Origin of the sequence: Bradyrhizobium septentrionale, from assembly GCF_011516645.4 — a bacterium.
In the GTDB taxonomy this organism is placed as follows: Bacteria; Pseudomonadota; Alphaproteobacteria; order Rhizobiales; family Xanthobacteraceae; genus Bradyrhizobium; species Bradyrhizobium septentrionale.
In genome coordinates this window covers 7,003,767-7,055,696 of the sequence record NZ_CP088285.1, presented here as the reverse complement: position 1 = coordinate 7,055,696, position 51,930 = coordinate 7,003,767, and the positions used below count along the sequence as shown (strand labels likewise).

Annotated in this window: 79 protein-coding genes and 1 pseudogene (1 of these 80 cut by a window edge); 58 read left to right on the top strand and 22 right to left on the bottom strand. The window is 63.8% G+C overall.

What is annotated here, in order from left to right; all coding sequences use genetic code 11:
• The 12 genes from HAP48_RS35260 to HAP48_RS35205 form a co-directional block, all read right to left on the bottom strand.
• Positions 1-705, bottom strand: the 5' portion of a protein-coding gene (locus HAP48_RS35260; RefSeq protein WP_166204406.1) for an SDR family NAD(P)-dependent oxidoreductase. The gene continues 213 nt to the left of window position 1, outside the view; 705 of the gene's 918 nt are visible here — the first part of the coding sequence; the start codon lies at positions 703-705; its stop codon lies beyond the left edge, outside the window.
• Between the two features lie 214 nt (positions 706-919).
• A complete protein-coding gene (locus tag HAP48_RS35255; RefSeq protein WP_224496743.1) occupies positions 920-1,252 on the bottom strand; it encodes a hypothetical protein in 333 nt (110 codons plus the stop codon).
• A 155-nt stretch (positions 1,253-1,407) separates the two neighbouring features.
• Complete coding sequence (locus HAP48_RS35250) at positions 1,408-1,806, bottom strand: hypothetical protein (protein ID WP_166204405.1); 399 nt, start codon at positions 1,804-1,806, stop codon at positions 1,408-1,410.
• Positions 1,790-2,140, bottom strand: a complete 351-nt coding sequence (locus HAP48_RS35245; RefSeq protein ID WP_166204404.1) for a MalT transcriptional regulator family protein — start codon at positions 2,138-2,140, stop codon at positions 1,790-1,792. Before HAP48_RS35245 ends, HAP48_RS35250 begins: the two co-directional genes overlap by 17 nt.
• Positions 2,141-2,161: 21 nt before the next feature.
• A complete protein-coding gene (locus tag HAP48_RS35240) occupies positions 2,162-2,416 on the bottom strand; it encodes a hypothetical protein (protein WP_166204403.1) in 255 nt (84 codons plus the stop codon).
• Positions 2,417-2,427: 11 nt separating this feature from the next.
• Positions 2,428-2,586 (bottom strand): hypothetical protein, encoded by a 159-nt coding sequence (locus tag HAP48_RS35235; protein ID WP_166204402.1) that lies wholly within the window; start codon positions 2,584-2,586, stop codon positions 2,428-2,430.
• 18 nt (positions 2,587-2,604) lie between these two features.
• Complete coding sequence (locus HAP48_RS35230) at positions 2,605-3,513, bottom strand: hypothetical protein (protein ID WP_166204401.1); 909 nt, start codon at positions 3,511-3,513, stop codon at positions 2,605-2,607.
• A 4-nt stretch (positions 3,514-3,517) separates the two neighbouring features.
• Positions 3,518-3,706 (bottom strand): hypothetical protein, encoded by a 189-nt coding sequence (locus HAP48_RS35225; RefSeq protein ID WP_166204400.1) that lies wholly within the window; start codon positions 3,704-3,706, stop codon positions 3,518-3,520.
• A 1-nt stretch (position 3,707) separates the two neighbouring features.
• A complete protein-coding gene (locus HAP48_RS35220) occupies positions 3,708-4,034 on the bottom strand; it encodes a hypothetical protein (RefSeq protein WP_166204399.1) in 327 nt (108 codons plus the stop codon).
• Entirely contained in the window at positions 4,034-4,966 is a 933-nt protein-coding gene (locus tag HAP48_RS35215) for a PD-(D/E)XK nuclease-like domain-containing protein (protein ID WP_166204398.1), read from the bottom strand. Before HAP48_RS35215 ends, HAP48_RS35220 begins: the two co-directional genes overlap by 1 nt.
• A complete protein-coding gene (locus HAP48_RS35210) occupies positions 4,963-5,169 on the bottom strand; it encodes a hypothetical protein (protein WP_166204397.1) in 207 nt (68 codons plus the stop codon). Before HAP48_RS35210 ends, HAP48_RS35215 begins: the two co-directional genes overlap by 4 nt.
• Before the next feature lie 245 nt (positions 5,170-5,414).
• Positions 5,415-5,603: a hypothetical protein gene (locus tag HAP48_RS35205; RefSeq protein WP_166204396.1), complete on the bottom strand. Its 189-nt coding sequence runs from the start codon at positions 5,601-5,603 to the stop codon at positions 5,415-5,417.
• A 532-nt stretch (positions 5,604-6,135) separates the two neighbouring features.
• Here HAP48_RS35205 and HAP48_RS35200 point away from each other — a divergent pair.
• The 20 genes from HAP48_RS35200 (at position 6,136) to HAP48_RS35105 (ending at position 16,974) form a co-directional block, all read left to right on the top strand.
• The gene (locus HAP48_RS35200; RefSeq protein WP_166204395.1) at positions 6,136-6,504 is read left to right on the top strand and encodes a hypothetical protein; all 369 of its coding nucleotides are present in this window, start codon (positions 6,136-6,138) and stop codon (positions 6,502-6,504) included.
• Entirely contained in the window at positions 6,501-7,397 is an 897-nt protein-coding gene (locus tag HAP48_RS35195; RefSeq protein ID WP_234622340.1) for a DUF3102 domain-containing protein, read from the top strand. Before HAP48_RS35200 ends, HAP48_RS35195 begins: the two co-directional genes overlap by 4 nt.
• Positions 7,394-7,891, top strand: coding sequence for a hypothetical protein (locus tag HAP48_RS35190; protein ID WP_166204393.1), 498 nt, complete (start codon positions 7,394-7,396; stop codon positions 7,889-7,891). Before HAP48_RS35195 ends, HAP48_RS35190 begins: the two co-directional genes overlap by 4 nt.
• 10 nt (positions 7,892-7,901) lie before the next feature.
• Entirely contained in the window at positions 7,902-8,432 is a 531-nt protein-coding gene (locus HAP48_RS35185) for a hypothetical protein (protein WP_166204392.1), read from the top strand.
• Positions 8,429-10,492 carry an AAA family ATPase gene (locus tag HAP48_RS35180; protein ID WP_166204391.1) on the top strand — a complete coding sequence of 688 codons (2,064 nt, stop codon included), beginning with the start codon at positions 8,429-8,431 and terminating at the stop codon, positions 10,490-10,492. The genes HAP48_RS35185 and HAP48_RS35180 overlap by 4 nt, the downstream gene beginning before the upstream one ends.
• A 3-nt stretch (positions 10,493-10,495) precedes the next feature.
• Positions 10,496-10,714 carry a hypothetical protein gene (locus HAP48_RS35175; protein ID WP_166204390.1) on the top strand — a complete coding sequence of 73 codons (219 nt, stop codon included), beginning with the start codon at positions 10,496-10,498 and terminating at the stop codon, positions 10,712-10,714.
• A gap of 229 nt (positions 10,715-10,943) precedes the next feature.
• The gene (locus tag HAP48_RS35170) at positions 10,944-11,102 is read left to right on the top strand and encodes a hypothetical protein (RefSeq protein ID WP_166204389.1); all 159 of its coding nucleotides are present in this window, start codon (positions 10,944-10,946) and stop codon (positions 11,100-11,102) included.
• Positions 11,078-11,332: a hypothetical protein gene (locus HAP48_RS35165; protein ID WP_166204388.1), complete on the top strand. Its 255-nt coding sequence runs from the start codon at positions 11,078-11,080 to the stop codon at positions 11,330-11,332. The genes HAP48_RS35170 and HAP48_RS35165 overlap by 25 nt, the downstream gene beginning before the upstream one ends.
• Complete coding sequence (locus HAP48_RS35160; protein ID WP_166204387.1) at positions 11,329-11,682, top strand: hypothetical protein; 354 nt, start codon at positions 11,329-11,331, stop codon at positions 11,680-11,682. Before HAP48_RS35165 ends, HAP48_RS35160 begins: the two co-directional genes overlap by 4 nt.
• An 8-nt stretch (positions 11,683-11,690) precedes the next feature.
• Positions 11,691-12,350: a hypothetical protein gene (locus HAP48_RS35155; RefSeq protein WP_166204386.1), complete on the top strand. Its 660-nt coding sequence runs from the start codon at positions 11,691-11,693 to the stop codon at positions 12,348-12,350.
• Positions 12,351-12,506: 156 nt separating this feature from the next.
• Positions 12,507-12,737 (top strand): hypothetical protein, encoded by a 231-nt coding sequence (locus HAP48_RS35150; RefSeq protein WP_166204385.1) that lies wholly within the window; start codon positions 12,507-12,509, stop codon positions 12,735-12,737.
• 39 nt (positions 12,738-12,776) lie between these two features.
• Positions 12,777-12,974, top strand: a complete 198-nt coding sequence (locus HAP48_RS35145) for a hypothetical protein (RefSeq protein ID WP_166204384.1) — start codon at positions 12,777-12,779, stop codon at positions 12,972-12,974.
• A gap of 40 nt (positions 12,975-13,014) precedes the next feature.
• Complete coding sequence (locus HAP48_RS35140) at positions 13,015-13,608, top strand: hypothetical protein (protein ID WP_166204383.1); 594 nt, start codon at positions 13,015-13,017, stop codon at positions 13,606-13,608.
• 16 nt (positions 13,609-13,624) lie between these two features.
• On the top strand, positions 13,625-13,828 hold the full coding sequence (locus HAP48_RS35135) for a hypothetical protein (protein ID WP_166204382.1): 204 nt from the start codon (positions 13,625-13,627) through the stop codon (positions 13,826-13,828).
• Between the two features lies 1 nt (position 13,829).
• The gene (locus HAP48_RS35130; protein WP_166204381.1) at positions 13,830-14,093 is read left to right on the top strand and encodes a hypothetical protein; all 264 of its coding nucleotides are present in this window, start codon (positions 13,830-13,832) and stop codon (positions 14,091-14,093) included.
• A gap of 3 nt (positions 14,094-14,096) precedes the next feature.
• A complete protein-coding gene (locus HAP48_RS35125; RefSeq protein ID WP_166204380.1) occupies positions 14,097-14,477 on the top strand; it encodes an IPT/TIG domain-containing protein in 381 nt (126 codons plus the stop codon).
• 33 nt (positions 14,478-14,510) lie between these two features.
• Entirely contained in the window at positions 14,511-14,696 is a 186-nt protein-coding gene (locus HAP48_RS35120) for a hypothetical protein (RefSeq protein ID WP_166204379.1), read from the top strand.
• Positions 14,697-14,940: 244 nt separating this feature from the next.
• Positions 14,941-15,735: a ParB/Srx family N-terminal domain-containing protein gene (locus tag HAP48_RS35115; RefSeq protein ID WP_166204378.1), complete on the top strand. Its 795-nt coding sequence runs from the start codon at positions 14,941-14,943 to the stop codon at positions 15,733-15,735.
• Complete coding sequence (locus HAP48_RS35110; RefSeq protein ID WP_166204377.1) at positions 15,728-16,627, top strand: hypothetical protein; 900 nt, start codon at positions 15,728-15,730, stop codon at positions 16,625-16,627. Before HAP48_RS35115 ends, HAP48_RS35110 begins: the two co-directional genes overlap by 8 nt.
• Complete coding sequence (locus HAP48_RS35105; RefSeq protein ID WP_166204376.1) at positions 16,624-16,974, top strand: hypothetical protein; 351 nt, start codon at positions 16,624-16,626, stop codon at positions 16,972-16,974. Before HAP48_RS35110 ends, HAP48_RS35105 begins: the two co-directional genes overlap by 4 nt.
• Before the next feature lie 48 nt (positions 16,975-17,022).
• On the opposite strand, the gene HAP48_RS35100 is transcribed toward HAP48_RS35105, so the two are convergent.
• The 8 genes from HAP48_RS35100 to HAP48_RS35065 form a co-directional block, all read right to left on the bottom strand.
• Positions 17,023-17,229 carry a hypothetical protein gene (locus HAP48_RS35100; RefSeq protein WP_166204375.1) on the bottom strand — a complete coding sequence of 69 codons (207 nt, stop codon included), beginning with the start codon at positions 17,227-17,229 and terminating at the stop codon, positions 17,023-17,025.
• Positions 17,226-17,516 carry a hypothetical protein gene (locus tag HAP48_RS35095; protein ID WP_166204374.1) on the bottom strand — a complete coding sequence of 97 codons (291 nt, stop codon included), beginning with the start codon at positions 17,514-17,516 and terminating at the stop codon, positions 17,226-17,228. The genes HAP48_RS35100 and HAP48_RS35095 overlap by 4 nt, the downstream gene beginning before the upstream one ends.
• Positions 17,517-17,524: 8 nt before the next feature.
• The gene (locus HAP48_RS35090; RefSeq protein WP_166204373.1) at positions 17,525-17,881 is read right to left on the bottom strand and encodes a DUF6876 family protein; all 357 of its coding nucleotides are present in this window, start codon (positions 17,879-17,881) and stop codon (positions 17,525-17,527) included.
• A gap of 97 nt (positions 17,882-17,978) precedes the next feature.
• Complete coding sequence (locus HAP48_RS35085; RefSeq protein WP_175612252.1) at positions 17,979-18,329, bottom strand: hypothetical protein; 351 nt, start codon at positions 18,327-18,329, stop codon at positions 17,979-17,981.
• Between the two features lie 47 nt (positions 18,330-18,376).
• Positions 18,377-18,550 carry a hypothetical protein gene (locus tag HAP48_RS35080; protein ID WP_175612251.1) on the bottom strand — a complete coding sequence of 58 codons (174 nt, stop codon included), beginning with the start codon at positions 18,548-18,550 and terminating at the stop codon, positions 18,377-18,379.
• A 220-nt stretch (positions 18,551-18,770) separates the two neighbouring features.
• Complete coding sequence (locus HAP48_RS35075; protein ID WP_166204372.1) at positions 18,771-18,956, bottom strand: hypothetical protein; 186 nt, start codon at positions 18,954-18,956, stop codon at positions 18,771-18,773.
• A 9-nt stretch (positions 18,957-18,965) separates the two neighbouring features.
• Positions 18,966-19,184: a hypothetical protein gene (locus HAP48_RS35070; RefSeq protein WP_166204371.1), complete on the bottom strand. Its 219-nt coding sequence runs from the start codon at positions 19,182-19,184 to the stop codon at positions 18,966-18,968.
• Between the two features lie 65 nt (positions 19,185-19,249).
• The gene (locus HAP48_RS35065; protein WP_166204370.1) at positions 19,250-19,750 is read right to left on the bottom strand and encodes a hypothetical protein; all 501 of its coding nucleotides are present in this window, start codon (positions 19,748-19,750) and stop codon (positions 19,250-19,252) included.
• A gap of 192 nt (positions 19,751-19,942) precedes the next feature.
• Between HAP48_RS35065 and folE the strand changes: the two genes are divergently transcribed.
• The 29 genes from folE (at position 19,943) to HAP48_RS34915 (ending at position 46,642) form a co-directional block, all read left to right on the top strand.
• Positions 19,943-20,569: a GTP cyclohydrolase I gene (gene folE, locus HAP48_RS35060; protein WP_224496741.1), complete on the top strand. Its 627-nt coding sequence runs from the start codon at positions 19,943-19,945 to the stop codon at positions 20,567-20,569.
• On the top strand, positions 20,560-20,979 hold the full coding sequence (locus tag HAP48_RS35055) for a 6-pyruvoyl trahydropterin synthase family protein (protein WP_166204369.1): 420 nt from the start codon (positions 20,560-20,562) through the stop codon (positions 20,977-20,979). The genes folE and HAP48_RS35055 overlap by 10 nt, the downstream gene beginning before the upstream one ends.
• The gene (gene queE, locus HAP48_RS35050; RefSeq protein WP_166204368.1) at positions 20,979-21,632 is read left to right on the top strand and encodes a 7-carboxy-7-deazaguanine synthase QueE; all 654 of its coding nucleotides are present in this window, start codon (positions 20,979-20,981) and stop codon (positions 21,630-21,632) included. The genes HAP48_RS35055 and queE overlap by 1 nt, the downstream gene beginning before the upstream one ends.
• Positions 21,629-22,219, top strand: a complete 591-nt coding sequence (locus HAP48_RS35045) for a hypothetical protein (protein WP_166204367.1) — start codon at positions 21,629-21,631, stop codon at positions 22,217-22,219. The genes queE and HAP48_RS35045 overlap by 4 nt, the downstream gene beginning before the upstream one ends.
• Before the next feature lie 19 nt (positions 22,220-22,238).
• Positions 22,239-24,089: a terminase gpA endonuclease subunit gene (locus HAP48_RS35040; RefSeq protein ID WP_234622339.1), complete on the top strand. Its 1,851-nt coding sequence runs from the start codon at positions 22,239-22,241 to the stop codon at positions 24,087-24,089.
• 3 nt (positions 24,090-24,092) lie between these two features.
• Positions 24,093-24,335, top strand: coding sequence for a phage head-tail joining protein (locus tag HAP48_RS35035; RefSeq protein ID WP_166204365.1), 243 nt, complete (start codon positions 24,093-24,095; stop codon positions 24,333-24,335).
• A 21-nt stretch (positions 24,336-24,356) separates the two neighbouring features.
• Complete coding sequence (locus HAP48_RS35030) at positions 24,357-25,937, top strand: phage portal protein (RefSeq protein WP_166204364.1); 1,581 nt, start codon at positions 24,357-24,359, stop codon at positions 25,935-25,937.
• Between the two features lie 9 nt (positions 25,938-25,946).
• Positions 25,947-26,969 carry a head maturation protease, ClpP-related gene (locus HAP48_RS35025; protein WP_166204363.1) on the top strand — a complete coding sequence of 341 codons (1,023 nt, stop codon included), beginning with the start codon at positions 25,947-25,949 and terminating at the stop codon, positions 26,967-26,969.
• A 25-nt stretch (positions 26,970-26,994) separates the two neighbouring features.
• Positions 26,995-27,348 (top strand): head decoration protein, encoded by a 354-nt coding sequence (locus HAP48_RS35020; protein WP_166204362.1) that lies wholly within the window; start codon positions 26,995-26,997, stop codon positions 27,346-27,348.
• Positions 27,349-27,425: 77 nt separating this feature from the next.
• Positions 27,426-28,445 (top strand): major capsid protein, encoded by a 1,020-nt coding sequence (locus HAP48_RS35015; protein WP_166204361.1) that lies wholly within the window; start codon positions 27,426-27,428, stop codon positions 28,443-28,445.
• 9 nt (positions 28,446-28,454) lie between these two features.
• A complete protein-coding gene (locus HAP48_RS35010; RefSeq protein ID WP_166204360.1) occupies positions 28,455-28,802 on the top strand; it encodes a head-tail joining protein in 348 nt (115 codons plus the stop codon).
• Entirely contained in the window at positions 28,799-29,461 is a 663-nt protein-coding gene (locus HAP48_RS35005; protein ID WP_166204359.1) for a hypothetical protein, read from the top strand. The genes HAP48_RS35010 and HAP48_RS35005 overlap by 4 nt, the downstream gene beginning before the upstream one ends.
• A gap of 116 nt (positions 29,462-29,577) precedes the next feature.
• Positions 29,578-31,128 carry a phage tail sheath C-terminal domain-containing protein gene (locus tag HAP48_RS35000; RefSeq protein ID WP_166204358.1) on the top strand — a complete coding sequence of 517 codons (1,551 nt, stop codon included), beginning with the start codon at positions 29,578-29,580 and terminating at the stop codon, positions 31,126-31,128.
• Positions 31,129-31,265: 137 nt separating this feature from the next.
• On the top strand, positions 31,266-31,628 hold the full coding sequence (locus HAP48_RS34995) for a phage tail tube protein (RefSeq protein ID WP_166204357.1): 363 nt from the start codon (positions 31,266-31,268) through the stop codon (positions 31,626-31,628).
• 21 nt (positions 31,629-31,649) lie between these two features.
• Positions 31,650-32,003, top strand: coding sequence for a phage tail assembly protein (locus HAP48_RS34990; RefSeq protein ID WP_166204356.1), 354 nt, complete (start codon positions 31,650-31,652; stop codon positions 32,001-32,003).
• 140 nt (positions 32,004-32,143) lie between these two features.
• Positions 32,144-34,474 carry a hypothetical protein gene (locus HAP48_RS34985; RefSeq protein WP_166204355.1) on the top strand — a complete coding sequence of 777 codons (2,331 nt, stop codon included), beginning with the start codon at positions 32,144-32,146 and terminating at the stop codon, positions 34,472-34,474.
• Positions 34,464-36,593: an N-acetylmuramoyl-L-alanine amidase gene (locus HAP48_RS34980; RefSeq protein ID WP_166204354.1), complete on the top strand. Its 2,130-nt coding sequence runs from the start codon at positions 34,464-34,466 to the stop codon at positions 36,591-36,593. Before HAP48_RS34985 ends, HAP48_RS34980 begins: the two co-directional genes overlap by 11 nt.
• Complete coding sequence (locus HAP48_RS34975; protein WP_166204353.1) at positions 36,590-37,153, top strand: DNA circularization N-terminal domain-containing protein; 564 nt, start codon at positions 36,590-36,592, stop codon at positions 37,151-37,153. Before HAP48_RS34980 ends, HAP48_RS34975 begins: the two co-directional genes overlap by 4 nt.
• Entirely contained in the window at positions 37,150-37,836 is a 687-nt protein-coding gene (locus tag HAP48_RS34970) for a hypothetical protein (RefSeq protein WP_166204352.1), read from the top strand. Before HAP48_RS34975 ends, HAP48_RS34970 begins: the two co-directional genes overlap by 4 nt.
• Entirely contained in the window at positions 37,836-39,008 is a 1,173-nt protein-coding gene (locus tag HAP48_RS34965) for a phage baseplate assembly protein (RefSeq protein WP_166204351.1), read from the top strand. Before HAP48_RS34970 ends, HAP48_RS34965 begins: the two co-directional genes overlap by 1 nt.
• Positions 39,005-39,892 carry a phage baseplate assembly protein domain-containing protein gene (locus HAP48_RS34960; protein WP_166204350.1) on the top strand — a complete coding sequence of 296 codons (888 nt, stop codon included), beginning with the start codon at positions 39,005-39,007 and terminating at the stop codon, positions 39,890-39,892. The genes HAP48_RS34965 and HAP48_RS34960 overlap by 4 nt, the downstream gene beginning before the upstream one ends.
• Positions 39,893-39,901: 9 nt before the next feature.
• Positions 39,902-40,411, top strand: a complete 510-nt coding sequence (locus tag HAP48_RS34955) for a phage GP46 family protein (RefSeq protein ID WP_166204349.1) — start codon at positions 39,902-39,904, stop codon at positions 40,409-40,411.
• A complete protein-coding gene (locus HAP48_RS34950; protein ID WP_166204348.1) occupies positions 40,411-41,484 on the top strand; it encodes a baseplate J/gp47 family protein in 1,074 nt (357 codons plus the stop codon). Before HAP48_RS34955 ends, HAP48_RS34950 begins: the two co-directional genes overlap by 1 nt.
• Positions 41,477-42,250: a YmfQ family protein gene (locus HAP48_RS34945; protein ID WP_166204347.1), complete on the top strand. Its 774-nt coding sequence runs from the start codon at positions 41,477-41,479 to the stop codon at positions 42,248-42,250. Before HAP48_RS34950 ends, HAP48_RS34945 begins: the two co-directional genes overlap by 8 nt.
• A gap of 14 nt (positions 42,251-42,264) precedes the next feature.
• The gene (locus HAP48_RS34940) at positions 42,265-43,560 is read left to right on the top strand and encodes a hypothetical protein (RefSeq protein WP_166204346.1); all 1,296 of its coding nucleotides are present in this window, start codon (positions 42,265-42,267) and stop codon (positions 43,558-43,560) included.
• Positions 43,561-43,572: 12 nt separating this feature from the next.
• Positions 43,573-44,169: a DUF4376 domain-containing protein gene (locus HAP48_RS34935; protein WP_166204345.1), complete on the top strand. Its 597-nt coding sequence runs from the start codon at positions 43,573-43,575 to the stop codon at positions 44,167-44,169.
• 3 nt (positions 44,170-44,172) lie between these two features.
• Positions 44,173-44,517, top strand: coding sequence for a hypothetical protein (locus tag HAP48_RS34930; protein ID WP_166204344.1), 345 nt, complete (start codon positions 44,173-44,175; stop codon positions 44,515-44,517).
• Positions 44,514-46,313: a collagen-like domain-containing protein gene (locus HAP48_RS34920; protein ID WP_166204343.1), complete on the top strand. Its 1,800-nt coding sequence runs from the start codon at positions 44,514-44,516 to the stop codon at positions 46,311-46,313. The genes HAP48_RS34930 and HAP48_RS34920 overlap by 4 nt, the downstream gene beginning before the upstream one ends.
• On the top strand, positions 46,310-46,642 hold the full coding sequence (locus HAP48_RS34915) for a hypothetical protein (RefSeq protein ID WP_166204342.1): 333 nt from the start codon (positions 46,310-46,312) through the stop codon (positions 46,640-46,642). The genes HAP48_RS34920 and HAP48_RS34915 overlap by 4 nt, the downstream gene beginning before the upstream one ends.
• 15 nt (positions 46,643-46,657) lie before the next feature.
• Here the strand turns inward: HAP48_RS34915 and HAP48_RS50225 are convergent, their stop codons facing one another.
• A complete protein-coding gene (locus HAP48_RS50225) occupies positions 46,658-46,789 on the bottom strand; it encodes a hypothetical protein (protein WP_275949193.1) in 132 nt (43 codons plus the stop codon).
• Between the two features lie 4 nt (positions 46,790-46,793).
• On the opposite strand from HAP48_RS50225, the gene HAP48_RS34910 reads away from it, so the two are divergent.
• Both HAP48_RS34910 and HAP48_RS34905 read left to right on the top strand, forming a co-directional pair.
• Complete coding sequence (locus HAP48_RS34910) at positions 46,794-47,594, top strand: N-acetylmuramoyl-L-alanine amidase (RefSeq protein WP_224496739.1); 801 nt, start codon at positions 46,794-46,796, stop codon at positions 47,592-47,594.
• A 2-nt stretch (positions 47,595-47,596) separates the two neighbouring features.
• Positions 47,597-47,806, top strand: coding sequence for a hypothetical protein (locus HAP48_RS34905; RefSeq protein ID WP_166204339.1), 210 nt, complete (start codon positions 47,597-47,599; stop codon positions 47,804-47,806).
• A 63-nt stretch (positions 47,807-47,869) separates the two neighbouring features.
• Here HAP48_RS34905 and HAP48_RS34900 read toward each other — a convergent pair whose 3' ends face one another.
• A complete protein-coding gene (locus HAP48_RS34900; RefSeq protein ID WP_166204338.1) occupies positions 47,870-48,250 on the bottom strand; it encodes a helix-turn-helix domain-containing protein in 381 nt (126 codons plus the stop codon).
• 242 nt (positions 48,251-48,492) lie between these two features.
• Here HAP48_RS34900 and HAP48_RS34895 point away from each other — a divergent pair, with 242 nt between their 5' ends.
• The 7 genes and pseudogenes from HAP48_RS34895 to HAP48_RS34865 form a co-directional block, all read left to right on the top strand.
• A complete protein-coding gene (locus HAP48_RS34895; protein WP_166204337.1) occupies positions 48,493-49,146 on the top strand; it encodes a helix-turn-helix transcriptional regulator in 654 nt (217 codons plus the stop codon).
• Between the two features lie 241 nt (positions 49,147-49,387).
• Complete coding sequence (locus HAP48_RS34890) at positions 49,388-50,098, top strand: Crp/Fnr family transcriptional regulator (protein WP_166204336.1); 711 nt, start codon at positions 49,388-49,390, stop codon at positions 50,096-50,098.
• Positions 50,095-50,415 carry a hypothetical protein gene (locus HAP48_RS34885; protein WP_166204335.1) on the top strand — a complete coding sequence of 107 codons (321 nt, stop codon included), beginning with the start codon at positions 50,095-50,097 and terminating at the stop codon, positions 50,413-50,415. Before HAP48_RS34890 ends, HAP48_RS34885 begins: the two co-directional genes overlap by 4 nt.
• Positions 50,402-50,650: a hypothetical protein gene (locus HAP48_RS34880; RefSeq protein WP_166204334.1), complete on the top strand. Its 249-nt coding sequence runs from the start codon at positions 50,402-50,404 to the stop codon at positions 50,648-50,650. Before HAP48_RS34885 ends, HAP48_RS34880 begins: the two co-directional genes overlap by 14 nt.
• A complete protein-coding gene (locus HAP48_RS34875; protein ID WP_166204333.1) occupies positions 50,647-50,928 on the top strand; it encodes a hypothetical protein in 282 nt (93 codons plus the stop codon). Before HAP48_RS34880 ends, HAP48_RS34875 begins: the two co-directional genes overlap by 4 nt.
• Before the next feature lie 12 nt (positions 50,929-50,940).
• The gene (locus HAP48_RS34870) at positions 50,941-51,672 is read left to right on the top strand and encodes a hypothetical protein (protein ID WP_166204332.1); all 732 of its coding nucleotides are present in this window, start codon (positions 50,941-50,943) and stop codon (positions 51,670-51,672) included.
• A gap of 49 nt (positions 51,673-51,721) precedes the next feature.
• Positions 51,722-51,841, top strand: a pseudogene (locus HAP48_RS34865) (transposase); the annotation flags it as partial.
• Between the last annotated feature and the right edge of the window lie 89 nt (positions 51,842-51,930).

The following is a 51,930-nucleotide window of genomic DNA, read 5'->3' as shown; positions in this document are numbered from 1 at the left end:
GGTGCGGGTCGGCGCGTCCTCGCTCAGCAGGAATTCGACCGCCGGCGTGATCGCTTCCGGCCGCATCAGCTGCAGCGCCTGCGGCGGCAGCAGCTCCTCGGTCATGCGGGTCGCCGCCGTCGGCGAGATGGTGTTGACCTTGATATTGTTCTTGCGGCCCTCCTCGGCGAGCACGTTCATCAGGCCGACCATGCCGGCCTTCGCCGCGCCGTAATTGGCCTGGCCGAAATTGCCGAACAGGCCGGACGACGACGTCGTCAGCACGATGCGGCCGTAGTTGCGCTCGCGCATACCGGCCCACACCGCCTTGCAGCAGTAGAAGGTGCCGGTGAGATGCACGCCGAGCACCTTGTCCCAGTCGGCGACTTCGAGCTTGGTGAACGACTTGTCGCGCAGGATGCCGGCATTGGCGCACAAGAGATCGACGCTGCCCCACTCCTTGGTGGCGCGCTCGACCATCGCGGTGACCTGCTCGAAATTCGAGACGTCGGCGCCGTCGGCCATCGCGGTGCCGCCCGCCTTGCGGATTTCCTCGACCACGGTCTCTGCCGGCGACAGCGAGCCGCCTGTGCCGTCGCGGGCGCCGCCGAAATCATTGACCACGACCTTGGCGCCGCGGCTGGCGAGCCCCAGTGCATGCGCCCGTCCGAGACCATTGCCCGCGCCGGTGACGATAGCGACGCGTCCGTCAAACCTGATTGCCATGCAAGTACTTCCTATCCTTTCTTCCTTCTCCCCTTGTGGGGAACGACACAGGGGAACAACATCAATGATTTCAACGAAAAACGGCCGGGCTGTCTCGTTTCTGTCCCATCCCGCCGCTGTCCCATAACCCCACCGGGGGAGGGGGTTTATCCGCGAAAAAAAACCCCGGCTCAAGTGGCCGGGGATGTCCTCCAGAGGGCTCAGGCGGCGCTGGTCACCCGGCGGCGCCATCGCCCGACGCTTCTTCCAGGGCTTCGGTCTCGCGCTCGCGCCGCCATGCCGCTGCCGCCTCTTTCGAGACGAGGACCCTCGTGCCAACGCGGAACGTAAGCGGCATGAGCCCCTGGTCCTTCAGCTTGTAAAACATCTGAGGGCTGATGCTGTGACGGCGGCAGAACTCGGCGATCGAATAAGCATCGAAGTCACCGGCGGGGTTGGCGGTGCCGGCCATCTGTTTAGTCGTGGGGTCGGTCGCCATCGAATTGTCCTTCCGCATGTCCTTGCTCATCGCCATTCCGCCACCATGCTCCAACATTTCGAAGGCCACGGCAGCGGGCTCGTCCAGAAGTCGCCGCCGTGGCCGTTGCCGGTGCCCGGTTTGCACGCCGTCACTGGCTGCAGGGGGTTGTTTCTTCCCGCCACCACCTAGCCTGCTGGGCAGCGTCTGGCCTACTTCGGCACCCGGCCAGCTCGGGTCGAACTTTATGCCGAAGCCCTTGCGTGCTCGCCATCGGCGACGTGCACGATCTCGCTCTGCTGCTGCCGCATCTTGCCGACCACGCCATGGAGCCGGCCGACCTCTTCATGGACATAGCGGCAGATCGAGGCGTGGCCATCGATCTCATGCTGCACCTTCGCCGCGCTGATCAGCATGAGCTGTTCCAATTCATCCAGCTCGGCGCGGAGCGCGGCGAGCGCCTTGCCGTTCTGCTCGCTGATGCCGACGACGATCGCCTTGATCGCATCGCGCGAGCTGTCGCCATAGGCGGGCCGCGCAAGGTGATCTCCGGGCGGCGGTCGGTCGATCCTGTGCGGCGCCTCATGCAGCACGCTCTCGCCGTCCAGCCTCATCTCGGGAAGTGCCTCAGCAGTCCGTTGCATCATTGTCTCCTGTTTTGAACGCGAAAAAGTCGTAACGCGGGGCGTAGGGGCGGCGCGCAGTCAGCGTGCCGAGATAGGTGCGCGCGGTCTTGAGCTGGATGTGCATCACGTCAGCGACGCGCTGCTCCGACATGCCCATGGCACGCAGCCGCCTCGCGACTTCGGCGCGAGCATCAACGACCTGCTGTGTGCGGTTGCCGTTCTCGATCAGCCCTGGGTCAACGCCATGCGCGATCGCGACCTCGTCCACGATCGCGCGACGCAGCGCGCGCGGCGTCAGCGGCGAAATCGGCACAACGTCGGTCGTGTCGATGATCTCTACCTTGCTGGCCATGGTGGTCCCCCTCACGGCAATTTACCGGATGGTCTCGGCGATAGAGCCCTTGTTGACGCCGGTCACGAGCACGTAGTTGCAGCCGCGCGCCTGGATGTCGGTGACGGCCTTGCACTCCTCGCACCGTCCGGCGAGGAAGAACCTGTTCGGCACCTCCATGGTCTGGCGCGCGCCACATCGATGACATGAGAATTTCTGGTGCACCGTATGCCCGGCCTCGATGTACTTCGATGCCTTCTCCACCACGTCGGTGAACGGGAAGTCTTTGGTCGTCATGGGGCTCCTCCTCACTGCTGTTTTGGCTTCACTTCGCGCAGCCAGCGCTCGGCAAGCTGCAGCATTTTGATCCACTGGCGCAGCGTCTCAGGCTGCCGAGCGGTGTCGTTGGCGACCACGCGCACGCCCCGCTGACCGTTCTCCGTGGTCCGCTCAAGCTCCACCTTCATCGATCCTCCCAAAAGCGATCAGGCCGTGGGGGCGACCGCGCCGTCGGGGGCTGGGGGGCAGACAGACGACGGCGCGGTCTCGGCGGGTGCCGAAGCATCCGCCGGTCCAGAAGCATCACCTTTGCTGGACCTCTTGGGATCGGCAGGCGTCGCTGCTGCAATCGCCTCCTCGATCGAACTCTTGTCGAAGCCCTCGCCGACAGGGCCGCGCAGCCGCTCGCGCAGCTTCGGCGAGGTGTCGCGGCTCACGTCCTTCATGGGCTCTGCGATGCCGTCGTTCTCCTCGACCTCGCCACGCGCATAGACGCCGCCGAGAATGTCCGGGCAGAAGACGCGGCACCAGTCGCGGCACGTGTCGTAGAACATCTGCACGTCGGGCTTGCGCAACCACAACGGCGAACCCTTGATCTGGCCGCGCTCGTTCAGGCCGGGACGCAGATCACCCAGCCGCTCGCTGGTGATCTCGCGCACGATGCTCTCGCCCCTGAACATGCCCCACACCCGACACTTCCGATCATCGCCTTCGCCAATGATCTCATGCTGGAGCCGCTCCTTCAGCGGCGCCTTGGCCTCGATCACTGCATGGTAGAACTGGCTTTCATAGGCCACGCGGCCGTCCTTGCCGAGATAGGTCCAGTTGGCCAGGGTGAGCGGCGAGATGTTCAGCTCGACCGCGCGGACGATGATGCCCCAGCAGCCGCCGACATTGCCCCGCAACCATTCCGGCAGCATGGGACCGGCGGTCGCCATGATCTTCGCCGCCTCCGCAATCTGCATCGCGTTGGTGAAGTCGAAGCCGAAGTCGGAGATGGCCACCTGCGCCGTGCGCTCGCCAAGCACCTTCTCGATCTTGCCCTCGGCGAGATCGCGCCGCGTCACGCGGTCGGCATCCATCGGGCGGTCGCCGGGAAAAGTCTGCTCGCTCAATTTTTCAATCCTCCTCGATGGGCTCGTCGTGCCAGTAGTCCGGATCGGTCAGCACGTCCTGGCGGAAGCCCGCCATCCGCTCGCGATGGCACCGCCGGCAGGTGCGGCACAATTCGATGCCGCGCGCGTCGTACTGCCATTTGCTCTCCAGGCCGCTGCCGCAGGGGCAAGGCCTCACGCTGCTGTTGCGCATCTCACCTGTCCCTGTAGACGTTGATCGCCTCAGACACGCGCCCGTGGTCGGTGTTGAAGATCACCGCGATCTCCATCAGGCCGAGATGCCGGTTGGCAGGATCGGCGGCGAAGGCCCGCATCTTGGCCCTGACCGCCGGGCTCATCCGTTGCTTGTGCGCCCTCTCGCGCGGCCGGACCGATGGCTTGCGCTTGGTCTCTTCAGCCAGCGTGTGCAGCTCGACCGAAATGGCGCTGAGAAACTCCGGCCTTACGCTGCTCTCGCTCGCTTCCGCGAGCTGCGTGGGCAGCTCATGCAGCCGTGCGCGGATGACGGGGATGGTTTTCATCACGCCGCCTCACGCAATTCGAATTTCAGCCGCTCATCGATCTGCGCGCGCTTCCAGTCGGGCAGATCGACGTACTCGGCATCGTCGCGATCATCACCAGGGCCGGGCCAGACGCCGGACGACAGGCAGTCGGCGAACGTCCGCAGCGCGGCGCGGTTCTGCTTCATGCCGCGCGCGATGTCCTCGTCCTTGAGCTGCTGCGCGCGCACGCAGAACGGCGCCGACTTCTCAACCCAGATGAGAGTGAAGGAGCTGGCCTCAAGGTCCAGCGCCATCGCGCCTTCGAGCACGAGCGCGGCCTGCTGATGGTAGCCGAACGTGGCGATCGAGGACTGCAGGTCGCGGTACAGCACCGAGGGGGTGGTCTTCAGGTCGGTGAAGTCGCCGCTATCATTCGGCGTCACGTCCGGCCGGGCCTTCACCCAGAGCCCGGTTTCCTTGTCCTTCCAGATCAGGCTCCTTTCGATCAGGCCGTTGAGCGCGCCCGCCTGGACCATCGGGAAGGCGCCCAGCGAGATGGCCATGCCCTTGATCACCTCGACCTGCGCGGAGGTCACCACGGTCAGGCCCTCGCGCTTCTTCGCGGCCAGCCAGCGCTTGCACTCCTTGCGATTGCCGTTCCACTTCTCGCCTTCGAGCGTCTCGGGCCGCACCACGAACACGTCGGCGAAGCCGATCTCGGCCGTCAGCAGGTGGTGCGCGGCACGGCCCAGCACGAATGCCTCGCTGTCGGGCTCCTCGACGCGCGCCGGGTTGAGTGGGCTATGCGCCCAGGCATGCGCAGGCGAGCCGTCCCACAACTTCCGCAGCACGGTCGAGGACACGCTCGGCCCATCGCAGATGTCGCCGCGATGGTAGGTCGCAAGCGGCAGCTTCGCGTAGAGGCCCGGCTGCGTGATCGTGTTTCCATCCCAGCGAATGCTCTGGATCATTCGTTCCATTCCTTGATGCCAGTCGGCTTGCCCATCAGCGTGAGGTTCAGAGCGCCGTCCTGAAGCTGCTGCAGCAGGTCTTCGACCTGATCGCCGGCGCGCTCTTCGGTGGTGCAGACGAAGATCAGCGCGACGCGCTTGCCCTGCTGCTTGATCTCGACCGCCTTGCCGAGGTTCGGATGCGAGAAGCCGCGCGCGGTCATGCCTCATCCCCGAAGCTCTCGAAACCGTGCCGAGAAAGCCATTCGTGCGACGCGAGCCGCACGGGCAGCGGCAGCGACGGGATCGCGGTGCGCAGCTTGTGCAGCATGATCGTGGCCACGTCCCGGTCTGGACGGGCGGTGCCCGTACTTGGCGGAAAACGCGATCAGGGCATCGATCCCTGCGATAACCGCTGCATCGCGCTCGGCGACGAACGCGGCGATCCTTTCGTCCAGGCTGCTCATCGTCACACCCTCAGCGCTTCGAGAATTTCGGTGCGGTAGGCTTCGACAAGCTCATCGGAGAGCGCGACGATCTCGCCCTCGTTGCGCTTCCAGAGCTTGGCGACTTCGGCCGTCATGGGCAGCGACCGCGCTTCGACCAGCAGCGCGGCGGCGAGAGCCCTTCCAACTGATGCGATGGATTTGTCAGACATGACGCGCTGTCCCCTGTTCGATTTCGAGGATGATAGCGCGTCCAAAAAACTTTGCGCGTCACCGAGGTTACTCTCGACGCAAATAAATTCGTGTAACGGCGTGTAACGGAAGCGCGGCGACGTCAGCGCCGCGCGCGCAGAGTAATTCTCTGGCAGTAGTTTTGCGTAGAGAGAGGTCGTAAAGCGACCTCTCTCCGCATAATCAATATAGATTTAATTATAACTACTGCGCACGCACGTAGCACGAACCATGCCAGCAAGCGAAATGATGCCGCGAAAAAAGTCGCTGTAACGGCGTGTAACGGAAATCGCCTAACGCTTTGTGGCGACGGCATGGCAGCGTGATCGCGCGAGACAGTCACCGAGGTGACGCACAAACTCGTCCTAACTTTTTTTCGCGCTTGATTTTCGATTTGCGCGTGGCGCAACATCATCGACGGCCCGTCCACCTATCAATCTGATCGAGAGACGACGTTTGCGCGCGCATCGCCGCGCGCGACGCCGCTCGCGCGCAACATCGGGAGATGCCGCAATGGCAAAGAGCGCCGCCGAAAACACCCCATCAGCCGAGAACATCAAGGACGCGGTCGCAGCGATCGAGAAGATCGATGGCGAGCTGCTCCAGGAGAAGATGGCCTACATGAAGCGCTGCAAGGTCATCCGCGACCGTCGCGCCGACCAGTTCGATCACGCCGCCGATCGCGGCATCCGCAAGAAGCTGCTGAAAGCCAAGATCAAGGAGCGCTCGCTCCTGCGGAAGGCCGACGCCGTCGCCGACGACTTCGAGGACGACGATCTCGACGAGTACCAGATGCTCAGCGAGAAGCTGGGCGACTTCGGCGATCTGCCGTTGGGCCGGGCGGCACTCTCGCGCGCTGAGCGCGCGCAGGCAGGTGCATGATGCAGGGGCAGACGGCGGAACTGCTGCCCGTTGCAACATCGGACGAAATCGCCTTGGCCGAGCACGCGGCGGTGATCCGCACGCTCGGCAAGCGCGTCGTCGCGGACATCATCGAGATCGGACGGCGCCTCACCCAGGCGAAGCAGATCGCCGGTCATGGCAACTGGTTGCCGTGGCTGAAGCAGGAGTTCGGGTGGACGGATGACACCGCGTTGAACTTCATGCGCGTCGCCGAACTGGCCAAATCCCGAAACATTCGGGATTTGACCCTGCCGGTCTCCGGTCTCTACTCGCTCGCCGCACCATCGACGCCTGACGAGGCGCGGCAGGACATCATCGCCCGCGCCGAGGCAGGCGAGCATCTCTCGGTCGAGGATGTCCGCTGCATCATCGAGGAGGCCCGCGCGAAGGATGGCGCGACCCATGAGCGCGCGATAACCGACCTGCGGGCCGAGATCGCACGCCGCGAACAGGCGGTTCGCGCCGAGTACGAGGGCAAGCTCGTCCTCGACCCCGCCAAGCTTCAGGCCGAGATCGCCACCGCGATCGACAAGGCCGTGAAGCCCCTGGAGAAGGACCTCGAAAAGGCGCAGCGGAAGCTCGCAACGGCGAACGAGCAGCTTCAGGCCAAGCGCACTGCTGATCCGCCATCAGGGCCGAAGATCGACAGCGGCATGTCGCTGGCGTCAACCAGCGCCATGCTTGCGATCCGCCATCTGGTCGAGAAGCTCGATGCCCTCACGCCCAAGCAGATGGTCCACATCGAGGTGCTCTCGGCCAAGCACACGCAGCAAACGCCAGCCGATCGCCTGGGCAAGTCACGGGACGAGGCGATGAGGGTCGTCCGCTGGCTCAACGAGTTCATCGCGATGGAATGGGAGGGCGACAAGTGACCGAGCGCCGTTCATTGATGCAGTTCGTGCGGGATGCCGCACGACGCGCCCGCAACATCAAGAAGCTGACCGATCCGCACGCCATCGCCGGCTACTGCTTTGACGAGGCGAAGGGCTACGGCCTCATCACGGCGGCATGGACCCATGAGGCGGAACTGCAGTCGATCCTTCGCCTCGTGACGTTCCGCAAGAAGCCGCCGCACCTGTCAGAGGACGCGCACCAGCTCCGTCTCTTCATCGACCATGAGGACATCGTTTTTGACATCCGGCACGACGACGCGGTGGTGCAGAAGGCTCTGGCAGATTGCGGGCTTTCCGACATCGCTCAGATCGAGCGGCAGAAGGGCGACAACATCGCTGCGGCCGAGGCCGAGCGCGATCTGTTCGCGCGCGCGTCCAGCTACATCAAGCCGCTCCTCGAAAGCCATCCGGGCTGGGTCTGGCGGGACGCAGTGAGCCATCTCAGCACGCACGGTGGGTTGCCGTCCCTCTGAGGGGATCGAAATGTCCGTCATCCTCGCCCTCGACCTAGCATCAAGAACCGGCTGGGCCGTGGGCGAGCCGGGCCAGGAACCGGCGCACGGCTCGATCCAATTCGCCAAGCCGGGCGCCTCTCACGAAGCAAGCTTCTCCAATGCATGGGGCTGGATGTACAGCATGCTCGCTGACTTCGGCCCGAGCACCGTGGTTTGGGAAGCGCCGATGCCGACATCGTTCAACCGTGGAAAAAGCAACGTCAACACGACCACGCTGCTCTACGGCCTGCCGGCAATCATCGGCGCCTGCGCCTATCGATGCGGCCTCTACGACATCAGGAAGGCAGAGACCCGCGACGTGCGGCTCCACTTCATCGGCCAGAACCCCAAGCGCGACCGCGCCAAGACACTCGTCATACGGCAGTGCCGGTCGATGGGCTGGGAGGTCGAGGACGACAACGAGGCCGACGCGCTCGCAACTTGGCACTACATGTGCTCGCTCATCCGGCCGCAGCTCGCGCTTGTCACCACGCCACTCTTTCAGCAGGGGCGCCGATGAACATGCACGAGCCAATCCATTCGCTCGCCGTGCACATGGAGGCCATCGCGGAAGAGCTGCTCGGTTCTCCGAATGCGCGGCTCTCATCTGATGGCGAGCGACGCTACGGCAAGCATGGTTCTCTCTCGATCGATGTGGCGACCGGGCGATACTACGACCACGAGAGCAAGACCGGCGGCGGCGTGCTCGATCTGATTTCACGTGAAACGGGACGCGACCATAAAGCCGCGATGCAGTGGATGCGCGAGCACGGCTATCTGGAGCAACGCGAGCGACCGCCGCAGCAGCTCGGCAAAGAGGTCGCGCACTACAGCTACACCGACGAGAACGATGAGCTTTTATTCCAGGTGGTGCGCTTCGAGCCGAAGACGTTCAGGCAGCGGCGCCGTCCGCACCCCGGCGATCCACCGGACAAGATCAAGCACGGCTGGGTCTATGCCGTGCGCGGCATCAGATATGTGCCCTATCGCCTGCCAGAGCTGATGGAGGCCATCGCCAACGGGCAGGTTGTCTATGTGGTCGAGGGCGAGAAGGATGCCGACAATCTTTCGAAGATCGGCTTCGTTGCTACGACGAACCCCGGCGGCGTTGGCAAGTGGAGCGAGAGCCACACCGCATTCTTCCGCGACGCCGACGTGGTGATAATTCCGCACAACGACCCCCAGGCACGCAATCCCGATCCGCCGAATGGCGACGGCGCGCTGCGCTTCCACCCGGATGGCAGGCCGGTACTGCCGGGCCAGGATCACGCGCAGGATGTCGCCAAGTCGCTTTCCGGCACCGCCCAAAGGGTGCGTGTGCTCGATCTTGCCCGGCATTGGCCCGACATGCCGCCCAAGGGCGACGTGTCCGACTGGCTCAAGGCCGGTGGTACGCCCGACGCGCTGCATGCGCTCGCCGACGCGACGCCGGACTGGTCGGCTGTCCCGTTCCGCTCGCGGTTCGGCGGCCTGCGCTGGGAAGAGATCGCGATCTCGGGCCATGCATCGGGCTACACGTGGGTGGTCGAGGACATCATCCCCATGGACGAGATCATCCTCATCTACGGCGACAGCGGCAGCGGGAAGTCGTTCGGGACGTTCGACTTGGGCATGGCGGTCGCGCGCGGGCAGACCTTCATCGGCCGGAACACCGAGCCCGGACTGGTCGTCTACGTGGCCGCAGAGGCCGGCAAAGGCTTCAGCAAGCGGAAGCTGGCCTACGTCATCCAGCACGAGCTGCCGCACAAGGCCACGCTGCCGTTCTATCTCTGCACCAAGCGGCCGGACTTCTTCGGCAGCGACGACGATCTGGTGGCGCTCATCGCCGAGATCGAGGCGGTCGCCAAGACCTACAACGTGCCGCTTGTCCTGATCATCCTGGACACCCTGTCGGCGCTCGCGCCCGGCATGAACGAGAACGCCAGCCAGGACGTGTCGATCGTGCGCAAGCGGCTGGTCGCCCTGCAGCAGCGGTTCGGCGCCGCCGTGATCCTCGTCCACCACAAGCCGAAGGGCGGCGGCTCTCCGCGCGGGCATTCCTCGCTGACCGCCGACTTCGAGACCACGATCGAATTTGAGATCGTGGCCGATAGGCGTACCTCGAAGGGGGGCAGCATCCACCGGGCCACGGTGCGCAAGCAGCGCGAAGGCAAGTCCGGCATTCGCTGGGAGTTCACGCTGCCCGTGATCAGCGTCGGCCGGAACAAGTGGGGCAACGAGGAAACCTCATGCGCGGCAGTCGCCTACGATGCGACCGAGAGCGCCGAGCGCACCGGCTATCAGGCCACCAGCAACGAGCGCCTGCTCATGCACGCGCTGTTCGACGCGATCAACGACTACGGCGTGCCGCCACCTTTCCCGCTCCCGGCCAGCGTCAGCAAAGTGGTCGACGTCGGCTATGTGCGCGCGGCCATGCGGGCCAAGTTCGTGGACGACGACACCGACACCGAAGCCGCCGACAACCGCTTCCGTGGCGCCTTCAAGCGCGCCGGGGACAAGCTGCGCGACGCCAAGATCATCGGAATTCAGAAACCGTACTGGTGGTGGACAGGCAAGCCGGTCGCTGCAATGGGAGGATGACCGATGACGATCGTCAAGGTCCAGGTGCCGCTCTCGACCACAATTCCGTCGATGAGCGAAGTGGCCCTGATCTACGGCGAGGGCCGCAAGCGCATGACGCAGCAAACGCTCGGTCAGGCCACCAGAGCCATGATGGGCTCCGACGTGAACGCGTTCTTCGAAGGCAACTACCGTGCAGGACGCTGGGAAATCGGCAAGCGCGTGGAGGATCAGGACTGGTGATGCTTCGCAGGGAGCGGAAAGAACAGAAGCGCCAGCGGCTGGCCATGAAGCGCTACGTGGCCCTGCGCATGCAAGACGACATCGAGACCTGCATCGCATCGTCGCACGCAAAGCAGCGCGGATGCGCAAGGCGCGTAACAAAGCGAACGCAGAGAAAAAGCCAAACGGGCAATGACTTACGGCCGCGCGTAACGGGATGTAACGCCCCGCCTAACGGAATGAGGCAATCATGAGACAGTTCTTCGATCACGCCGGACCACTGCTTTCCTACAAGCACGGCGTCCGGCATATCGCCGACCTGCCCCCCGAACTGACGACGCAATGGAGCATGACGCGATGGGAGATGTTCAAGCTGGGAATGCGGTGCCTGTTCGCGGCACTGATCTGAGCACGTTCGAATTCGAGGAGGTGGTCACTTCGGTCGAGGAGCGCTTCATGCGGGTCTACAACGCGGCCAAGGTCGGCAACGCCAAGGTCGAGAGCCAGATGGAGCACGAGCGGGTCTCGACCGGCTGGTGGCTGGTCATCCAGCACCTTGGGCTCGCGCTCTGGATCGGTACCGACAAGCCTGCGATCGAGACCGGTGACGTGGTTCGCATCCGGATCAGCAAGCCATGACCGACGACAACATCACGCCCCTGCCGGTCAGGTTCAAGCAGCCGCCATCCGACGACGAGCCGATGCTCAAGGTCGTGAGCTGGGGCGCCGGCTGTAATCACCGCTACGACGTTCGCGACGGCCGCACCGTTCACGCGAGCTATCAAATCCGCGAAGGCGAGACCGAGGTGGAGTGTTCGCTCTGCAAGACCCGCCTCGATCCGATGTTCGTGCTGCGCGCCCTGGCAAGCGAAGAGACGCAATGGCTCCGTGCGCGGCAGCGCTACATCGATGAGATGCGACGGCTCCGGGAAAGAAGCCGGACCAAGTGCTTCAACTGCGGCAAGATGACGGAGATCAGCAGACGATGAGAGACCTTTTGGCGGCGTTCGAGCATGGGCCGGTGCCATACGGTGATGATGGAAAGAAGGTTCGTGGCGTGGTCGCGAAGTGCGGCGCCCCACGATGCCTGACCGAGATCAGCCTGCCGGTGAACAACCAGATGGCAGGCGCAAAGGGGATGGACAACGTGGTGGAGTGGCAATTCATCGCTCGCAAGCTGCAGGCGAAGGGCTGGCACGTCGGCAAGAGCGCGACGGCACACCGTTGTCCCGACTGCTTCAGGAAAGCGAAGTTCGCGGCAATTCAAAAGGCCAGGGAGGGAAGCGAGATGGTGAGCAAGCAAGAGCCGACACCGGTGCAGGTCGTTGACAACACGCGCGAGATGGATCGCGATGACATGCGCCTGATCTACGGCAAGCTGAACGATGTCTATCTCAGCGACAAGGTCGGCTATGGCCAGGGCTGGACCGACGAAAGAGTTTCCATCGATCTCGGCGTGCCGCGCGCATGGGTGCGGCAGGTGCGCGAGAAATTCTTCGGCGACGAAAAGAGCAACGAGGACATTCGCGCACTGATCAAGGAGGGCAACAACGTCCTGGCGCAGGTCCGTGAGTTCGCGCCCGAGCTTCGCCGGCTGATCGGCATTGCCGACAAGATCGAGCGGCAACTCCTCGAGCTGGAAAAGGTGTTGAAGTGACGATGCGGGCGCCAAATGGTGGTGAGGCATGGAATGATGCGCTATGATGCTGCCATCCAGCGCTGCCATGTGTGCTTGCTCCATGCTTTGCGGCGCTGATCGGAGGGGTGGCGGCGAAAGCCTGCCGCCCCTTTGTCATTGGGAGGGGGATTGGCCATGCAGAGCATGAACGACGCCACCCAGGTCGAGTACGATGCCGAGACGCGCACGGCGATCGTGACCTTCGCCGAGGACGACGTGGATATGATCAACGTCATCGCCTGCTGCGTCCATGGCAGCGGCGGGCGGGTCGAGATCATCCGCATTTTCGCGCGTCAGCGCCTTGCCGCCGAGTATCGGCGCAACGACGACGGCTTCGATTTGGTCGCGCGACAGACGCTGCAGTGAGGAGCGCGCGTGCCCGTAGACATCGAAGAAGCCGCGCTCATGATCGAGTTCAACCTCACCAGCGCGACCGTCACCATCCGCTTCCCGCCCGACGTGGAGTTTGACGCACAAGAGGTGGCCGATTACGCAGACGAACTTTCCTTGGGCCGCTGCGCAATCCTCCGCGTCTATCGCGATCGATGTCTGGCGCTTCAATACGTGCGCCAAATCGATGGACGGCTGGCGCGCGACAGCTAACCGGAATAAGCTTGCCGCACCTTGCATCGAGTGTGCTCGCATGATCGAGATCAACATCGACAGCTCAGGCTTTACGCAGGCTGCGATCGAACTCGGCGCTGCCGTCGATCAACTCCCCTACATCATGGCGCGCACGCTCAATGACGCAGCCGACGCCACGCGAACCTACCTGATCAACCAGACATGGCCGTCGTCGGTGCAGGTACGAAACCAGAGCTTCATGCGGGCCGCGCTCACCACCAGGGGCGCGCGCGCTGCAAAGGACAATCTTGAGGTCACGATTTACGACAAGCTTGGCCGCGCCAACCTCGGCCTGCACGCGAAGAGCGGCACGCGCATGGCCGCCAAGAGCGCCCTGGCCATCCCGCCGACCGGCGCGGTGAACAGGTCCGCGCGCGGCGTGCCGCAGGGGCAAAGGCCGCGCAACCTGAAGAACGCCTTCCGCAAGGGCGATGTGATCTATCAGCGCATCGGCAAGAACCGGCTGCGCCTGATGTACGTTCTCAAGCCGCAGGCCCAGATCAAGCGCGACGTGGCGTTCTATTCCGACTTTGCCAAGATCATGCTGCAGGAAATGGAGCGAAACCTCACCCGCAACATAGGGATCGCAATGCGAACCCGGCGGGTGCGGTGATGGAGGAAAGCCCGACATGAGCCAAGAGCCGATGCTGCAGTTCTTCACCTACGCCCATCTGAAACCAGAGCTTCAGCCGATCAGCGCCAAGTTTGCCGAGATCGCCGACTACATCGCTAACCTGCTGCCGCGCAATCCCGAGCGTTCGGCAAGCCTGCGCAAACTGCTCGAAGCCAAGGACTGCGCGGTGCGCGCCACGCTCTACAAGGAGGAGAAGTGAAATGACTGACCGGCACGACGCAAAGCACGAGACCAAGCGCGAGACGAAGTCCGGCGCAGAGCAGCAGCCGGCCAAGACGCCCGAGCAGGTCCGCGCCGAGAAGGAAGCGGCAATCGCTGCCATGCCCGACAAGCTTGGGCCCAGCGACTATTCCGGCACCAGGTATTCCCCCAACGCACCGCCCGGCGAGCCGCCGACCAAGGAGCAGCGGGCAATCGCAGCAGCGCAGGCTGGCAAGCCGGTCGAGGCCGAGAAGGAGCACTGACCCATGGACACCGACAACATGCGCAAAGCCATGCTGGCCGGCGTCGCTTACGACACCGCCCATGCGCTGGCGTCCAGCACCCCGTCAGAGCCCCAGGCACCACCCGTGCTGACCTCGCTCTCCCCGAACACGGTGGTCAGCGGCGATCCGGACTTCCCGCTGTCCTGTCTCGGCAGTGGCTTCACGGCCGAGACCACCATCAGGTTCGGCGACTACGACGAGCCGACCACGCTCGTCAGCGAGACCGAGGTCACGACCATCGTCAAGCCGTCGCTGTTCGCTCCCGCGACGGTGCCGGTCATGGTGCACAATGGCACCGCCAATTCCGACCCGCTCGACTTCACGTTCACAGCAGCAAGCGGACGGACCAGGGCGCGGCGCTGAGACGCACCCACCGAAAGAGAAAGGAGAAGCAGCATGACCACAACCGTCACGGTTCACGTCAATGGGCGCTACCGCGCCAGCGTCAAGCAGGACGACGGGGAGCCTGTCATCGTCGAGGGCAATTACGACGGCTCACCAAACCCAAGCGGCGAAGCGCGCTTCCATCTTCCGCACCCAGCCAACAGCACCTTCGAGATCAGCGAAGAAGCAGTCGAGTAAGGACCGCAGGATGGCCCGTCAAGGCAGGCGGCCGGGCCCCAGATCAAGCCAGGGTGCATCCAGTGCAAGCGGGGTGCACCACACATGCCCCGCGCCACACGCGCCCCCAGGGCCCCTTGGCCCTCCACGGGTCCTTTGGGGCCCACCGAAAGCGCGGGGTACGCGCGACCGCCCGCCTTCCGCATATTTCGGATTTTCGATTTTGGACTTTCCTTTGGTAAGGGGCGCGCTGGTGAACGAGCATATGACGACTGCATCCGGGCCCGCCTGGAAGATCGAGACGCGGCGGGTCAACGAGCTGGTCCCGTCCCCTCGCAATGCGCGGCAGCATTCGCAGGAGCAGATTGAGCAGATCGCGACATCGATCGCGCAGTTCGGCTTCACGGTCCCGCTGCTGATCACCGAGGACGACATCATCATCGCGGGGCATGGCCGCCTCGATGCGGCAAAGCTCGCGGGCTATCTGGAGGTGCCGGTCATCGTCGCACGCGGCTGGACCGAGGCTATGATCCGCGCCTATGCCCTGGTCGATAATCGCCTGCCGGAGCTTGCGACCTGGGACCTCGAATTGGTGAAGCTGGAGGTCGAGGCACTGCGCCTGACCGACATGCCGATCAATGCCCTTGGCTTTTCCGACAAGGACCTGGGCAGCATGCTCGCCGCCCGCCAGTTTCTCGATGAGGGGCTGGTCGATCCCGAGAAGGGTCCGCTCGATAATCGTGGCGATCTTCTCGCCCGGCTCGAAATCACCATCGCCGATCCGCGCCACGCCATCGAGCACGGCGATCACTATCGTCTCGGCCGGCGGCATCACCTGCTCTGCTGCGGCGTCATGGTCGAATGGGAGCGCTGGAAGCCATTGCTGACCGGCACCACGATCTTCTGTCCGTATCCCGGCCCGTTCGTTGCGTTCGGTGAGAAGGCCGAGAAGTACGACCTGCTGATGGTGCAGCCCGACCAGTACACCGCAGGCCACATCCTCGATAGGTACGAGGACATTCACGGACAGGGCAGCGTCGTCAGGGTCACCAATGATTAGGACCGGCGGCAACTGGAACCCCGAGGCGTGGCCGATCTACTTCATCGCCAGCGAGCCCAAAACGCTCGCGCATGCGAACACCGTCAATAAGCACCTGCTGGTCGCCGTCAACGAAATCCACACCGACGAGCATTTCGGCATGCTCGATATGTTCATCGCAAACGGGTGTGACGTGTTCATCGACAGCGGCGTCTATAACCTCGCCACCGAACACGCGCACGCGCACCGCATGTCGATGGACCGCGCGTTGTCGCTGGCGCCCGACGACATCGATGACTTTACCGAGCTGTTCGACAAGTACGTCGCGATAGTCCGGCGCATGGGCGATCAGGTCTGGGGCTATATCGAGATCGACCAGGGCGGCCGGGACAACAAAATCCGCACCCGCACCAAGCTCGAAGACATGGGCCTTCGCCCGGTCCCGGTCTATCATCCGTTCAACGACGGCTGGGATTATTTCGATTATCTCGCCGAGCGCTACGATCGCATCTGCTTCGGCAACGTCGTGCAAGCAGATATGGAAACCCGCAAGCGCTTGATCGCCACCGCCTGGGAGCGGCGCCGCAAATATCCCAAGCTCTGGATACACGCACTCGGCCTCACCGCATCCGAACTCACCACGGCATGGCCATTGAACTCGTGCGACAGCTCGACGTGGCTTGCCGCCGTTCGATGGGGACGGCACTTCGCCACGGTCGCCAACAAGCGCTGCTGGCATATCGGCAGCGGCTTCAACTATCTGCCCACCGAGGACCGTGGGGCACCCATGGGCCACCAGAAGTCGCGCACCATGTGCGGCTATGAGGCTCACTTCGTCACCCGCACCATGCAGCAGATCGTTGAGGAAAGCCGACAGGCGGTCGGCGCCGACCCGGCGGGAGCATTGCCATGACCGACGCAACCATCTTCGTCCGCTTCACCGTGCCCGGCTTCCATCGCTGGGCTGGCGCTCCTGCCCGCCGATCGTATCTCGCCGACCGGCATCGGCACCTATTCCACGTCGAGGTCCGCATGATGGTCGCGCACGATGATCGCGAGGTCGAATTCCACGATCTGATGGATCACGCTCGCGCCATCGTCGTCGATGACCTTGGCGTTGACGGAAATTTCGGCGCGCACTCCTGCGAGATGATAGGTCGCGAGCTGGGCGACCGGCTTGCCAAGAGCTATCAGCGCAACGTCGTCGTCATCGTGTCGGAAGACAACGAATGCGGCGCCATGGTCGCGGTCACGCCATAAAAAAAACCGCCGAAGCGGGGCCTTTAAGTTTCACGTCAACGTCGATTTTTACCTCGTCACTACGTAAGCGCAGATCAGTAGCGCGCTCGCGCCCGCGATCCCGCCGACATAGTCGTTCCCCTGGATCACGATGACGAACATGCGATAGAGCACGAAGCAGAGCTTCAACAGGAGGATGGCGAGACGGAGGGCTGACCTCGCCAGCAAGCACAAGCCGGCGATCGTCAACGCAGCGATCACGGCAGCACCGATCAACGCACTTGCTCCCAAGCTGAAATGGTCCTCTTGACGCATATGAAGGTGACGGTCATGGCACCCCCTTGGTTGCGGGGCTGTTGATTGGCCCCGGCCACATACCCCTTGCAATCCTCCTCGCTGGCAAACGTTGGGTTTTTCCGCACTGCATCAAGCGAACAGCCGTTTTCGTAGGCAGGGTCTTTGTAGGTGTAACAGGCGGCGACCCCATAGATGTCGGCCGTCGCGGCTTCCGCGCCTTGCGTAAGCGCGACGGCACCTAGGAGCCCGAGTAGTAGCTTTTTCATGTGCTTGCTCAGTGCTCGCTCGGCAGGAGGATGACGTTGCCCTCAACCCATAGCTCGACTTCATCGAGCGGGAAGTCGGTCCAGTCGATCGTCTCCGAATGGACAACGTTGCCGTTGCCATCGTCGCAGGTCAGCACGGCAGTCCGATCCTGGGCGACCTTCAGCGTCCACGATTGGAAGTCCTCGGCTTTCACCTTCGGTTCGAGCTGCAACGTGGCGACCTTATCGACCAGCCAATACGCGCCGCCGGTCTCGGCGAGATATTGCACGCCCTCGGTGTAGACCATGCTGCGCATAAGGCTGTGCCGAAACCATTGTCCGGCGCCGGTGAATTGCTTGAGATCGGCGTGAGTGAGTGTGGCCACTTTCGATTTTCCTTTTTCCGGGCTTTTGCCCTTCGCTGATGCGGGATCGCATCGCGGATGGTCGGGATCGCTCCCGGCCATCGACGCTGCGGACCCGTCAGGAATGGGTGTAGCCGTCGTGCTCGATGCCGAGCCACATGCCGCACCATTGCACCAAGATGCAGTCGGGACCGGGCAGCACGGTCGTTCGGAATGCCCGGTAGCCCTGCCACCATGCCCGCAGGTTCAGCGGATGCGACGGCTGGGGATGCTTGCGCTGGTACACGTTCGCCAGCGCCCATCGCTGCGCTCTGGTCGTTCGGGTCATGACCGCACCTCTTATGTTTGCCGCGCCGAACTCCTGACAGCGCGTGCATTTGGAGCGATGCACACGCTCGAAGGCTTCGCAGATGTCGTCGGTCGGCGCCCCCGCCGCTTCCGTCATGGGGTCATCGAACAGCGCGGTCATGAACGCGACCACGGCTGGGCACTCTGGATCGAGTGGAGCATGCATCTTCATCGCCGCACCTTGGCCATATCTGCGATCGCCTGCTCGGCCAGCGCCTTCGATCCGGCGAACCGGCCGTCCTGATAGGTATCGAGCGTGTCATGTGCTTGCAGCCGATGCAGCTTCCCGAATTTTTCGGTCACCGCGAACGGCCACGTGTCGGCGATGCCGACGACGCCCACGGCACGATCACCAGAACGTCGCCGTTCTTGATGTCGTCGTCGCACTGGGTCGCATCGTAGGCGATGGATGATCGGAAGTCTCATTTTAAATTCTCCAAAAATTTGAAAGTTAGAAGCCACGCAGGGTCGAAACGTCAAAGCAGAGTGAAGATGCGCGGTCGGCGGTCCCGCTTGGCGCTGTAGTGTTCGCGAAGCGCCCAAAGCCAGCAGATGATCACCATTACCGACGAGCCTTCGTCAGCGAGTACCTGCCGACCACGTTGCCGTTCATGTCCACGACGAGGCCGTCGAAATCTCCGTTATGCACGACCACGTCGGCGACCTTGCGCAGGATGCGCGCAATCTCGGTCGCGGGCAGCTCATCGAAAGCCGCATTGTCGGTATCGAACTCCAATTGAAATCTCATTTCGTCCTCTCAGGTGCTCAGCGCGACGATCGCGGCATCGATCGATGCCTGCGTGTCGTTGCTGGTGATGATCTTGAACTCGGTCCCCTTCGGCCACGTGGTGCCGATGTGGTCGATGTAGTCCCGCTTCTCGGCATCGACCGTCTCGCGATCGTAGTCGCCGAACTGCGGCGACCACTCCCCATCCGGCTCGCGGGCGATCAGGCTGAAATACGTTTTCCTCGTCATCTTCGATTTCGTCCTCTGGTTTCAAAATGCAAAGCGGCCCGGCGATCACAGCCGGGCCGCTTCTGTTACTTTGCGATCAGGAAGTAGGTGACCGCGCGACCATCCCGCTCGACCTTCAGCTTGTAGCCAAAGCGGTCGGCGACGCCGGTCTTCTTCGGATTGGAGAAGAACCATTTCCACGGTGCGCCCTTCCACTTGGAGCGCTCGTTGAGATGCGCAGGCGTGACGCCACTCGCGCGCAGTGCTAGCTTCACAAGCTCAGCGGTCATGCCGCTTGGCTTGTCGCTGTCGCGCTTGGTCGCGGCGGCCTTCTTAACGGGCGCTGCCGTGGCCTTCTTCTTCGCTGGCTTCGTTTTCTTCTTCGCCACCGCCTTCTTCGTAACCGTGGGCTTCGGCGGCTTCACGGTCGCGAGCACCTTGTCGGTGACGGCGTGTCGAATGGTCACCGGCTTGCCGGTCGACTTCGCTTCCTTCTCTGCGGCATCGCGTGCTTGCGTGCCTGGGACCAGGGCGTCGCCGTTCTTGCCGGCAACGGAGACAGGTTCTTTGCTGGTTTCGAAGATCATTTTCAGTCCTTTTTCGGATTATCCGAGCGGGCGGAATTGCTCGCACTACGAGAACGTAGACGCGTCTGCAACTACAGACAACGACGGAAAAAGCGGGGTAAGCCGTTGACGGATAGAGAGACAATCGGTGTTTTGCCCCCAAAGCCGGGTGACACCGTCCGAAAACGGCTCAAATCGGCCGGCCGCACCTATTTGGCCAACGACAACATTTCCGATGTCCTGCAGCCCGGTGACCTCGAAGCCATCGAGCACGAGGTCGAGCGCTGCGCTGGTGCAATGCTCGATGCCCTGGTGATCGATACCGAGAACGATCACAACACGCGCGGCACCGCGAAGCGTCTCGCAAAAATGTTCGTGCGCGAGGTTTTTGCTGGGCGCTATCAGCCGCCGCCGACGTGCACCGACTTCCCGAACGTCAGATCGATGGATGAGATTTACGTCCTCGGCCCCATCACCGTCCGGTCCGCGTGCTCACACCATCTGTGTCCCATCGAGGGCGAGGTGTGGTTCGGCGTCATTCCTGGCGCGCGCGTGATCGGCATCTCGAAACTCTCTCGCATCGCTCACTGGATTTTGTCGCGCCCCCAAATCCAGGAGGAGGCCATCATGCAGCTTGCCGACGAGGTGGAGCGCATCATCGCGCCGCGTGGTCTTGCCGTGGTGCTCAGCGCACGCCACTCTTGCATGACATGGCGCGGGGTGAAGGAAGACGGAGCCACGATGACCACATCCGTGATGCGCGGCATCTTCCGCGACGGCCCGGCCGCCCGCGCCGAGGTCCTGGCGCTCATCCAAGCAAGGGGCTTCCGATGCCAGTGATCCGCGCAATCCGTTATCACGACATCTCGTGCGGCCATCGCGTGGTCGATCACGAGGGCAAGTGCCAGCACCTGCATGGCCATAACTATCGCGTGCACTTTCACTGTGAAGCCGACGCCCTGGATCACCTGGGCCGCATCATCGACTTCAGCGTCGTCAAGTCCACGCTCTGCATGTGGCTGGAAGATAACTGGGATCACCGCATGCTCCTCTGGCAACGCGATCCGCTTCTGTCGGCGCTGGTCATCATCGATCCGTCGATCGTCACCGTGCCGTTCAATCCGACCGCCGAGAACATCGCCGCGCACCTTCTGACCGTTGTCGGTCCCAGGGTGTTGCCGCCGTCCGTCAGGCTCGTGCGCGTCGTCGTAGACGAGACCCGAAAATGCTCATGCGAGGCAGTGATCTGATGCTCCCGGTCAACGAGCTATTCGAGACCGTACAGGGCGAGGCCACATTCACCGGCATGCCATCGATGTTTGTCCGGCTTCAGCGATGCGATGTCGGCTGTCCGTGGTGCGACACGAAGTACACTTGGGAGATGGACCCGGCGCAGGTCGTCACTCTCGCCGACATCGTCAGCAAGACTGTCACAAGCCCGGCCTATGCCAGCGTCACCGTCGATCAACTGATCCTGACCCTCAGGCCGTCCCGCTCCCGGCATCTCGTCCTGACCGGCGGCGAGCCCTGCATGTACGACCTCACCGAACTGTCGCGCCGCATGATCGCCGCCGGTTGGACTGTGCAGGTCGAGACCAGCGGCACCGAGGAAATCCGCATCGACCCGCGCGCATGGGTCACCGTCTCGCCGAAACTCCACATGCCCGGAGGCAGGACCTTCCGCGCCGATGCGTGGCAGCGCGCCAACGAAATCAAGATGCCGGTCGGCAAGCCCGCCGATGTCGAAACCCTCAAGCGCTGCATCGAGCATTATGGTCCGGCGCTCGTCTGGCTTCAGCCGCTGTCGATGAGCAGGAAGGCGACAGAGCTTTGCATGGATGCCGCCCGACGCAACGGCTGGCGCATCTCGATCCAGACGCACAAATATCTCGGTGTCCGTTGAGCAACGAAGAAGACATCGGCGGCGACGACCAACCGCCCGCAGGCGACCGGTTCATCACTGTGACCGAGTTCGCGGCGTTCGCCGACTACACGCCGACCTATATTCGCCAGCTCCAGCGCGAAGGATCATTGCCTCGCGGAAGCCGCGGAATGATACCCTTCATTGCGGGCGTGCGCGCGTTGATCCGCTTCCTGCGTGACTGCGAGCGCCGCAGCAGCAAGAGTGCGGCGGACAGCCGGGTGCGCGACGCCCGTGCCCGCGAAATCGAATTGCGCAACCTGGAGAACGAACGACGGCTGGTTCAGGTCGAGGACGTGAATGGTCTCGTCGACGAGATGGTCGGCACCTTTCGCTCCGAATTGGCAGGCTTGGCGCCCCGCGTCACGCGCGACCTAAGCTTTCGCCGCACGATAGATCGGGCACTCCATGACATCCTCCACCGCCTCGCGGACGCTTTTAACGAAAAGGCATACCTTCTGGGCGCGCGGAGCGCTGCTGCTGGTGCCGTCCAAGGAGGTGACCCCGGACGTATGGGCAGCGGAGAACAGGATTTACCCTCGCACGGCGGCAGTACCGGGTCCGCGTGATCCGCACCTCACACCCTATGTGATCGAACCCGAGCGCGTCATCGCCAGCGCGGCCTTCAAGCGCGTCGTCATGGTGTTCGGCGCGCAGACCGGCAAGAGCGAAGCCATGCTCGATGTCGCTGGCCAGCGCCTCGATCAGCGTCCAGGCCCGATCCTGTATGTCGGCCCAAACAAGCAGTTTCTGTCGGAGCAGTGCGAGCCTCGCGTCATGGCGTTGCTCGATGAAGCGCCGACGCTGACCGCCAAGCTCGCGCGCGGCAAGCGCATGACCAAGACGCGGAAGGTGGTGGCGGGCGTGCCCTTCCGGCTCGCGCACAGCGGCAGCTCGACGGCGCTCAAATCGGACCCGGCCGTGCTCGCGCTGGTCGATGAGTACGACGAGATGCGCGACAACGTGAACAATCAGGGCGGCCCGCTGGGTCTGGTCGAGCGACGCGGCGACACCTATGCAGACTTCGTCTGCGTCGTGACATCGACCCCGAAGCGCGGCAGGGTGCAGGCCGTGAAGGACAAGCGCAGCGGTCTCCTGTTTTGGGAGGTCACCGTGGTCGAAGACATCGAGAGCCCGATATGGCAGCTCTGGCAACAAGGCACGCGGCACCACTGGTGCTGGCCATGCCCGCACTGCGCCGAGTATTTCGTTCCGCGCTTCAACCTCCTGCACTATCCCCGCAAGGCCCCGCCGCTTGAGGCGGCGCGAGGGACCTTCCTCGAATGCCCCCACTGCGGCGGCGTGATCGAGGACACGCACAAGGCCGACATGAACGCGCGCGGGCGCTACGTCGCACCGGGCCAGACCGTCGATGTGCATGGCGAAGTGCACGGGGTGCCGGTCGAAAGCAAGTCCATCTCGTTCTGGGTCTCGGGTCTCGCTTCGCCATTCGTCTCGTTCGGCGAGCGGGTCGCGGTGTTGGTCGAGGCCGAGCAGTCCGGCGACGAGGCCATGGTGCAGCAGGCCATGAACGCTGGCTTCGGCGAGCTGTACGCGCCGGGCGGCGGCGAGGTGCCGGAATGGGAGGAGCTGCGCAACAAGTCGCACGGCTCGCTCTATTCGCGCGGGGAAGTACCGGATGGCGTGCTCTACCTCATCCTCAGCGTGGACGTGCAAAAGCAGTCGCTGCCATGGGTGCTGCGCGGCTGGGGTCCGCGCGCAACGTCATGGCTGATCGACTACGGCAAGCTGCAGGGCGACACCGCCGATGAGGAGGTGTGGGATGCGCTCGCGGACCTGATCACCAGCGACGTGAACGACGTGCCGATCAGGCTCACCCTGATCGACAGCGGCTTCCGGCCCGGCAAGGTGGACACGCTGCCCCTCAACCGCATTTACGAATTCTGCCGCCGCATGGGCAGGCGCGTGCGCGCGACCAAGGGCAGCTCGTCGCCCATGCGCACGCCGCTGATTTTTTCTAAGGTCGAGGTCAACCGCGCCGGCAAGAAAAGCAAGTTCGGCCTCGACATCGCGCGATTGGATACCGACCACTGGAAATCATGGGTGCATGAGCGCATCCGCTGGCGCCAGGACAAGCCGGGCGCGTGGCATCTGCCGAAGGGCGTTGATGACGATTACTGTCATCCGCTCGTCGGCGAGGCGCGCGTCGTGCAGCCCAACGGCAGGCCGACGTGGATCGAGCGCGGGCGTCATCACGATTTTCTCGACTGCGAAGCGATGCAGGCAGCGGGCGGCTATCTTCTCAACGTGCAGCGCATCGCATTGCCATCAAGAGGAAACGAGACTACAGCTAGCCGGAGCGAGGAGCCTGAGCCGCAAGAGGCTCCATCGCAGCCCGAAGTGGCGCCGCGCAAGGCGGATCGTGGCCGAGCAACACCAAGGCGAAGGATCGTCAGGTCGAATTATCTCGGCGTGTAATCCATGCGCGTTAGGAAGCTCCAGGCCCGTACCCCGGCGCAATTGCTGGCAACGCAGTCGCAGATCGATGCGCTGCGCTACGCCATTGCACAGGGCGCCTCGACGGTCAGCTACGGCGACAAGCGGGTCGAATACCGCTCGCTCGCCGAGATGCTGCAAATCCTCAACGACATGGAAAACGAAGTCGCAGGATTAGTCCCGACCCGGCAGTTCAGGATCGTTTGTCCGGCTGACAAGGGGCTGTAGCCTATGAGTGCTTTCCGCGACATGCTCGCGGAGGGCTTGCTGGGAAAGATGGGACTGGTTCGGCCGACGAACCAGTTTGATCCGTTCTCATCCGCAGCGGGCTCGACCAGCGGTGGCTTCGACGGTGGTCGCTATCGGCGGCGGCTCGCGTCATGGAAGCCGACACAGTATTCGATCAACACCATCATGGCCGCGCAGGGACCGCTCCTGCGCATGCGCTGCCGCGACCTCTTGCGCAATAGCGCGCATGCGGTCGCCGCCAGGGAGAACTTCGTCGCCAACCTGATCGGCGCGGGCATCAAGCCGTCGTCGCTGATCACCGATGATCCAGAGCTGCGCAAGCAGGTCATGGAAGTCTGGATGGACTGGACCGATGAGGCCGATGCAGACGGCCTCACCGACTTCTACGGCATGCAAAGCGTCGTCGCATCCGCGCTCTTCGAGGCAGGCGAAATCTTCGTGCGCCTGCGCTCCCGCCGCCTCGAGGATGGGCTCACGGTGCCGCTGCAGGTCGAGCTGCTCGAAAGCGAGATGTGCCCGTACTGGCTCAACCAGATCGCGTCGAACGGCAACTACATCATGAACGGCGTGGAGTTCGACTACGTCGCGAAACGCGTCGCCTATTGGTTCTTCCCCGGCCACCCAGGCGACGCGCCGGTCGATCCGCAGGTCTATCTCAACATGCAGCCGGTGCGCGTGCCGGCAGATCAGGTGCTGCACATCTTCCGGCCGACGCGGCCCGGTCAGGTGCGTGGCGTGCCATTGGTCTCGGCCGCGATGACGCGCCTGTTCTTCCTCGACCAGTACGACGACGCGGAGCTTGAGCGCAAAAAGATCGCGGCACTCTTCGCGGGCTTCGTGACGAGCCCGGCGCCCGAAGACATCCTGCCCGCACCGGCCATGACCGATGCAGAGCAGCCCATGGAGCTGGGCGTCGGTCTTGGCGGGCTTGAACCCGGCACCATGCAGGCTCTCCTCCCAGGCGAGGATGTCAAATTCAGCGAGCCCGCCGATGTCGGCGGCTCCTACGAGGCTTTCCAGTACAGGCAGCAGCTCGCGGCGTTCTCGGCCATGGGCGTGCCCTACATGATCGGCACAGGCGACACCCGGCGCGCGAGCTACAGCTCGCTGCGCGGCGTCATCGTGGAGTATCGGCGTAGGCTTGAGCAGCTCCAGTACAACATCATCGTGCATCAGTTCTGCCGGCCGGTCTGGCGGCGCTGGTTCAACGACGCGGTGCTGACCGCAGCGATCCCTGTCACCACCGCAGACTACGTCGGCAATGAGAAGGTCATGACGCGCGCGAAGTGGATCGCGCCGCGCTTCGAATGGGTGGACCCGCTCAAGGACCGGCAGGCCGAGAAGCTCGCGGTGGATGCGGGCTTCAAGTCGCGCAGCGATGTCATCGAGGCCGAAGGCTACGACCCGGAGGAAAACGATCAGCGCATCGCCGCCGACAAGGAGCGCGCCGAGGACCTGGGCCTCGCATTCCCGGTGCTGCAGGCAGCGGCGAGCCAGCCGGACGATCCGAACGCGGACCCGCAGGAACAGGCCGACGCCAGCCAGGACCTTGGCGACGGCAACGATCAACAGGCAGCTTAGGAGCCCATCATGCGCCACTGGTACACGATGAAGGCCGAAGAGAAGACCGGCGAAATCCTGATCTATGGCGAGATCGGCGCGTCATGGTGGGATGACGACACCGTCAGCGCGAAGCAGTTCGACGCCGACCTCAAGGCGCTGGGCGACATCACCCAGCTCAACCTCCGCATCAACTCGCCTGGCGGCGACGCCTTCGACGGCATCGCGATCCACAACACGCTGAAGAACCATCCGGCGACGGTGACGGCCACCGTAGATGGCATCGCCGCTTCGGCGGCGTCGGTGGTGCTGATGGCGGCCGACAAGATCGTCATGCCCGCCAACGCCTTCCTGCTGATCCACGGGGCGAGCGGCTTCTCCATGGGCAACGCCGACGACATGCGCGCGCTCGCCGATGATCTTGATCGCTTGGACACGTCGATCACCGCGACCTACGCAGCCCGTTCCGGGCAGAAGGAAGCCAAGATCGCGGCGATCATGAAAGAGGATCGCCTGATGGACGCGGCAGAGGCCATCGAGCTGGGCCTCGCCGACGAGCAGGCTGGCGCGGTGAAGCTCGCGGCCAATTACTCCATGCGGCTCCTGCCGCGGAAGGCCGCCGACAGGATCAAGGCCGTCATGTCTTCTGAGGCTGCGCCGCCGCAGCCGAAGGAAGGGGACGGCGCAGGTGACGACACGTCGCCTGCGCCACCACCCCCGCCGCCCCAGGACCCGCCGGCACCGGAGCCGCCGACCAACGTGGTCGAGCTGCGCGCCAAGGCGAAGACCGAAGGCGCCGACGAGCATGCGCGCTACGTCAACGAGGTGCTCGACCTCTGCAACATGGCAGCGCTGCCGACCATGGCGCGCAGCCTCATCGCGGAGAAGAAGCCGATCGCCGAGGTGCGCAAGGCGCTTTTGGCAGAGCGCGCCCGCATCGAGGCGCAGGCACCCGTCATCCCGCACCGTCCGGCTCCGCTGGGCGTTCCGGCGCCGCGCAAGTGGGACATCATCATCGACAAGCTCAACGCGCGGATCAGCGGGAAGAAGTAGCCGCGCACCAAACGAGGAGACCAACATGCCTGTTCTCAACGAGACCCGTCATCCGGCCGAGTTCATCCTGTCCGAAGCGAACGGCGAGCGCTCGCGCGGCAGCGGCACCTTCCTCGATCCGGCCAGCTTCGTCGCTGGGCAGGTCGTCAAGAAGTCGGGCGCGAACTTCGTGGCGATCACCGACGCCACCGCAGGCGATGCCATCGCGATCTATGGCGCCGCGACAACGGGCGCTGGCACGAGCGTCAAGGTCGCGGTGCTGATGCGCGACGCCGAGGTGAATGGCAACTGCCTCACGTATTTCGCTGGTGCCGTGCAGGCCGACAAGGACGCCATCGCGGCGTTCCTCGCTGCAAACCACATCATCGTGCGGTCCTAACGCGAAGGCACATCACTTATCGAAACTGAACGTGGAAATCGTGGAGCAAGCGCGATGATGCCAAGGGAGAAGGCAAAATGCTCGACGTATTCCACACTGACGCATTCACCATCGTCAGTTTGACGGACGCCATCAACAAGATGCTGTTCGTGCCCGGCTACCTGGGCTCGATCGGGCTGTTCACCGAAGGATCGATCAACACCACTGCGGTCGCGATCGAGGAGCAGAACGGCATCATCCGGCTGGTCCCGCCGACGCCGCGTGGCGCCCCCGGCGTGACGATCGACAAGACCAAGCGCGCGCTTCGCTTGCTCTCCGTCCCGCACTTCGAGGTCAACGACGCCGTCATGGCCGAAGAGGTGCAGAACATCCGGCCTTTCGGCGAGGAGACCGGCGAGCAGGCTGTTATGGCGAAGGTCGCCGACCGCTTGCAGACAGCGGGCCAGAGCTTCGAAGCGACGATGGAATATTCCCGCGTCGGCGCCGTGCTTGGCGTCGTCACCTATGCGGACGGCAGCACCCTCAACCTGTACACCGAGTTCGGAGTTGCAGGCCCGCCCGCCGACATCGACTTCAATCTCGACGCGGCCACCCCCGCGCCGGGCACCCTGCGCCAGCAGTGCGCTGCGGTGATCCGCACCATGGCGAACTCACTCGGCGGCACTCCGCTGATGGGCGTGGGCTGCATCTGCGGCGATCATTTCTACGACGGCCTGATCGCGCACCCGGAAGTCCGGCAGACCTACCTCAACACCCAGGCGGCGGCCGAGCTGCGGCAGGGCTATGTCAACGGCGGGCTGGCGTTCGGTTCATTCCCGTTCGGCGGGATCGAGTGGACCAACTATCGCGGATCGGTCGGCGGCACGGCCTTTGTCGATAGCGAGCACGCCTACTTTTATCCGATCGGCGTGCCCGGCCTCTTCCGCACGGTGTACGCACCGGCCGATTACATCGAGACCGTCAACACCATGGGCAGGCCGCGCTACGTCAAGCAGTACGACATGCCGAACGGCAAGGGCATCCACCTCGACACGCAGCAGAACGCGCTCAACTACTGCACGCAGCCGAGCGCGCTGCTTCGCGGCAAGTACACCTGAGCGGCGCCGATGGGGATCGACTTCGACAACCTTGTTCTGGGGCCGACTGTCGGCACGTTCGGCGTGCCGTTCGTTTGGTATCCCTCGAAGTCGCGCCCTGGGAACGCACCCGTGCCGGTGTCCGGGGTCTACTCATCCGCCGCGCTCAACGTCGAGATGGCGGATGGTCAGGTCTTCAGCGACCAGCAGACGACCATGGGCATCAGGCTCTCGGACTGGCCGTGGCAGCCGGTGCGCGGCGACCGCTTCCTGCATCAGGCGAGCGGCATCATGTACTGGCAGAGCGACATCTCACTCGACGGTCAGGGCGGCGCCACGCTGCAGCTCCGCGCGACAGAACCGGCGGGTGACACATGAGCACCTACGCCATCCAAATCCAGCAGACGGCGATGCAGCTCATCCAGGCGGGCATGCCCGGCACGTTCAAGACGTTCGGCCTGGAGCCGATGCTGATCATCAACGAAGCCGACTTGCCGATGGTTGCCGTGCACATCGTGCGCGAGCGCCGCAACGCGCTGGGCGATGCCGACATTGGCCCACCGAAATTCAGGACCGAGCTGACGCTCAACATCTCCGGATCGACCAAGGCGCTCACCGACGAGGCGAACCAGCCTTCCATCCTCGAGGACTGGATGAGCCAGCTCGACACCGTGCTCCTGCGCAATCCGAAATTCGTCAACCTGTCCGAGGGCGTGCTGTCGATGGATCGCATCTCGCAGCTCGCGAAGGTCGGCGAGACCACACTCTACGAAATCCGCATCGAGATGGTGCTGCAGTACACCGATTGGTTTGAGCCCATCGTGCCCGACGATCTCAAGACCATCCACGTCGAAACCCGCTACCCGAGCCCGACATCGGACCCGGCTGAAGTCCAACAAGTGGTGGCTCAATATGATCTCCATCAAACACAAGGGACTGTCGCAGATCACGCCCAGCCGGATGCCGACCATCAAGGTCTGGCCCGGCCAGAACGGCGCGGGTCTGGTCCACCCCGTGAGCGGCCCGCTGCGCGATAGCTCGAAGGGAACGTCGTGGCCTCACGACGGCTTCACGCGCCGCCGCGTCGCCGAAGGTTCACTGCTGACCGCACCGCCTGTCGGCGCGTCGGCCGAGACAGACAAGGGAGATGGTCATGCCGATTAGTTTCAACTCGATCCCTGCGAACTGGAGGATGCCGTTGTATTGGGTCGAGGTGGACCCCAGCATGGCAGGCTTTCCGGTCTATCGTCAGGCCATCCTGGTCGTCGGTCACGCAAACGCGGCGTCGGCAGCGCCTGGTGACGGCGGGTCAACCGTGCCGTTCGACATCCCGATCGCAATCGGCAGCAAGCAGGAGGCGCGTGCTTTCTTCGGCGCGGGCTCGATGCTTGACAACATGTTCGAACGCATCTTTGACAACAACTTTGCCGCCGAGGTGTGGGGCCTGCCGATCGCCGAGCCTGCGGCCGGTGTCGCCGCGACCGGCACCATCACCGTCTCCTCGCCGCCGACCGGCGCGGGCACGCTCGCCCTCTACGTCAACGGCAGGCGCGTGCAGATCGGCGTCGCCGCCGACGACACCGCCGACGAGGTCGCGACCAACATCGTGGCAGCGATCCAGGCTGATCCCGGCATGGCGGTGACGGCGAACTCAATTGCCAGCGCCGTGACCCTGACCGCGCGGCACAAGGGCATCGATGGCAACTTCATCGACGTGCGCGACAATTACGGCGGGAGCCTTGCCGGGGAGCGGATGCCCGATGGCCTCGGGCTGACCTACGACAACGGTGGCAAGCTTGCCGGCGGCACCGGCACGCCGGACATGGACACCGCGCTCGCAAACCTTGGCGACGAGCCGTTCGAGTATGTGGCGCTGGCCTTCACCGACAGCACCTCGCTTGTGGCATGGGAGAACGAGTACGGCTTCAGCGACAGCGGGCGCTGGGGCTGGATGCGCCAGCTCTACGGCCACGTGTTCGCGTCCTACAAGGACACCTACCAGAACATCATCACCTGGGGGCCGAACAACAACTCGCCCGTGGTCTCGGTGATGGCGCTTGAAAAGCAGACGCCGACTGCGCCGTGGGAGTATGCGGCGGCCTACACCGCGAAGGCCGCACGCGCGCTGCTCAACGATCCGGCCCGGCCGCTGCAGACCCTGACGTTGCAGGGGTGCTTGCCCGCGCCGAAGCACCAGAAGTTCACCATGGCCGAGCTGAATGCGATGTCCACGGTGGGCATGGCCACGCAGCGGCCGAACGGCGACGGCATCCCGGCGATCATGCGCGACACCACCACCTACCAGAAGAACCTCTACGGCCAGCCGGACGACGCCTACGAGGTGGTCACCACGCTTGCGACGCTGGCGCGGCTCTTCCGCAACCAGCGGCAGGCGATCACCTCGAAATTCCCCAGGCACAAGCTCGCCGACGACGGCACCCGCTTCGGACCCGGTCAGGCGATCGTCACGCCGAAGATCATCAAGGCCGAGCTGGTCGCCGAGTATCGCGTCGATGAGTACAACGGGCTGGTCGAGAACGCGATTGCGTTCAAGCAGAACCTGATTGTCGAGCGCGACCCAAACGATCCCAACCGCGTCAACGTGCTCTACCCGCCGGACCTCGTGAACCAGCTCCGCATCTTCGCGGTGCTGGCGCAGTTCAGGCTCCAGTACGATCGCGGCGTGGATACCTCCCTCGCGTAAGCAAGCTGATCTCTCGAAACTTCGGGGCCGGGCAACCGGCCCGTTTTTTCAATGCAGCAGCATCTGTATGAACATTTGAAAGCGCACATGCCCGGTGGGACAATGTGCATCGAGCAAGCGAGACAGGGAGACAGCCAATGGGTGTCCCGATCGCAGGCACGGCCTTCCTCAAGGTGGACGGCAACCAATATCCCCTCAAAGGTGCATTCACCGTTTCGATGTCGATGGTCGAGCGCACCGGCATCGCCGGCCAGGACCGCGTGCACGGCTATCAGGAGCTGCCGCGCGTGCCCTACATCGAGGGCGATTGCTCAACCCTTCCCGGCCTCAGCCTTGAGGCGATCGAGCGCATCACCGATGCAACCGTCACCGCCGAGCTGATCAACGGCACGGTGTACACGCTCCGCAGCGCGTGGTGCAAATCGGCTTTCGAGATCAACACGCGCGACGGTCAGTTCCGTGTTCGGTTCGAAGGCGTCCAGAGCGACGAAATCTTCTAGCCAAACTGACGGAGTGTGCCGATGGCGGACGGCGAGAACCTCAACGGTACCGCAGCAGAGCCAAAGCCTGCTGCGGCGCCCGACGACAAGATCAGGATCACCCTCGACAAGCAGGTCGTGGCCCACGGCGAGAAGATCAGCGAGCTGGTCTTCCGCGAGCCAACCGGCGCTGACATCGAGGCGGCAGGCGTGCCAGCGACGATCGACTTCTCGGTCGATCCGCCGCGCATCGCGTTCAACCAGCGTGAGATGAGCGCGATGATGGTGCAGCTTGCGGGCGTGCCACCGTCAACGATCAAGAACCTGTCGTCGCAGGACTGGATCAACGCGGCGTGGAGGCTGTCCCGTTTTTTCGTACCAAGGCTGACGATCTAGTGCTGAATTGCTACCGGCTTGCCAAATACTATGGGCAAGACCCGGCGGTGTTTCTGGCGAAGCCGATCTCGGAAGTGGAGCGGCACCTGCACTGGACCATTGAGCTTATGGAGCGAACGCGACCGCCCGAGGCTCAGTAGATGGTCGACAGCAGCCTACCAGTCACAGTCGCAGGTCATCGCGAAGCGATGGACGAATTCGTCCGTCTCAACCGTGAGATTGTGAAGCTCTACTCAACCGGCCTGAACACGCGCCAGCCGGTCGAGAACGCCAAGTCGCTGCAGCGTGGCGTACACCTTGTCGGCCGTGAGCTGCGCGACGTCATCACGCCGGCACTCTCTCGCTTCGGCGTGACCCTGGGCTTCGGCGCTGCAGCCGTCGCCGGAACGCTGGTCGGCGCCGCCAAGTCGGCGAAGGACTTCGCTCACGCCACCGTCGAGATGGGCTATATCGCGAAAGAGACCGGCGTCTCGATCGAGACCATGAAGGGCTATGCCGCTGCGGCGCAGGCCCACGGCATCAGCAACGAAGCGGCCATGCAGTCGCTGCAGGGCTTCGCCAAGAAGGCCGACGACATCCGGCTGCGCATGGGCGCTCTTCGGGCCGAGCTGGTCGGCTGGGGCGACGGCGGTCTCGTCAACGCGCTGGAGAAGAGCGGCAACAACACCGAGGCGCTGCGCCTTGTGCTGGCGCGCATCGACAAGCTGCGCGAGGCCTCACCTGACCGGGCACGCTTCCTGTCAGAGCAGCTTCTCGGCGACTACCGCTTCATCAACCAGTCGCTCAAGGAAGTTGAGCGCTGGGCCGCCATGGCCGTCGCTCCGACCAAGGAGCAGGAGGAAGCCGCGCGCAAGTTCAACCTCGCCGTGGTCGAGCTGGAGCAGGCATTCGATGACCTGAAGCAGGAGCTGGGCGTCGAGGTGCTCCCCAGCTTCACGCGGGCGATGGAGAACCTGAACAAGATTTTCGCCGATGACCCGACGCTGTTCGATCAGATCGTCAAGGGCCTGGAGGATGCGGCGACGGCCATCTCCCAGATCACCAAGCGCGACCTGCAGCAGTCGGGTCGGCTGTTCGGCGAGAGCATCAACGTTGCGCTCAAGTCGGCCTCGATGATCTACCGCATTCTGGAGTGGGTCGCCTCGCAGCACGCCAGCAAGGAAGAGCTGGAAACGAGGCCAACGCCGTCGAAGCCATGGACGTGGCGCTTGCCCTCGTTGGGCTCCGTCATCGGCGGGATGACCGGCGCGAACGCGCAACTGATGGAGCAGCAGAACCGGGACAGCTTCGACAAGCTGTCCGATGGCTTGGACCGGACCAAGGACCTTCTGCAGCAGATCAACACGCTCAACGAGGCAGCGCGGCGCGGCTACCTGCCGAGCGGCGGTGCGTTGGGCGCTGGCGCTGCGGTGCCGGGCGGCTACAGCGTCGGCGCTGGCGGCCCGGCTGCGAACATTCCCGGCTTCGCACCATCGCAATCGACCGGCGGCCCGCGCGCCATTGGTCCTGACACTGGCGCGGTCGGCGCGGGCTTCGTGCCGGGCACCGGTTATGGTCCGGGCGGCGGCGGCCCGCGTTCGGCAGGTGGAGACCCGAGCGTCGTGCGGCAGCGGCGCGGCGGCGGCGGTGATGTCGATGCGGGCGCCCTGTACAAGTCTTATGTCGCCAAGTTCAAGGGCGGCCCGCTCGACGGCTACGTGCCGCCCGATGGTCCCAAATGGGGCATCAACAAGGGCACACCGGAAGAGTGGGCGGCGCTCGCGCTCGCAACGTCCCAGCAGGAGAGCGGCTTGAACCGCAACGCGCCGGGCGGCGGGCTCAATCAATTCGGCCCGGGCGATCTCGCGCGCTATGGGCTCGGCGGGCGCAACGTCAACGATCCCGACGCGCAGGCGCAGGCGCTCGTCAATCAATGGCACCAAGCCATTCCAAAGGACAAGGTCATCGCGGGCGTCGGCGAGAACGGCCGATGGGGCGGCGCGACGCGATACTTTGGCTCGCTGCGACGGCGCGGCGAAGCCGACAGGTATCTCGGCTGGGCCCATTCGGTCGCGACCGAGATTGACGGCAAGAGCCCGGCGCCGCCCACGACAGCGTCGGCGTCGAGCAGTGCGGCGCTGCTCGATTGGCAAGGCGCGATGAATGCGGCCAGGGCGAACCCGCAGGCATCGCAGGGCGGCAGCGCCACCGGCTTCGCCAAGGCGCCGCAGCCGATCATCCCCGATCGCACGACAAGCGCAGGCGGCCTGCCGGGCTACATGCTCGACGACGCGATCCGCGACGAGAATGCGACGCTTAAGCGGAAGCTGCACATCAACCTCAAGGTCAAGGCCCTGAAGGGCGATGTTGAGGTCAGGACCAACGCGCAGGGCGAGAGCATCGCCAGCGTGACGCAACAGCGGCAGCACACCAAGGAGCCGCAGCCGCAGCCGCAGAAGGCCGCGCAGAAGGAAACTGCCGATGCCGACTGACGACGCACTGGAGATGACATTCAGGCTGCGCGGCACGGCCGAGGCCATCGCGGCGGTCGAGCAGTGGCGGCGCACGCTCGCGCAGACCGGGCAGAAGCGCGACACCTCCACGATGGAGCGCGAGCTGCAGCACCTCCATCAGAGCCTCAAGGGCGTCGCCAACGAGATCATCTCCGTGGTGAAGCCGGCACTCGGCGGCTTCTCGCTCTCGCTGTCCGGCATCGTGCTTGGTCTCGGCGCTGCGGCGGTCGGGCTCAACTCGTTCGCGTCGGGTCTGGTCGAGGTGAAGGAAGGCGCTGACCGCGTCGGCCTCACGATCCAGCAGTATCGCGGCTTCATGGATGCGGCGGCGCGCGTCAACATCACGAAGCCCGAAGCCATCCAGATGATGGAGAACTTCAATAAGGTCGTCTACGAGGCCAAGCTCCGCATCCACGGCACGTGGGAAGAGATCGTCCGTCTCGGCGGTGCCGACGTGGTGGGCTCGATCCTCAACGCCAAGAACCCCGTCGATCAGATGGCGATTGCTTGGCAGCGCATGGAGGAGCTGAAGAAGTCAGACCCCGCCAAGGCGCGCGCCTGGGCCGAGATGTGGTTCAACAACATCGAGGCGGCGCGGCTCGAATGGAACGATGCCATGGAGGGCATGGCACACGCTGCCGGGATGACCGACAAGCAGATCGCCGACGCCCGGAAGTATCACGAGGAGTGGATCAAGGCGGGGCTGCAGTGGGACAAGCTCAAGCTGACGGTCGGCACCGCTGCGACGACAGCGCTGCAGCCGCTGGTCGAGACGATCACCAAGGCGCTCGAAAACAAGGACAACGTGAAGGCGCTCGCCGATGGCCTGAAGAAGGTCACCGATGCGATGGGCAAGCTGACGGCGGCGGATGTCCAGCGCCTGGGCAAGGGGATCGGCGAGTTCGTCAAGGGCGTCGGCGAAGGTCTCGGCGCGCTGGCCAAGGGCCTCACCGACATCATGGACTTCCTCGACAAGACCGAGAAGCGGCGGTTGGTAGGCAAACCCGCGTTCGGCTCCTACGACCTGAGCCGGGGGCGCATGCTCACCGACGAGGAGGAAGCCACCAGCGACAAGGCGGGGGCCGCGCTGAAGGCGCAGCGCGATCAGCAGGACCGCGATGTCACGGCTGGCAAGGGGCCGTCCTTCTGGACGGACTTCGGCAACTGGTGGCGCGCGCGTGTCGGCCTGCCGATCAAGAAGACCACCGAGAAAACCGACGAGGTCAACGTCGAGTACCAGAAGCTGCTCGATGACATGCGCGCAGCGCAGATGAAGGCGCAGGGCGGCGGCTCCGCGCCGAGCGGCGGCTCCGCACCGACCAGCGGCCCGGCGCCGAGCAACACGCCTGCACCGAGCAGCAGCTCGACGGATGCCCCGCCCGCCGGGAGAAGGCCCGGACCGCGCGTGGAGAACGTGCCCAACCCGGCCGAAGGCGCGAACGCTGGCGGCCCGGTAACGGCACCAGCGGTCAACGCCAAGGACATGGAGGGCGTGAACGCCTTCGTCATGCACCATACCGGTGGGCGCGGCACCGTCGAGAGCGTCCAGAACACGCTGCGGCAGCGCGGGCTCGGCGTGCAGTACGCGATGGATCGTGACGGCAACATCGTGCAGATCGGCGGGCGCGGTGCCGCGAACATCATGCCCGAAGACCGCTATCGGCGGTCGCCGATCTTGGGACCGGGCCAGCCGTTCCTGTCCAATAAGAACATCGTCGGCATGGAGGTCATCGCCAAGAACGACAAGGACGTGACGCCAGCCCAGGTCGCGGCGGCCAAAAGGTTCGTCGCCGAGAACTTCCCAAACACGCCGGTCGTCGGCCATGGCGAGGTCAACCCCGGTCACAAGGAGGCCGACGAGGGCATGACCATCGTCAACGCCATCCGCTCGCAGCGCGGTGGCAGGGACTTCGACCAGCTCAACGCTGGCAAGACCGGCGCGGCGGCGGCCGGCAAGAACGTCTTCGACATCTCGATCGATGCCAGCGCGATGAAGGACGCCGAGAAGGGCGTCGCACGCATTCCCTCGACGCTGTTCAACAACGGGCCGCAGCAGACCCCGACGATGCCAGCAACAGGCAAGCAGGCCGCACAATGAGCACGATCAAGGACATCAAGAACCCGTGGCGCGACAAATTCCAGCAGGCAGCGTTTCGCGGCGCGATCTTCTACGTCGAGAGCGGCGCAAGGAGCAGCGGGCGCCGCGTCGTGGTGCACACCTATCCGAAGCGGAACGATCCCTACAGCGAGGACATGGGCCGCACGCCGCTCAGCTTCCACGTCACCGGCTTTCTGATCGGCCCGAATTACCTCGACGATCGCGACATCCTGATCGCCAGCCTCGAAGCGGACGGCCCCGGCACGCTGCAGATGCCCTTCGATTACCTGGGGCACAACATCGAGGTGATGGCGGGCACTTACACCATCACCGAAGTTCGCGAGCGCGGCGGCTACTGCTCCATCGAGATGGAGTTCACCGAATTCGGCAAGCCCGGCTTCGCGGGCGTCGCTCCGATGCCGACATCCGAAACGTTGGGCGCGGCAGGCACCGTGCAGGACACCGTCGCGGCCTTCATGTCGAGCACGATCGGCGCGACGCCGTCGGCGACACAGGTGCAAGCGCTTTGGGATACCTCAGTCGGAAGAGTGCCAACATGACGGCGAACTGGACCTATCGCGACGTTGAAGAGGCGTCGAAGATTGTGCAGCGGATGTGCCCGGTTATTCTCGGTGCCGCGCCCGGCCTGGGCGGTGCGGCCGGCGCGCAATTCCGCCAAGCGGTCGGCAACATCGCCGCTAATGCGTCCGACTACATCATCGATGGCACCCTGACGCACCGCGTGGTGATTGTGCTCACCCTCGCCAGGATGTCCGCCGCGACCCAGCAATCGCTGTCGCAGGTCCGCAAGGCCGCGCTGCGGGAGACGCCGGAAGGGCTGATCGCGACCGCGACGCAGTTCATGTTCGCCACGATCTCCCTGGCACAGGAAAGCATCGCATTGACCACGCTGGCGTTCGCCTCGCGTGACGACGCTACGGCGATGAAGGCGACAATGATGGCGGCCTTCGAGGAGGTCGAAGAGGCCGTGCCGGACGCGCTGGACCAAGCGTGCTACATGGCGATCGTCGCGCTGCATGGTCGCGTCGCCCGGCAGTTCTACGAGACCGAGCTGATCCTGCCGCGCGTCATCTCCTACCGTTATCAGGTCACCTACCCGGCCTTGAAGATGTCGCAGCACGCCTACGGCGACGCCACGCACAGCGACGAGCTTTGGAGGCAGAACAAGGTCGTCCATCCCGCATTCATGCCGCGCGACGGCGAGATGCTGGCGGTGCAGTGATGGGGTGGAAGAACCCGACCGAGATCGCCGAGCTTCGCGTCAACGGCATGCCGTACCGCGACTGGACAGCGGTCACCGTGGTCGATGATACCGATCAGGCCAACCCGTACTTCTCGTTCGAGTGCACGGAATTTTCGCCGACGCCGGTATCATTCGCGGCGATGCAGATCGCGCCCGGCGACAAATGCGAGATCATGCTGGGCGGCAAGCTCGCGCTCACCGGCTTCGTGATGGAGCGGCAGGTGGGCTACGCTGGCAAGGAGCACTCGATCCTGATCAGCGGCACCTCCACGACCTACAACACCGCCATCTCCTCGATCAAGCCAGACACCAACGGCAACTATGACGGCATGTCGCTTGAGCAACTGGCGAAGAAGGCGGCCGGGTATCACGGCGTCAACGTCAAGACGATCGGCAAGATACCGGGCAAGGTCTTCAAGGAGCTGCAGCACAATCCCGGCGAACTGACCTACAACTTCATCGAGCGCGCCTGCCGCATGCGCGACGTGAAGCTCGGCAGCGACGCGCTGGGCAACCTGCTCCTGATCGGCGACCACGACGCGAACCCGGTCGGCGAGCTGATCGAGGGCAAGAACATCCTGCGCGCATCGTGCGTCATCCGCGACACGCACTTCTATGAGCGGCACTTTTCGATCGGCAACGGCGCGAGCCACGACGACAAGAACATGGACCCGGCGAACAAGAACGTCGGCGAGGCTCCAGGCAAGGGCAAGCGGCCGGTCTGGTGGATCGACTTCATCGACATCCCGACCGCCGACAAGCAGGAGTACCAGTGGCGGGCCGACACCTCGCGCCGCGTGTTCGAGGGCAGCGAGGTACAGGCAAACATCACCGTGCAGGGCTGGGTGCAGGGCAACGGCGACTTGTGGAAGGCGCGCGAGACCTACCACGTGAAGTCGCCGATGCTGATCCTGGACAACAACCTCACCTGCAAGAAGGTCACCTATGACCAGCGCGACGGCGCGGGCACGACGACGACGCTTGAGATGGTCAATCCGCTCTACATGAAGGCGCATGCTCCGTTCGCCAAGCCGGCGAGCGGCGACACGCCGGTCGTGAAGACCAGCGGCGACCCCGGCAAGTCGGTGTTCGACGCCGGCACAACGCCCATCGTCGGCACAACCCCCGATCAGAAAGGACCACTCGGATGAGGTTCGGCACGCCAATTGAGACTTCGTTTCGTTCGTTCATGACGGTCTTCCGCGCGACGGTGAACAGCGTCGCCGACAAGCACATGATGCAGGAGACGGACATTGACGGCTTCCACTCGCACAAGCGGAAGAACATCGAAGCTCCCCAGAACTATGGCTTCTCGTCGGTGGTGATGCCGCGCGATGGCAAGCAGGGCCAGGGCGGCGGCTACGGCAACGATGACATCGGCGGCGAGGCGGCCGAAGCCATCATGCTGTCGGCCGGCGGCATGTCGCATTACATCGCGGTGATGATGGACGATCGCAGGCATCGCCCGCGCACCATGGTGCCAGGGTCGTCGGCGCAGTACGGACCGAACACCGACTACGGCCGGTCCCTGACCTACATCAAGCCGAGCAGCAAAGACGACAAGGACGGCGGCGTGTTCATGATCGTGCCGCACCCGGACGAATACGTCTCCATGCGGCACATCAACAACAAGAAGCAGCCGAAGCCAAAGGCGCAGCAGCCAGGGCAGCAGGGTGGATCACCGGCGCCGCAGGCGCGCGACATCCTGCATGTGGCGACGACGGCTGATGCCGACGGCGGTCAGCAGGAGCAGGACTACAACCACCACAAGGGCGACGGCATCAACACCGAAATCCGCTGCACCAAGGACCGCATCGAGTTTCGCGTCGGCGACACCGTGGTCGGCTACTACGACAAGGGCAACTCGCGCTGGTCGTTCACTGGCGAGATGCGGCTCGGCGACGACAATGCCAGCCACCCCGTCTACGGCGTCAACGGCGGCAAAGGCATGACGACCAAGACGAGCGGCAGCGGTGCCGTTCTCGTCACCGCGCCGCAGCCGGGACCGGCGACTTCCCAAGATGTGAACCCGTGAGGGCGAGACATGCCTGACGTTCGATACGTCCAGCAGACCGACATCGCCATCGTCGGCACCGCCGTCGAGTTGGACTGGCTGATGACGCCGATGCACCTCCTGGGCGACGGCTTCGCCTTGCAGAGCGCGGTCATCATCGCGCTTGGCACCGACGCGCTGGTCCCCGCCGATGCGGTGCTGCCCGATCCCGACAGCACCGATCGCGGCGGATGGTGGGGCGACATGGATGCGGAGGAAATCTGGAACGGCTGGCCGGTCGGCTCGAAGCTCTGGCTCCTGCGCCGCGCCAAGATCACACCATCGCAAGCGCGCGAAGGCAGCACCGTCTATCGCGCGGAGAGCTACGCGCGCGAGGCGCTGCGTCCGTTCACCGATCAGCGCATCGCGTCGCGTATTGATGCGGGAGCATCAAGAACCGATCGTGGAAGGATCGACGTGAGCGTTGTAATTTATCGCGGTCCAGATCGGCCGATCGATCTTCGGTATGCATCTCTGTGGGAAGAGTTGGGAGCGCCCTGATGCCTTGGACAACCCCTCCGCTCAAGGACGTTCGTCGCCTCGTGCGCGACTATGTGCTCGCGCAAGTCGGCGGCGTGGCGCTGGTCCCGAACTCGGTGCTTCGCATCATGAGCGATGCGATGGCCGGACTGACGCATCTCACCCTGCTGTATCTCGACTGGCTGGCCAAGCAGCTCATGCCCGATACCGCCGAACAGGAATGGCTGGATCGGCACGGGCAAATTTGGCTGGTCAACGCTGACGGCTCCAAGGGCCGCAAGGCGGCGACCTACGCGCAGGGGCAGGTCCAGTTCACCGGCGGCACCGGCATCGTCATTCCGATCGGCGCGCTGATGACCGGCGGCAATGGCGTGCAGTACCAGACCATCACGGCGGGCGAGATCGGCGCTGACGGCTTCGGCTCCGCAACTGCGGTTTCGCTGACCGCAGGCAGGGTCGGCAACCTGCCGGATGGTGACGTGATGTCGCTGTCGCAAACGGTCCCCGGCATCGACACCGCGATCCTGTTCGGCGACATGGCCGGCGGCTTCGACACCGAGACCGACGATCAGCTCCGCGAGCGCATCCTGTTTCGCATCCAGAACCCTCCGATGGGCGGCGACCTTGCGGATTATGTCGCATGGGCGACAGCGGTGCCGGGCGTCACGCGCGCGTGGGCAGCGTGCGAGATCGGACCCGGCACCATGACGGTGCGCTTCCTGATGGACGACACCTACCCTGACAATCACGGCCTGCCGCAGCCTGCCGATGTCGACACGGTGTCCGACTACATCGACAGCAAGCGGCCGGTGACCGTGAAGGACTGCTTCGTCATGGCACCGATCCTGTCGTTCTACGACATCACGATCTCCAGCCTGACCAACGACGACCCGACCGTGCGCGCCCGCATCGAGCAGTCGATCACCGACATGGAGTTCAAGCGCTCGAAGCCGGGCCAGACGATGTACCGCTCATGGGTCGATGAGGCGATCAGCCAAGCGGTCGGCGAGGAGACGCACGAGTTGGACTTCGAAACCACCGTGATGCCAGCGCCAGCCTACATGCCAACGTTGGGGACCGTGCTCTATGCCTGACCCTGACCACCACGTCACACGCACCGGAGATGACTACGCCGACGCCATGCAGGGGTTGCTGCCGGTCGGGCAGGCTTGGCCGCGTCACGACGACAGCGTGCTGATGACGGTCGTGCGCGGGCTGACGCGCATCTGGGGCGATTTCGAGACCAGGGCCTCGACATTGCTGGAAGTCGAGAGCGACCCACGCAGCACGGTCGAGCTGCTGCCGGACTGGGAACGCAACTGGGGTCTGCCCGATCCCTGCTACACCAGCCCGCAGTCGATCGCCGACCGGCAGCTCGCGCTGGTGATGCGCATGACGATGCTGGGCGCGCAGTCTCGTGAGTTCTTCATCGGCGTCGCCGCACAGCTCGGCTACACCATCACGATCACCGAGTTTCGCACGTTTTTCGTCGCCATGGATGGCTGCGGCGACTGCCGCGTTCACGGCGCGCTGCCGCCCGATCCGATGCGCAACCAGTGGGGCCAGAAAATCTACAACCCGATCGGCGTGCCGGTCGCGCAAGGCGAACTGTCGGAGTGGCCGAACTACGGGCTGGGACCGCTGGAGAACCGTTACTACTGGACCGTGCACGTCGCGAGCGCGCGGCTGACATGGTTTCGCTGCGCGTCCGGCCAGACCGGCGTCGATCCGCATCTGCGCATCGGCATCGCCGATGATCTGGAATGCGTGCTCAATCGATGGAAGCCGGGCCACACGCAAATCATCTTCGACTATTCCGGTCTCAGCAATCCGGGTGATCCGATGGCGGGAACGCCTTAACGGGAGCACATGCGATGAAGTACCAGCAACCCTATGGCGTCTCCGATCCGAACGCGGCCTACACCAACGGCAATCCATCGACCGGCATCATGGGGTCGATCCCGCCCGCAGCGTCGATCGAATTCCCGCAGCGCGAGATCGTCAACTTCATCACCGATGCCGGGCTTGTGCCCGCCGATGGTGATCTGCATCAGCTCTCGCGGTCGGTGCAGTCCGGTCACGTGATCTACGGCGTGGACAGCGGCGCGGCGAACCTGCTCTCGATCGCGCTGACGCCGCCGCTGATCGCTTATGTTGACGGGTTGTTCGTCTGGGTGCGGGTCGCGGTCACCAACACCGGCCCGGCGGTCCTCTCGATCAACGGCTTGGCGGGCAAGAACATCGTGCGGCGCGGCGGCACCGCGCTCCAGGCGGGCGATCTTCCCGGCAGTTATCTCGCCCTGCTGGTCTACAACGGCCCGCACGGAAATTTCGAGCTGTACGGCGCATCCTTCGCGCCCGCGACCTTCGTGCCGATCCTGTCGGCCAACACCAACCTCTACTGCAACCCGGCGACCGGCGACGATGCGCTGTATGACGGCAGCGCCGCTGTGGTCTCCGGGCCGCATGGCCCGTTCAGGACGATCGCGCGCGCGATGCAGGAGACCTTCAAGTACGGGCCTTCGGTCTACACGATGACCATCAACCTGTCGTCCGGCACCTTCAACGAGGCGGTCGGGACGCCGAACGTGATTGGCCCGACCATCATCATCAAGGGAAACGGGCCAACCGCGACCTTCGTGATGGGAGCCAACAACGCGCACACCTTCTCGTGCACAAACGCCAACAACATGATCGTGCGCGACCTGTGCACGCAGACCGGGACCGGCTCTGGTCCGCCGTGCAATTTCGCCGCATCGAGCGGCGGGTCGATCTCCACGATCAACACGGCATCGCAGGGCGCGACCGCCGGTTATATTTTCGAAGCCTATGGCGGCTATGTCTATCCCGGCAACCACACCTTCAACGCGGGCAGCTCCTGTCAGGAAGTCTTCGCGGCCTTCTTCAGTGGCTTCGTCGGCTTGCAGCAGGGCGCGTCGTACAACTTTGCCGGTTCGATGAACGTCACGGCTGCGATTGCCGTCACCAGCTCGAACGGCTCGATCGCGGTGCCGGTGCCGGGTGCGCCGACCTTTCCCGGCGCAGGCTTCGTCACCGGCCAGAAGTATTTCGCCGCCCTCAACGGCGTCATCAACACGCAAGGGTCGGGTGCGAGCTACTTCCCCGGCAACCAGCCGGGCGTCGTCTCAAGCGGCGGCCAGTACAATTGATGGAGCGCTTCGATGATGATGTTCAATGCAAAAGACTGGTACTGGTCCGTCGCAGGCGATGCGGCGAATGTCTATTCGTCGGCGCGCAACATCTATGTGCCGCTGGCCGACAGCGCCTTCACGGCATGGATGGCGGCCAACGGCCTCGCAGCCGCGCCAGCCATCGCCAGTGAAGCCGACATCTGGGACTACGTGCAGAGCTTCCAGCCTTGGTGGCTCTGGGACGCCGCTGCCGGGAAGGTGTCGCAACCGGCGGTGGATCAGTACACCAAACCGCAGTTGCAGGGCTACGCCATCACCGTGCGCACCACCAAGGTCAATGGCGGCATGGTCGCGGGTGGCATCCCTGTTCTGACCGATGACCGCAGCCGCCAGTTCATCGCCGATGCGCGGCGGCAAGCAGAGGCTGACGATACTTGGACCACAAAGTGGTTCGCGTCTGACATGCAGTTCTACGATGTCACGGCGGTGCAGATGATCGAGATGTCGGACGCCGTGAACAAGCACACCAACGATTGCTACACGGTCTTCCAGCAGGTCAGCCACAACATAACGATCAACGTGGTCACGACGCTGGCGCAGATCGACACGGCATTCACGGGGCTTTGAGCCATGGCAACGGTCAACATCATTGTCGAGAACGACGCCGATTTCTATCAGGCGTTTCAGTACACGACCGCGTCCGGCGTCCCGATCGACCTGACCGGCGCAGCGCTGGAAATGATGTTGCGGCGGCACGCTGAGGATAAAGCGGCGGTGCTACGGCTCGGCACCGATACCGGCGAGCTGCAGATTTACGATCCGGTCAACGGACTGTTCACGGTGCTGATCGTGCAGGACACGCTCGTGCATCTGGGGCTTGGCGACTACGACCATTCCAACATCATGACGCGCGTCGGGCGCAAGACCAAGATTTGGTCCGGCACGCTGACCAACAATGCGGGAGCGTCGCGATGAGCAAGGTCGAGGTCATCAACGAGCCTGCCATCAGCATCGGTGCCGGTGATCCGCCTGTCGTGGTGCTCGCGCCCGAAGACATCGCGATCATCACGGTGCCCGAGCAAGGACCGCCCGGACCTCCCGGCCAGGGTTTGCCGGGAAAGCCAGGACCGCAGGGCGCGGTTGGCCCGCCGGGCCCGCAGGGACCGCAGGGCAATGTCGGGCCGCAGGGAGCGCAGGGACCGCAGGGCGTTGCCGGGCCGCAGGGTACGCAGGGCGCTCCTGGTGCGACCGGCGGGCAAGGTCCCCAGGGTGTCGCCGGACCGCAGGGACCGCAGGGCAACACGGGTGCGCAGGGCAATCCGGGCGTGGATGGCAACACCGTGCTCTACGGCACCGTTGCGCCGACTGCTGGCGTCGGCGTCAACGGCAACTTCTACATCAACACCGCAACCAACTTCATCTATGGCCCGAAGGCTGGCGGCGCGTGGCCCGCAGGCACGTCGCTGGTTGGTCCGCAGGGACCGCAGGGCGTGCAGGGTCCGGCGGGCGCTGGCAGTCCCGGCGTCAGCATGCCGCTGATGAACGGCGCTGCCGCTGTCGGCGTCTCGGGAAACTTCTCGCGCGAGGATCACGTTCACCCATCCGACACCTCGCGGGTGATCAAGGCTGGCGACCGGATGACCGGCTCGCTGCGCGTCGCTGCGTCGGCGCAGTCTGCCGCGCCATATCCCGCGATGGTCAGCTCCTACGCGCTGTCGGTCGATACCAGCTTCGGCTTCAATGCATTTGTGAACGCGGCAGGCAGCAACTGGCTCGCACAGGTCACTGGTTTTGGTGAGATGATCACTGGTGATCCAGCGACCGGCAATCTGAACTTCTATGCGTCACCCGCCTCTGTCGCCGCTGGTGGCGTGCTAGGGCAGAACGTGACCGCGACACTGACGCAGGCGGGCCAGTGGCAGCCGAAGTCGATTGCCATGACCGGCGACAATGGTTTCGGGGCGATCACGCTCTACCGCACGGGCGGCACGACCTACGGAACGCTTGGCGTCGATGGGACGGGCTACAACATCAATCTGAGCGCTGGCACGATCCCGATCAACGTCTGCTTCTCTGGCGTCGTCAGGGCGATTTTTGCGAACTCCGGTGGGCTGACAATTGCGCAACCGGCGAGCGTCAGTGCAATTGGGCTCGGTGTCACAGGCGCAACCCAAAATTACGGTGCCGACATTCGGTGCAGTGGAGCGGGCTTCGCCGGGGTCGTCGGATGGGCGGTCGGCACCAGCCTGTACGGCATGAGCGGCGAGAACCTGTCCGGCACCACCTATTCGTTCTATGGCAACACGGGCGCTTTCCTTGCCGCAGGTGCTTGGCAAACGTCCGATGCCCGCGTCAAGGCCATCACCAGACAGGTCGATCCCGCTGCCGCGCTCGCCGCCGTCAATGCGCTCGCGGTGAACGAATTCACGCCAGCCAACCCGGCGGCGCGCGAGATGTTCTTCGGGCGCAACGTTGTCGCCGACGAAACGCTCTACGGCTGGAATGCGCAGGATGTCGAAATGGTCATTCCGGTCGCCGTTCGCGACATCGGCATCCCGGCGGTGGACCGCGTGACGCGCTCGGCACTCAGGCACATCGACATCCCGGAGCTGAACAGCGAGGAAGCCGTAGCGCTCGGCGAGGAAGTGATGTCGATCAAGGCGATCAACGACCGCTACATGCTGACGACACTGTGGTCGGCGGTGCAGCGGCTCTCGACGCAGAACGATGAGCTGCGCGCCGAACTCGAAGCGCTGAAGGCAATGCCGTGAATGTCCGGGCGCAAACGCTTGTCTCCGCGATCGTGCTGGTGACCGTGACGGTGCCGATTGTCCGCACCCTGACGGCAGCACCGCAGCAAGCCGCGCCCGCGTGCATCGACAGCGAGACGCGGGAGATTGTTCGCGGCCTGCTTCTCGACGGCATCAACTCCGCGCTGAAGGACCACACCAAGCGCCTGTTCGATGTCTGGATGAAAGAACCGCACGAAGCGCCGACGCGCCAGATCGCGGGCATGCAGAACGCCATCAACGCCTTCGCGCGCTCGCGCGCTGCAATGCTGACTTGGAACCCGCCAACCTGCAAAGGAGACGAGCCATGAGCTACGACCGCATCGTCATATTCCGGCCACGGCAAGTACGTGCGCGGCGCGGCTGGCATCCTCGATGAAGTCGATGAAGCCCGGCGCGTGGTCGAGCGGCTGGCCGACATGCTCGAAGCCAGGGACATCGACGTGACGGTGTTTCATAACGATGTCAGCCAGAGCCAGAGCGAGAACCTTGAACAGGATCGTGGATTATCACAACAGCCAGAGGCGCGACCTCGACGTGTCCGTGCACTTCTATGCCTATGAGCAGGTGTCGAAGCCGATGGGCGTCGAGGTGCTGTACGTGACGCAGGGCGCGCTGGCGGCGGATGTGTCCACCGCCATCTCGTGCTGCGGCCTGCTCAATCGCGGCGCAAAGAAGCGCACCGACCTGTTTTTCCTGAATGAAACAGCCGGGCCAGCGATCCTGATCGAGACCTGCTTCGTGGACAGCGAGGCCGATGCGGAGGTGTACGAACGGCAGTTCGATGCGATCTGCGAAGCCATCGCCACGGTGCTCGGCGGCAACGATGTTGATGTGATCCTGCCGCCCGCGACCGACGAATACAGCGTCGGCGGCAAGGTGTCCTGCTTCGGTGGTCCCGACGATACCGGCGTCTCGCCCAGCGAAGGTCTGGCCTTCATCTACAGCGTCGATGATGCCCCGCAACTATTCCTGCCGTTCCAGCCGGAAGGAACGACCGGGCTCGCGCGGCGTCTCAATCCCTATGTGCATTATGTCGCGTGCCGCTGGGACTACGGTCTGGTGCCGAAGTCGGAGATGATCAATCACGTGGCACTGGTCCGCGCCGTCGAGACCGGCATCGCCATGAAGGCATTCCCCGCCGATTGGGGACCGCACGAGGACACGGGGCGCGTGGCCGACATCTCTCCCGGTCTGATGGACGACCTCGACATCACGACCGACGATGAAGTCGAGGTCATCTTCCCGTACATGGAGGCCTGACCATGCTTTCCATCGCGATTTCCGTGCTCTGGTTTCTGATCGGCCTGATCATTCTCGCGGGCATCGTCTATCTGGCGATCTGGGTCATCGAGCAGTTTATCCCGCCGAAGGTGAAGCAAGGCGTCTGGGTGATCGTCCTGCTGCTGGCGCTGATCGCGCTCATCACCGCGCTGGCTGGCGGCGGCGGGCACGCCATCAATCCCTTTCGGTAGGCAAAGTCAGGTCGAGGACTTGCCGCCGGTCCCGCCGCCGCCGCCTTCGATCTGCAGAGGCTGTTAGTGCCCGCTAAATCGACGGGCTAGTTCAACCACGGCGGCACGCATCACGTCGTTCTTGATGCCGGCGAAGCTGTCAATCAGCCTCATGCCGTCGCGTGTAGCAGCAACACGATCCAAATTCGAAAGCGTTTGTATTTTTTTGCCCTTTTTCTGCTCGGGCAATAGATCAGCGACATCGCACTCAAATATCTTCGCTATCTGTTGCAGCCGCGAGCTGGTGATGCGGTTGGCACCCTTCTCGTATTTCTGGATTTGCTGGAACGATAGGCCAAGCATCCGGCCCAGCTCCTCCTGCGATATCTCGCGCTTGTTGCGGTAGCCTCTGATTTTGTCGCCGATATAGGCATCCACCGGGGTGACCGCCTTGGTGTTGGACATTGTTTCCTCTTGCACAGTGTCATCCTGGCCACTGTGGCCGGATGCTCCAATTGTTCGCGCAACGGGCAGAGCCGTCAAGGCTCCCGCACTGATATTTATGCAAAGTGTGCCAACGTGTTGCCCGTCTTATTTTGGCCGCCTTATGTGCGAAAGGAGCAAGGAGAGCGAGCAGGAAAAACATGCAACGAGTTGCACTTGAGTTCATCGAGAAAGTGGAGAGCCTTTCAACGCCCGATGCGGTGATGGACGCCATGGGCACGGCGCTGAACCAGCAGGGCATCGGCTATTTTGTTTTTAGCTATGTCCCGACCGCGACCGAGAGCTTTGCCGATGTCATGTTGGACAATCGGCTGCCGAAGGGGTGGATGAAGTCCTACACCGAACAACGGTTCACGGCTGATGATCCCGGTTTCCGTTACAGCCAGGTCACGACGATGCCGTTCCGCTGGCTTAAAGAAGCGCCCCATGACCCCGAGCGAGATACGCGCCTTGCTGAACTGGTGCAATTCAACAGGGACTTCGGCCTTGTCGACGGCGTCGTGATCCCGGTGTCCAAGCCACCGTTGCGACTGGGTCAGGTGTGGTTCGGCGGCGACGAGTTCGACCTGCCCGATCGCGCGCTGCCGGCGCTGAATATGATGGCGATGCACGCCTTCGACCGCGTGCTGCAGCTCAAGGGCGTCCACTATGTGCCGCCGGGCGTCCTGGCTCCGCGAGAGCGCGAGGTGCTGACGCTGACCGCACTCGGGAAGAGGGCCGATGAAATTGCCGATGCCCTCAACCTCAAAACCCCAACGGTGCGCGTGTATCTCGATCGGTGCCGGTCCAAACTCGGCGCGGCGACAATCGCGCAAGCGGTGTCGATCGCGAGGGGCCAGCACATGATCAGGCCTTAGAAAGCTGCCGTATTGACGCACTGAGTTTTCATAGTGGCATTTCTCATGACGTGGCGGCGTGAGCACGCGCGCGAAATTTCAGCAGTAACGAAATATAGAAAAATAATCTTGCGCTCTCAAAATTCCGTGTCATCAATGTGAACGCCATGCACGTCGGATATGAGTTACCAAGGTAACTCTACCAGCGTGAGGCGACGAACAATGCACACAACCCTCACGTCAATGGGGGGAGGAAATGTCTATGACGACCGAACGCGACGAAGCGGATGAGGTCCGGACGTTTATCAAATCCCTGAAGAGCAAGCGGATCGGGCATGCCCGGAAGGGCACGAAGATTATCGAAAGCGGCAAGCGTATCTCCGAGATTATCCTGGTCTCACGTGGCCAGCTAAGGATCGACATGGTGAGAGCGCAATGCCGCACCGCAATGGTCGGGCTGATCGGGCCTGATAGCTGGCTCAGCGAAGGCGCGGTGGACGGTGCGGAGGTCCATTCCACCACGGCGACGGCGGTCACCGAAAGCGACTACATCGCATTTCCTCGCGCGACATTCCCGACGCTGCTGGAGGAGAACCAGCCGTTCAACCGTTTCTTCACGCGCGGGGCGGCGAAGACCACAAGAAGCTTGAACGAGGCGATGAGAAACCTCCTCAACTCCGCGCATCTGAGGATCGCCACCAACTTTTATGATCGCTTCGCGGGCACCAACGAGCAGGAGCTACTGATCGACGCGACGCCGAAGCACTATGCCGAGATGGTCGGGATCGCGCGCGGGACCGCGCACAGGGTCATCAACAACTTCCGCGACGCTGGACTACTGACAAAGCGTGACCATGACTACCTTCTCAACCGTGCCGCGCTGGAGGAATATCTGCAGTGGGAGCGCACCACCCCACCTTTCAGCACGGGGCATGAGTTCGCGCACTTCGTGGCCTGGAGAAAAGGGAAATGAAGCGGCTGAAGCTTGGCATGGCCACCGACAAGGCGGCGAGCCTCGTGAGCGACGATGGCGTCATCACACTCGCCTGTGAGGACGCCCGCGATGTCGCGATGTCGATTGCGCGCGCGGTCAATCACCACGACGCGCTAGTCGCCGCGCTCACGCCATTCCGTTCACGCGAGATGGGCAACGCCCTGGTCCATATGATCGACTACCGCGAGCCAAACAGCGAGGCGGCCCAGGCACGGCTGATCCAGCTCGTCGCCATGATCGACGTGATCTTGGACAGCGCCGAGGCCGAGGAAGACGAGCCAGATGCAGCTTCATGACCGGATCACGATGGTAACGCGGGTCTGCGAGCTGGCCCTGCAAGGCCAAGGCCCCGAAGTTCAGGGCGCGGTACTGATCGATCTGGTCGGAATGTTCTTCGCCGGGCACCACCCGGCGCTGCGCGAGGAGCTGATCGAGGCATTCGTCAAGGCCATGCGCGAACTGATCCCGATCAACGAGCAAATCCTGGTCGAACGGCATGGCGGCATACCAGAGGGATGGGGGAAGCAGTGATCGAATACCCGACGACGTGTCCGCATTGCGGATACCACACCGATGGTCTGGAGGTTCTCGGTGACATCAACGCAGCCGATCCCTTTCCCTGCGATGGCGAGCTGTCGCTGTGCGACGACTGCGGCGAGTGGAACGTCATGGCCAAGGGCCACCACGGCGGCCTGCGCAAGCCAAGAGCAAGGGAGCTGCGCGCAATCAAGCGCAGCGAGAACTGCGCCAGGGCGATCATGGACTGGCGCGAGAGGAAGATTGAGCAGCACTTCAAGGGCCACGCTTAGGGAAGAGCAAGCATGAACAACGAGCTGGTGGAAATCGCGACGAACGAGCTGAAGCAGTACGGCATAAAACCGGAGGTCACACAGACCAACGGCGGGCACATCCAGATCACGTGGCGCGCGGTCCCCGAAAAGGAACTCCGATGCGTCACCACCGCCAAGACCGGCAGCGACTGGCGCAATCGCATGAACATCAGGGCCGAAGTCCGCAGGCTCCTCCGCGCCGACAACGTGATGAAGAAGGAAGAGCCGAAGCCGCCGAAGAAGCATCCTGAGCTGGCCAAGGCGCTCAACCTGCCGCAGCCCGTCACCCCAATCCCCGATCAGATTGCCGCCATGCGCGGCGAGATCGCCGACCTCACCGAGCTGATGGTGCGAACGTTCAAGATGGTCGGCAACATGCGCGAGACGATCTCGGCCCAGGCGCCACCACCGCCGCCGCCGGCACAGCCGCCCGAGCCGGTCAGCAGCAGGGCGGTCAAGATCAAGGAATATTTGGCGCTCGATAGATGGGTCTCGCTCTCGGCGCTCGTCCGCGACACCGGGCTATCGTCACAGCAGGTCAAGCTGAAGCTCTATTATCTTGAGCGATTGGGCGAAGTGACGGTCTACCAGGGACAGGCCAAGCTCAATGCGGTCGAGCCCCGACCGAAGAAGCCTCGCGGGCGGGCTGCGCACAAGGCGAAGACGAAGAAGGTCAACGGGCGTGCTCGCGCGAACGGTCACAAGCACCGGATTGCCGCATGACGGAAAGGGACCGCATCGCGCCGAGCAAATCGACAAACGACATTTTGCGCGAGGCAGAGGCTTCCGCCAGTTCCTGTTGCGGGGCATCGAGAAAGTGCGCGCCGAGTGGACAATGATCTGCACCGTCCATAACCTCCTCAAGCTGTTCAACCTCGCAAACGCAGCCTGAGCCTGCTACTCTACAACAAATGCCCGTCACGAAAACATATCTGGACGGGCTCCTAGCCCGTCTTATTCGTCAGAGGGCGCCTGAGAGGC

Excerpts from the sequence above, each read along its gene's own strand:
- HAP48_RS35250 (WP_166204405.1), bottom strand. The coding sequence starts at position 1,806 with ATGCAACGGACTGCTGAGGCACTTCCCGAGATGAGGCTGGACGGCGAG.
- HAP48_RS35245 (WP_166204404.1), bottom strand. The coding sequence starts at position 2,140 with ATGGCCAGCAAGGTAGAGATCATCGACACGACCGACGTTGTGCCGATT.
- HAP48_RS35240 (WP_166204403.1), bottom strand. The coding sequence starts at position 2,416 with ATGACGACCAAAGACTTCCCGTTCACCGACGTGGTGGAGAAGGCATCG.
- HAP48_RS35235 (WP_166204402.1), bottom strand. The coding sequence starts at position 2,586 with ATGAAGGTGGAGCTTGAGCGGACCACGGAGAACGGTCAGCGGGGCGTG.
- HAP48_RS35225 (WP_166204400.1), bottom strand. The coding sequence starts at position 3,706 with ATGCGCAACAGCAGCGTGAGGCCTTGCCCCTGCGGCAGCGGCCTGGAG.
- HAP48_RS35220 (WP_166204399.1), bottom strand. The coding sequence starts at position 4,034 with ATGAAAACCATCCCCGTCATCCGCGCACGGCTGCATGAGCTGCCCACG.
- HAP48_RS35215 (WP_166204398.1), bottom strand. The coding sequence starts at position 4,966 with ATGATCCAGAGCATTCGCTGGGATGGAAACACGATCACGCAGCCGGGC.
- HAP48_RS35210 (WP_166204397.1), bottom strand. The coding sequence starts at position 5,169 with ATGACCGCGCGCGGCTTCTCGCATCCGAACCTCGGCAAGGCGGTCGAG.
- HAP48_RS35205 (WP_166204396.1), bottom strand. The coding sequence starts at position 5,603 with ATGTCTGACAAATCCATCGCATCAGTTGGAAGGGCTCTCGCCGCCGCG.
- HAP48_RS35200 (WP_166204395.1), top strand. The coding sequence starts at position 6,136 with ATGGCAAAGAGCGCCGCCGAAAACACCCCATCAGCCGAGAACATCAAG.
- HAP48_RS35195 (WP_234622340.1), top strand. The coding sequence starts at position 6,501 with ATGATGCAGGGGCAGACGGCGGAACTGCTGCCCGTTGCAACATCGGAC.
- HAP48_RS35185 (WP_166204392.1), top strand. The coding sequence starts at position 7,902 with ATGTCCGTCATCCTCGCCCTCGACCTAGCATCAAGAACCGGCTGGGCC.
- HAP48_RS35180 (WP_166204391.1), top strand. The coding sequence starts at position 8,429 with ATGAACATGCACGAGCCAATCCATTCGCTCGCCGTGCACATGGAGGCC.
- HAP48_RS35175 (WP_166204390.1), top strand. The coding sequence starts at position 10,496 with ATGACGATCGTCAAGGTCCAGGTGCCGCTCTCGACCACAATTCCGTCG.
- HAP48_RS35170 (WP_166204389.1), top strand. The coding sequence starts at position 10,944 with ATGAGACAGTTCTTCGATCACGCCGGACCACTGCTTTCCTACAAGCAC.
- HAP48_RS35160 (WP_166204387.1), top strand. The coding sequence starts at position 11,329 with ATGACCGACGACAACATCACGCCCCTGCCGGTCAGGTTCAAGCAGCCG.
- HAP48_RS35150 (WP_166204385.1), top strand. The coding sequence starts at position 12,507 with ATGCAGAGCATGAACGACGCCACCCAGGTCGAGTACGATGCCGAGACG.
- HAP48_RS35145 (WP_166204384.1), top strand. The coding sequence starts at position 12,777 with ATGATCGAGTTCAACCTCACCAGCGCGACCGTCACCATCCGCTTCCCG.
- HAP48_RS35140 (WP_166204383.1), top strand. The coding sequence starts at position 13,015 with ATGATCGAGATCAACATCGACAGCTCAGGCTTTACGCAGGCTGCGATC.
- HAP48_RS35135 (WP_166204382.1), top strand. The coding sequence starts at position 13,625 with ATGAGCCAAGAGCCGATGCTGCAGTTCTTCACCTACGCCCATCTGAAA.
- HAP48_RS35130 (WP_166204381.1), top strand. The coding sequence starts at position 13,830 with ATGACTGACCGGCACGACGCAAAGCACGAGACCAAGCGCGAGACGAAG.
- HAP48_RS35125 (WP_166204380.1), top strand. The coding sequence starts at position 14,097 with ATGGACACCGACAACATGCGCAAAGCCATGCTGGCCGGCGTCGCTTAC.
- HAP48_RS35120 (WP_166204379.1), top strand. The coding sequence starts at position 14,511 with ATGACCACAACCGTCACGGTTCACGTCAATGGGCGCTACCGCGCCAGC.
- HAP48_RS35115 (WP_166204378.1), top strand. The coding sequence starts at position 14,941 with ATGACGACTGCATCCGGGCCCGCCTGGAAGATCGAGACGCGGCGGGTC.
- HAP48_RS35110 (WP_166204377.1), top strand. The coding sequence starts at position 15,728 with ATGATTAGGACCGGCGGCAACTGGAACCCCGAGGCGTGGCCGATCTAC.
- HAP48_RS35105 (WP_166204376.1), top strand. The coding sequence starts at position 16,624 with ATGACCGACGCAACCATCTTCGTCCGCTTCACCGTGCCCGGCTTCCAT.
- HAP48_RS35095 (WP_166204374.1), bottom strand. The coding sequence starts at position 17,516 with ATGAAAAAGCTACTACTCGGGCTCCTAGGTGCCGTCGCGCTTACGCAA.
- HAP48_RS35085 (WP_175612252.1), bottom strand. The coding sequence starts at position 18,329 with ATGACCGCGCTGTTCGATGACCCCATGACGGAAGCGGCGGGGGCGCCG.
- HAP48_RS35075 (WP_166204372.1), bottom strand. The coding sequence starts at position 18,956 with ATGAGATTTCAATTGGAGTTCGATACCGACAATGCGGCTTTCGATGAG.
- HAP48_RS35070 (WP_166204371.1), bottom strand. The coding sequence starts at position 19,184 with ATGACGAGGAAAACGTATTTCAGCCTGATCGCCCGCGAGCCGGATGGG.
- HAP48_RS35065 (WP_166204370.1), bottom strand. The coding sequence starts at position 19,750 with ATGATCTTCGAAACCAGCAAAGAACCTGTCTCCGTTGCCGGCAAGAAC.
- HAP48_RS35055 (WP_166204369.1), top strand. The coding sequence starts at position 20,560 with ATGCCAGTGATCCGCGCAATCCGTTATCACGACATCTCGTGCGGCCAT.
- queE (WP_166204368.1), top strand. The coding sequence starts at position 20,979 with ATGCTCCCGGTCAACGAGCTATTCGAGACCGTACAGGGCGAGGCCACA.
- HAP48_RS35035 (WP_166204365.1), top strand. The coding sequence starts at position 24,093 with ATGCGCGTTAGGAAGCTCCAGGCCCGTACCCCGGCGCAATTGCTGGCA.
- HAP48_RS35030 (WP_166204364.1), top strand. The coding sequence starts at position 24,357 with ATGCTCGCGGAGGGCTTGCTGGGAAAGATGGGACTGGTTCGGCCGACG.
- HAP48_RS35025 (WP_166204363.1), top strand. The coding sequence starts at position 25,947 with ATGCGCCACTGGTACACGATGAAGGCCGAAGAGAAGACCGGCGAAATC.
- HAP48_RS35020 (WP_166204362.1), top strand. The coding sequence starts at position 26,995 with ATGCCTGTTCTCAACGAGACCCGTCATCCGGCCGAGTTCATCCTGTCC.
- HAP48_RS35015 (WP_166204361.1), top strand. The coding sequence starts at position 27,426 with ATGCTCGACGTATTCCACACTGACGCATTCACCATCGTCAGTTTGACG.
- HAP48_RS35010 (WP_166204360.1), top strand. The coding sequence starts at position 28,455 with ATGGGGATCGACTTCGACAACCTTGTTCTGGGGCCGACTGTCGGCACG.
- HAP48_RS35005 (WP_166204359.1), top strand. The coding sequence starts at position 28,799 with ATGAGCACCTACGCCATCCAAATCCAGCAGACGGCGATGCAGCTCATC.
- HAP48_RS35000 (WP_166204358.1), top strand. The coding sequence starts at position 29,578 with ATGCCGATTAGTTTCAACTCGATCCCTGCGAACTGGAGGATGCCGTTG.
- HAP48_RS34995 (WP_166204357.1), top strand. The coding sequence starts at position 31,266 with ATGGGTGTCCCGATCGCAGGCACGGCCTTCCTCAAGGTGGACGGCAAC.
- HAP48_RS34990 (WP_166204356.1), top strand. The coding sequence starts at position 31,650 with ATGGCGGACGGCGAGAACCTCAACGGTACCGCAGCAGAGCCAAAGCCT.
- HAP48_RS34985 (WP_166204355.1), top strand. The coding sequence starts at position 32,144 with ATGGTCGACAGCAGCCTACCAGTCACAGTCGCAGGTCATCGCGAAGCG.
- HAP48_RS34980 (WP_166204354.1), top strand. The coding sequence starts at position 34,464 with ATGCCGACTGACGACGCACTGGAGATGACATTCAGGCTGCGCGGCACG.
- HAP48_RS34975 (WP_166204353.1), top strand. The coding sequence starts at position 36,590 with ATGAGCACGATCAAGGACATCAAGAACCCGTGGCGCGACAAATTCCAG.
- HAP48_RS34970 (WP_166204352.1), top strand. The coding sequence starts at position 37,150 with ATGACGGCGAACTGGACCTATCGCGACGTTGAAGAGGCGTCGAAGATT.
- HAP48_RS34965 (WP_166204351.1), top strand. The coding sequence starts at position 37,836 with ATGGGGTGGAAGAACCCGACCGAGATCGCCGAGCTTCGCGTCAACGGC.
- HAP48_RS34960 (WP_166204350.1), top strand. The coding sequence starts at position 39,005 with ATGAGGTTCGGCACGCCAATTGAGACTTCGTTTCGTTCGTTCATGACG.
- HAP48_RS34955 (WP_166204349.1), top strand. The coding sequence starts at position 39,902 with ATGCCTGACGTTCGATACGTCCAGCAGACCGACATCGCCATCGTCGGC.
- HAP48_RS34950 (WP_166204348.1), top strand. The coding sequence starts at position 40,411 with ATGCCTTGGACAACCCCTCCGCTCAAGGACGTTCGTCGCCTCGTGCGC.
- HAP48_RS34945 (WP_166204347.1), top strand. The coding sequence starts at position 41,477 with ATGCCTGACCCTGACCACCACGTCACACGCACCGGAGATGACTACGCC.
- HAP48_RS34940 (WP_166204346.1), top strand. The coding sequence starts at position 42,265 with ATGAAGTACCAGCAACCCTATGGCGTCTCCGATCCGAACGCGGCCTAC.
- HAP48_RS34935 (WP_166204345.1), top strand. The coding sequence starts at position 43,573 with ATGATGATGTTCAATGCAAAAGACTGGTACTGGTCCGTCGCAGGCGAT.
- HAP48_RS34930 (WP_166204344.1), top strand. The coding sequence starts at position 44,173 with ATGGCAACGGTCAACATCATTGTCGAGAACGACGCCGATTTCTATCAG.
- HAP48_RS34920 (WP_166204343.1), top strand. The coding sequence starts at position 44,514 with ATGAGCAAGGTCGAGGTCATCAACGAGCCTGCCATCAGCATCGGTGCC.
- HAP48_RS50225 (WP_275949193.1), bottom strand. The coding sequence starts at position 46,789 with ATGAAACACCGTCACGTCGATGTCCCTGGCTTCGAGCATGTCGGCCAG.
- HAP48_RS34910 (WP_224496739.1), top strand. The coding sequence starts at position 46,794 with ATGTCAGCCAGAGCCAGAGCGAGAACCTTGAACAGGATCGTGGATTAT.
- HAP48_RS34905 (WP_166204339.1), top strand. The coding sequence starts at position 47,597 with ATGCTTTCCATCGCGATTTCCGTGCTCTGGTTTCTGATCGGCCTGATC.
- HAP48_RS34900 (WP_166204338.1), bottom strand. The coding sequence starts at position 48,250 with ATGTCCAACACCAAGGCGGTCACCCCGGTGGATGCCTATATCGGCGAC.
- HAP48_RS34895 (WP_166204337.1), top strand. The coding sequence starts at position 48,493 with ATGGACGCCATGGGCACGGCGCTGAACCAGCAGGGCATCGGCTATTTT.
- HAP48_RS34890 (WP_166204336.1), top strand. The coding sequence starts at position 49,388 with ATGACGACCGAACGCGACGAAGCGGATGAGGTCCGGACGTTTATCAAA.
- HAP48_RS34885 (WP_166204335.1), top strand. The coding sequence starts at position 50,095 with ATGAAGCGGCTGAAGCTTGGCATGGCCACCGACAAGGCGGCGAGCCTC.
- HAP48_RS34880 (WP_166204334.1), top strand. The coding sequence starts at position 50,402 with ATGCAGCTTCATGACCGGATCACGATGGTAACGCGGGTCTGCGAGCTG.
- HAP48_RS34870 (WP_166204332.1), top strand. The coding sequence starts at position 50,941 with ATGAACAACGAGCTGGTGGAAATCGCGACGAACGAGCTGAAGCAGTAC.